Origin of the sequence: Flexivirga endophytica (assembly GCF_014640635.1) — a bacterium.
In the GTDB taxonomy this organism is placed as follows: Bacteria; Actinomycetota; Actinomycetes; order Actinomycetales; family Dermatophilaceae; genus Flexivirga; species Flexivirga endophytica.
The window spans coordinates 168,248-222,527 of sequence record NZ_BMHI01000007.1 but is presented as its reverse complement, the minus strand read 5'-3'; the positions used below and the strand labels follow the sequence as shown (position 1 = coordinate 222,527).

The 54,280-nt window shown below is 67.0% G+C and carries 65 protein-coding genes, 1 pseudogene and 2 riboswitches (2 of these 68 cut by a window edge); of the genes and pseudogenes, 44 read left to right on the top strand and 22 right to left on the bottom strand.

The genetic code is table 11. The features are described 5' to 3' along the window. The 26 genes from rplV to rplQ all read left to right on the top strand — a co-directional run. A protein-coding gene (rplV, locus tag IEX71_RS20925; protein WP_188839051.1) for a 50S ribosomal protein L22 crosses the window boundary here: on the top strand, window positions 1-250 show its 3' portion. 119 nt of this gene lie to the left of the window's left edge; only the last 250 of its 369 coding nucleotides appear in the window; the start codon falls outside the window, past its left edge; its stop codon occupies window positions 248-250. Beyond that, complete coding sequence (rpsC, locus tag IEX71_RS20920) at window positions 250-1,086, top strand: 30S ribosomal protein S3 (protein WP_188839013.1); 837 nt, start codon at window positions 250-252, stop codon at window positions 1,084-1,086. The genes rplV and rpsC overlap by 1 nt, the downstream gene beginning before the upstream one ends. Then, window positions 1,086-1,505 carry a 50S ribosomal protein L16 gene (rplP, locus tag IEX71_RS20915; protein WP_188839012.1) on the top strand — a complete coding sequence of 140 codons (420 nt, stop codon included), beginning with the start codon at window positions 1,086-1,088 and terminating at the stop codon, window positions 1,503-1,505. The genes rpsC and rplP overlap by 1 nt, the downstream gene beginning before the upstream one ends. Next, the gene (gene rpmC, locus IEX71_RS20910) at window positions 1,505-1,762 is read left to right on the top strand and encodes a 50S ribosomal protein L29 (RefSeq protein ID WP_188839011.1); all 258 of its coding nucleotides are present in this window, start codon (window positions 1,505-1,507) and stop codon (window positions 1,760-1,762) included. Before rplP ends, rpmC begins: the two co-directional genes overlap by 1 nt. Then, on the top strand, window positions 1,759-2,070 hold the full coding sequence (gene rpsQ / locus IEX71_RS20905) for a 30S ribosomal protein S17 (RefSeq protein ID WP_188839010.1): 312 nt from the start codon (window positions 1,759-1,761) through the stop codon (window positions 2,068-2,070). Before rpmC ends, rpsQ begins: the two co-directional genes overlap by 4 nt. 119 nt (window positions 2,071-2,189) lie before the next feature. Continuing rightward, window positions 2,190-2,558, top strand: a complete 369-nt coding sequence (gene rplN / locus IEX71_RS20900; RefSeq protein ID WP_188839009.1) for a 50S ribosomal protein L14 — start codon at window positions 2,190-2,192, stop codon at window positions 2,556-2,558. A 2-nt stretch (window positions 2,559-2,560) separates the two neighbouring features. Next, window positions 2,561-2,914, top strand: coding sequence for a 50S ribosomal protein L24 (gene rplX, locus IEX71_RS20895; RefSeq protein ID WP_229749923.1), 354 nt, complete (start codon window positions 2,561-2,563; stop codon window positions 2,912-2,914). Continuing rightward, on the top strand, window positions 2,911-3,480 hold the full coding sequence (gene rplE / locus IEX71_RS20890; protein ID WP_188839008.1) for a 50S ribosomal protein L5: 570 nt from the start codon (window positions 2,911-2,913) through the stop codon (window positions 3,478-3,480). The genes rplX and rplE overlap by 4 nt, the downstream gene beginning before the upstream one ends. A 2-nt stretch (window positions 3,481-3,482) precedes the next feature. Continuing rightward, complete coding sequence (locus IEX71_RS20885) at window positions 3,483-3,668, top strand: type Z 30S ribosomal protein S14 (RefSeq protein WP_188839007.1); 186 nt, start codon at window positions 3,483-3,485, stop codon at window positions 3,666-3,668. Window positions 3,669-3,802: 134 nt separating this feature from the next. After that, window positions 3,803-4,201 carry a 30S ribosomal protein S8 gene (rpsH, locus tag IEX71_RS20880; protein WP_188839006.1) on the top strand — a complete coding sequence of 133 codons (399 nt, stop codon included), beginning with the start codon at window positions 3,803-3,805 and terminating at the stop codon, window positions 4,199-4,201. Between the two features lie 26 nt (window positions 4,202-4,227). After that, window positions 4,228-4,767, top strand: coding sequence for a 50S ribosomal protein L6 (gene rplF / locus IEX71_RS20875; RefSeq protein ID WP_188839005.1), 540 nt, complete (start codon window positions 4,228-4,230; stop codon window positions 4,765-4,767). Window positions 4,768-4,770: 3 nt separating this feature from the next. Further along, on the top strand, window positions 4,771-5,145 hold the full coding sequence (gene rplR, locus IEX71_RS20870; RefSeq protein ID WP_188839004.1) for a 50S ribosomal protein L18: 375 nt from the start codon (window positions 4,771-4,773) through the stop codon (window positions 5,143-5,145). Between the two features lie 34 nt (window positions 5,146-5,179). Further along, window positions 5,180-5,851, top strand: coding sequence for a 30S ribosomal protein S5 (rpsE, locus tag IEX71_RS20865; protein ID WP_188839003.1), 672 nt, complete (start codon window positions 5,180-5,182; stop codon window positions 5,849-5,851). Beyond that, window positions 5,851-6,033 carry a 50S ribosomal protein L30 gene (gene rpmD, locus IEX71_RS20860; protein ID WP_188839002.1) on the top strand — a complete coding sequence of 61 codons (183 nt, stop codon included), beginning with the start codon at window positions 5,851-5,853 and terminating at the stop codon, window positions 6,031-6,033. Before rpsE ends, rpmD begins: the two co-directional genes overlap by 1 nt. 1 nt (window position 6,034) lies before the next feature. Continuing rightward, complete coding sequence (gene rplO / locus IEX71_RS20855) at window positions 6,035-6,493, top strand: 50S ribosomal protein L15 (protein ID WP_188839001.1); 459 nt, start codon at window positions 6,035-6,037, stop codon at window positions 6,491-6,493. A 371-nt stretch (window positions 6,494-6,864) separates the two neighbouring features. Further along, entirely contained in the window at window positions 6,865-8,187 is a 1,323-nt protein-coding gene (secY, locus tag IEX71_RS20850; protein ID WP_188839000.1) for a preprotein translocase subunit SecY, read from the top strand. A gap of 2 nt (window positions 8,188-8,189) precedes the next feature. Next, window positions 8,190-8,765, top strand: coding sequence for an adenylate kinase (locus IEX71_RS20845; protein ID WP_188838999.1), 576 nt, complete (start codon window positions 8,190-8,192; stop codon window positions 8,763-8,765). Beyond that, window positions 8,765-9,607, top strand: a complete 843-nt coding sequence (gene map / locus IEX71_RS20840) for a type I methionyl aminopeptidase (protein ID WP_188839049.1) — start codon at window positions 8,765-8,767, stop codon at window positions 9,605-9,607. The genes IEX71_RS20845 and map overlap by 1 nt, the downstream gene beginning before the upstream one ends. A 172-nt stretch (window positions 9,608-9,779) precedes the next feature. Next, on the top strand, window positions 9,780-9,941 hold the full coding sequence (locus IEX71_RS20835) for a hypothetical protein (protein ID WP_188838998.1): 162 nt from the start codon (window positions 9,780-9,782) through the stop codon (window positions 9,939-9,941). A 316-nt stretch (window positions 9,942-10,257) separates the two neighbouring features. Continuing rightward, window positions 10,258-10,479: a translation initiation factor IF-1 gene (infA, locus tag IEX71_RS20830; RefSeq protein ID WP_006946284.1), complete on the top strand. Its 222-nt coding sequence runs from the start codon at window positions 10,258-10,260 to the stop codon at window positions 10,477-10,479. Window positions 10,480-10,542: 63 nt separating this feature from the next. Beyond that, window positions 10,543-10,656 (top strand): 50S ribosomal protein L36, encoded by a 114-nt coding sequence (gene rpmJ, locus IEX71_RS20825; protein ID WP_019286332.1) that lies wholly within the window; start codon window positions 10,543-10,545, stop codon window positions 10,654-10,656. A 202-nt stretch (window positions 10,657-10,858) separates the two neighbouring features. Continuing rightward, window positions 10,859-11,233: a 30S ribosomal protein S13 gene (rpsM, locus tag IEX71_RS20820; RefSeq protein ID WP_188838997.1), complete on the top strand. Its 375-nt coding sequence runs from the start codon at window positions 10,859-10,861 to the stop codon at window positions 11,231-11,233. A 47-nt stretch (window positions 11,234-11,280) separates the two neighbouring features. Next, window positions 11,281-11,685, top strand: a complete 405-nt coding sequence (gene rpsK, locus IEX71_RS20815; protein ID WP_188838996.1) for a 30S ribosomal protein S11 — start codon at window positions 11,281-11,283, stop codon at window positions 11,683-11,685. A 29-nt stretch (window positions 11,686-11,714) separates the two neighbouring features. After that, on the top strand, window positions 11,715-12,323 hold the full coding sequence (gene rpsD, locus IEX71_RS20810) for a 30S ribosomal protein S4 (protein ID WP_188838995.1): 609 nt from the start codon (window positions 11,715-11,717) through the stop codon (window positions 12,321-12,323). Between the two features lie 139 nt (window positions 12,324-12,462). Then, window positions 12,463-13,482 carry a DNA-directed RNA polymerase subunit alpha gene (locus IEX71_RS20805; RefSeq protein ID WP_188838994.1) on the top strand — a complete coding sequence of 340 codons (1,020 nt, stop codon included), beginning with the start codon at window positions 12,463-12,465 and terminating at the stop codon, window positions 13,480-13,482. 67 nt (window positions 13,483-13,549) lie between these two features. Next, window positions 13,550-14,290 (top strand): 50S ribosomal protein L17, sunset domain variant, encoded by a 741-nt coding sequence (rplQ, locus tag IEX71_RS20800; protein ID WP_188838993.1) that lies wholly within the window; start codon window positions 13,550-13,552, stop codon window positions 14,288-14,290. A 415-nt stretch (window positions 14,291-14,705) separates the two neighbouring features. On the opposite strand, the gene IEX71_RS20795 is transcribed toward rplQ, so the two are convergent. After that, window positions 14,706-15,866 carry an MFS transporter gene (locus IEX71_RS20795; RefSeq protein ID WP_188838992.1) on the bottom strand — a complete coding sequence of 387 codons (1,161 nt, stop codon included), beginning with the start codon at window positions 15,864-15,866 and terminating at the stop codon, window positions 14,706-14,708. A gap of 82 nt (window positions 15,867-15,948) precedes the next feature. On the opposite strand from IEX71_RS20795, the gene IEX71_RS20790 reads away from it, so the two are divergent. Continuing rightward, on the top strand, window positions 15,949-16,785 hold the full coding sequence (locus IEX71_RS20790) for a tRNA pseudouridine synthase A (protein ID WP_188839048.1): 837 nt from the start codon (window positions 15,949-15,951) through the stop codon (window positions 16,783-16,785). On the opposite strand, the gene IEX71_RS20785 is transcribed toward IEX71_RS20790, so the two are convergent. Then, window positions 16,713-17,759 (bottom strand): alpha/beta hydrolase, encoded by a 1,047-nt coding sequence (locus IEX71_RS20785; protein WP_188838991.1) that lies wholly within the window; start codon window positions 17,757-17,759, stop codon window positions 16,713-16,715. The two genes, IEX71_RS20790 and IEX71_RS20785, sit on opposite strands and share 73 nt — an antisense overlap. Before the next feature lie 118 nt (window positions 17,760-17,877). Between IEX71_RS20785 and IEX71_RS20780 the strand changes: the two genes are divergently transcribed. Beyond that, a complete protein-coding gene (locus tag IEX71_RS20780; protein ID WP_188838990.1) occupies window positions 17,878-19,257 on the top strand; it encodes a WS/DGAT/MGAT family O-acyltransferase in 1,380 nt (459 codons plus the stop codon). 88 nt (window positions 19,258-19,345) lie between these two features. On the opposite strand, the gene IEX71_RS20775 is transcribed toward IEX71_RS20780, so the two are convergent. From IEX71_RS20775 to IEX71_RS20755, 5 genes are all read right to left on the bottom strand, one after another. Beyond that, a complete protein-coding gene (locus tag IEX71_RS20775) occupies window positions 19,346-22,774 on the bottom strand; it encodes a phosphodiester glycosidase family protein (RefSeq protein ID WP_188838989.1) in 3,429 nt (1,142 codons plus the stop codon). 90 nt (window positions 22,775-22,864) lie between these two features. After that, complete coding sequence (locus IEX71_RS20770) at window positions 22,865-23,734, bottom strand: 5-oxoprolinase subunit C family protein (RefSeq protein ID WP_229749922.1); 870 nt, start codon at window positions 23,732-23,734, stop codon at window positions 22,865-22,867. 74 nt (window positions 23,735-23,808) lie between these two features. After that, window positions 23,809-24,462: a 5-oxoprolinase subunit B family protein gene (locus IEX71_RS20765; RefSeq protein WP_188838987.1), complete on the bottom strand. Its 654-nt coding sequence runs from the start codon at window positions 24,460-24,462 to the stop codon at window positions 23,809-23,811. Beyond that, window positions 24,459-25,208, bottom strand: a complete 750-nt coding sequence (locus IEX71_RS20760) for a LamB/YcsF family protein (RefSeq protein ID WP_229749929.1) — start codon at window positions 25,206-25,208, stop codon at window positions 24,459-24,461. The genes IEX71_RS20765 and IEX71_RS20760 overlap by 4 nt, the downstream gene beginning before the upstream one ends. Window positions 25,209-25,267: 59 nt before the next feature. Then, the gene (locus tag IEX71_RS20755) at window positions 25,268-25,471 is read right to left on the bottom strand and encodes a hypothetical protein (protein WP_188838985.1); all 204 of its coding nucleotides are present in this window, start codon (window positions 25,469-25,471) and stop codon (window positions 25,268-25,270) included. Between the two features lie 355 nt (window positions 25,472-25,826). On the opposite strand from IEX71_RS20755, the gene IEX71_RS20750 reads away from it, so the two are divergent. Then, on the top strand, window positions 25,827-27,527 hold the full coding sequence (locus tag IEX71_RS20750; RefSeq protein WP_188838984.1) for an ABC-F family ATP-binding cassette domain-containing protein: 1,701 nt from the start codon (window positions 25,827-25,829) through the stop codon (window positions 27,525-27,527). Here IEX71_RS20750 and IEX71_RS20745 read toward each other — a convergent pair. Further along, on the bottom strand, window positions 27,524-27,949 hold the full coding sequence (locus IEX71_RS20745) for a PPOX class F420-dependent oxidoreductase (RefSeq protein WP_188838983.1): 426 nt from the start codon (window positions 27,947-27,949) through the stop codon (window positions 27,524-27,526). The two genes, IEX71_RS20750 and IEX71_RS20745, sit on opposite strands and share 4 nt — an antisense overlap. 114 nt (window positions 27,950-28,063) lie before the next feature. Between IEX71_RS20745 and IEX71_RS20740 the strand changes: the two genes are divergently transcribed. From IEX71_RS20740 to IEX71_RS20730, 3 genes are all read left to right on the top strand, one after another. Further along, window positions 28,064-28,459 carry a hypothetical protein gene (locus IEX71_RS20740; protein WP_188838982.1) on the top strand — a complete coding sequence of 132 codons (396 nt, stop codon included), beginning with the start codon at window positions 28,064-28,066 and terminating at the stop codon, window positions 28,457-28,459. 780 nt (window positions 28,460-29,239) lie between these two features. Continuing rightward, entirely contained in the window at window positions 29,240-30,622 is a 1,383-nt protein-coding gene (locus IEX71_RS20735; RefSeq protein WP_188838981.1) for an HNH endonuclease signature motif containing protein, read from the top strand. A gap of 108 nt (window positions 30,623-30,730) precedes the next feature. Continuing rightward, the gene (locus IEX71_RS20730) at window positions 30,731-31,069 is read left to right on the top strand and encodes a hypothetical protein (protein WP_188838980.1); all 339 of its coding nucleotides are present in this window, start codon (window positions 30,731-30,733) and stop codon (window positions 31,067-31,069) included. 114 nt (window positions 31,070-31,183) lie between these two features. Here IEX71_RS20730 and IEX71_RS20725 read toward each other — a convergent pair whose 3' ends face one another. Further along, window positions 31,184-31,723: a GNAT family N-acetyltransferase gene (locus IEX71_RS20725; RefSeq protein WP_188838979.1), complete on the bottom strand. Its 540-nt coding sequence runs from the start codon at window positions 31,721-31,723 to the stop codon at window positions 31,184-31,186. Window positions 31,724-31,857: 134 nt separating this feature from the next. Next, window positions 31,858-32,250, bottom strand: coding sequence for a hypothetical protein (locus IEX71_RS20720; protein WP_229749921.1), 393 nt, complete (start codon window positions 32,248-32,250; stop codon window positions 31,858-31,860). A gap of 508 nt (window positions 32,251-32,758) precedes the next feature. Here IEX71_RS20720 and IEX71_RS20715 point away from each other — a divergent pair. Continuing rightward, a complete protein-coding gene (locus IEX71_RS20715) occupies window positions 32,759-33,277 on the top strand; it encodes a protein kinase family protein (RefSeq protein WP_188838978.1) in 519 nt (172 codons plus the stop codon). 41 nt (window positions 33,278-33,318) lie between these two features. Here IEX71_RS20715 and IEX71_RS20710 read toward each other — a convergent pair whose 3' ends face one another. From IEX71_RS20710 to IEX71_RS20700, 3 genes are all read right to left on the bottom strand, one after another. Further along, a complete protein-coding gene (locus tag IEX71_RS20710) occupies window positions 33,319-34,194 on the bottom strand; it encodes an RNA polymerase sigma-70 factor (RefSeq protein WP_229749920.1) in 876 nt (291 codons plus the stop codon). Further along, on the bottom strand, window positions 34,191-34,772 hold the full coding sequence (locus tag IEX71_RS20705) for a carboxymuconolactone decarboxylase family protein (RefSeq protein WP_188838976.1): 582 nt from the start codon (window positions 34,770-34,772) through the stop codon (window positions 34,191-34,193). The genes IEX71_RS20710 and IEX71_RS20705 overlap by 4 nt, the downstream gene beginning before the upstream one ends. A gap of 64 nt (window positions 34,773-34,836) precedes the next feature. Then, window positions 34,837-35,397 (bottom strand): ArsR/SmtB family transcription factor, encoded by a 561-nt coding sequence (locus tag IEX71_RS20700; RefSeq protein WP_188838975.1) that lies wholly within the window; start codon window positions 35,395-35,397, stop codon window positions 34,837-34,839. Between the two features lie 215 nt (window positions 35,398-35,612). Between IEX71_RS20700 and rplM the strand changes: the two genes are divergently transcribed. From rplM to glmM, 3 genes are all read left to right on the top strand, one after another. Further along, the gene (gene rplM, locus IEX71_RS20695) at window positions 35,613-36,062 is read left to right on the top strand and encodes a 50S ribosomal protein L13 (RefSeq protein ID WP_188838974.1); all 450 of its coding nucleotides are present in this window, start codon (window positions 35,613-35,615) and stop codon (window positions 36,060-36,062) included. Window positions 36,063-36,095: 33 nt separating this feature from the next. Then, complete coding sequence (gene rpsI / locus IEX71_RS20690; protein WP_188838973.1) at window positions 36,096-36,602, top strand: 30S ribosomal protein S9; 507 nt, start codon at window positions 36,096-36,098, stop codon at window positions 36,600-36,602. 614 nt (window positions 36,603-37,216) lie between these two features. After that, window positions 37,217-38,572 (top strand): phosphoglucosamine mutase, encoded by a 1,356-nt coding sequence (gene glmM / locus IEX71_RS20685; RefSeq protein ID WP_188838972.1) that lies wholly within the window; start codon window positions 37,217-37,219, stop codon window positions 38,570-38,572. An 82-nt stretch (window positions 38,573-38,654) separates the two neighbouring features. Here glmM and IEX71_RS20680 read toward each other — a convergent pair whose 3' ends face one another. Next, complete coding sequence (locus IEX71_RS20680) at window positions 38,655-39,203, bottom strand: NADPH-dependent FMN reductase (protein ID WP_188838971.1); 549 nt, start codon at window positions 39,201-39,203, stop codon at window positions 38,655-38,657. A gap of 110 nt (window positions 39,204-39,313) precedes the next feature. Between IEX71_RS20680 and IEX71_RS20675 the strand changes: the two genes are divergently transcribed. Continuing rightward, on the top strand, window positions 39,314-39,913 hold the full coding sequence (locus tag IEX71_RS20675; RefSeq protein ID WP_188838970.1) for a TetR/AcrR family transcriptional regulator: 600 nt from the start codon (window positions 39,314-39,316) through the stop codon (window positions 39,911-39,913). Window positions 39,914-39,945: 32 nt separating this feature from the next. On the opposite strand, the pseudogene IEX71_RS20670 reads toward IEX71_RS20675, so the two are convergent. The 5 genes and pseudogenes from IEX71_RS20670 to IEX71_RS20650 form a co-directional block, all read right to left on the bottom strand. Further along, window positions 39,946-40,435: pseudogene (locus tag IEX71_RS20670) on the bottom strand (flavin reductase family protein). Beyond that, on the bottom strand, window positions 40,432-41,541 hold the full coding sequence (locus tag IEX71_RS20665; protein WP_188838969.1) for an LLM class flavin-dependent oxidoreductase: 1,110 nt from the start codon (window positions 41,539-41,541) through the stop codon (window positions 40,432-40,434). The pseudogene IEX71_RS20670 and the gene IEX71_RS20665 overlap by 4 nt, the downstream one beginning before the upstream one ends. Further along, a complete protein-coding gene (locus tag IEX71_RS20660) occupies window positions 41,538-42,746 on the bottom strand; it encodes an NtaA/DmoA family FMN-dependent monooxygenase (protein WP_308421001.1) in 1,209 nt (402 codons plus the stop codon). The genes IEX71_RS20665 and IEX71_RS20660 overlap by 4 nt, the downstream gene beginning before the upstream one ends. 191 nt (window positions 42,747-42,937) lie before the next feature. Then, window positions 42,938-44,119, bottom strand: coding sequence for an LLM class flavin-dependent oxidoreductase (locus tag IEX71_RS20655; protein WP_188838968.1), 1,182 nt, complete (start codon window positions 44,117-44,119; stop codon window positions 42,938-42,940). Window positions 44,120-44,190: 71 nt separating this feature from the next. After that, window positions 44,191-44,300: riboswitch (SAM riboswitch) on the bottom strand. Between the two features lie 96 nt (window positions 44,301-44,396). Next, window positions 44,397-44,852 carry an RrF2 family transcriptional regulator gene (locus tag IEX71_RS20650; RefSeq protein WP_188838967.1) on the bottom strand — a complete coding sequence of 152 codons (456 nt, stop codon included), beginning with the start codon at window positions 44,850-44,852 and terminating at the stop codon, window positions 44,397-44,399. A gap of 142 nt (window positions 44,853-44,994) precedes the next feature. Beyond that, window positions 44,995-45,114, top strand: a riboswitch (SAM riboswitch). A gap of 96 nt (window positions 45,115-45,210) precedes the next feature. On the opposite strand from IEX71_RS20650, the gene IEX71_RS20645 reads away from it, so the two are divergent. The 6 genes from IEX71_RS20645 (at window position 45,211) to IEX71_RS20620 (ending at window position 50,510) form a co-directional block, all read left to right on the top strand. Beyond that, a complete protein-coding gene (locus tag IEX71_RS20645; protein WP_188838966.1) occupies window positions 45,211-46,197 on the top strand; it encodes an amino acid ABC transporter permease in 987 nt (328 codons plus the stop codon). Then, window positions 46,194-46,973 carry an amino acid ABC transporter ATP-binding protein gene (locus IEX71_RS20640; RefSeq protein ID WP_188838965.1) on the top strand — a complete coding sequence of 260 codons (780 nt, stop codon included), beginning with the start codon at window positions 46,194-46,196 and terminating at the stop codon, window positions 46,971-46,973. The genes IEX71_RS20645 and IEX71_RS20640 overlap by 4 nt, the downstream gene beginning before the upstream one ends. A 17-nt stretch (window positions 46,974-46,990) precedes the next feature. Further along, entirely contained in the window at window positions 46,991-47,965 is a 975-nt protein-coding gene (locus IEX71_RS20635; protein WP_188838964.1) for a transporter substrate-binding domain-containing protein, read from the top strand. Window positions 47,966-48,097: 132 nt separating this feature from the next. Beyond that, entirely contained in the window at window positions 48,098-48,832 is a 735-nt protein-coding gene (locus tag IEX71_RS20630) for a DUF1684 domain-containing protein (protein ID WP_229749918.1), read from the top strand. After that, the gene (locus IEX71_RS20625) at window positions 48,829-49,941 is read left to right on the top strand and encodes an LLM class flavin-dependent oxidoreductase (protein ID WP_188838962.1); all 1,113 of its coding nucleotides are present in this window, start codon (window positions 48,829-48,831) and stop codon (window positions 49,939-49,941) included. Before IEX71_RS20630 ends, IEX71_RS20625 begins: the two co-directional genes overlap by 4 nt. Window positions 49,942-50,084: 143 nt before the next feature. After that, entirely contained in the window at window positions 50,085-50,510 is a 426-nt protein-coding gene (locus IEX71_RS20620) for an organic hydroperoxide resistance protein (RefSeq protein WP_188838961.1), read from the top strand. A gap of 147 nt (window positions 50,511-50,657) precedes the next feature. Here IEX71_RS20620 and IEX71_RS20615 read toward each other — a convergent pair whose 3' ends face one another. From IEX71_RS20615 to IEX71_RS20605, 3 genes are all read right to left on the bottom strand, one after another. Then, window positions 50,658-51,473: an MOSC domain-containing protein gene (locus tag IEX71_RS20615; protein WP_188838960.1), complete on the bottom strand. Its 816-nt coding sequence runs from the start codon at window positions 51,471-51,473 to the stop codon at window positions 50,658-50,660. Window position 51,474: 1 nt separating this feature from the next. Next, window positions 51,475-52,107: a carbonic anhydrase gene (locus IEX71_RS20610; RefSeq protein ID WP_188838959.1), complete on the bottom strand. Its 633-nt coding sequence runs from the start codon at window positions 52,105-52,107 to the stop codon at window positions 51,475-51,477. Between the two features lie 76 nt (window positions 52,108-52,183). After that, window positions 52,184-53,863 carry a fumarate hydratase gene (locus IEX71_RS20605; protein ID WP_188838958.1) on the bottom strand — a complete coding sequence of 560 codons (1,680 nt, stop codon included), beginning with the start codon at window positions 53,861-53,863 and terminating at the stop codon, window positions 52,184-52,186. 272 nt (window positions 53,864-54,135) lie between these two features. Between IEX71_RS20605 and IEX71_RS20600 the strand changes: the two genes are divergently transcribed. Continuing rightward, window positions 54,136-54,280 carry the 5' portion of an extracellular solute-binding protein gene (locus IEX71_RS20600; protein ID WP_229749917.1) on the top strand. It continues 1,112 nt past the right edge of the window, so only the first 145 of its 1,257 coding nucleotides appear in the window; the start codon lies at window positions 54,136-54,138; the stop codon falls past the right edge of the window.

The window sequence follows — 54,280 nt, the reverse complement described above, 5'->3', positions numbered from 1 at the left end:
GCAGAGCGCGAGCGAGCAGGTGCTGAAGACGCTGAACAGCGCCATCGCCAACGCCCGCCAGAAGGCGGACCAGGCGTCGGTCGCGTTCGACGAGCGTCTGCTGGTCGTCACCGAGGCGTATGTCGACGAAGGCCCGACCATGAAGCGGTTCCGTCCTCGTGCGCAGGGTCGCGCGAGCCGGATCCTGAAGCGGTCCAGCCACATCACGCTGTACGTTGCACAGCCCGAGCGAAAGGACGGTGGCCGGTAATGGGTCAGAAGGTCAACCCGAACGGTTTCCGTCTCGGCATCACGACGGACCACAAGAGCCGTTGGTTCGCGGACTCGGCGAAGCCGGGTCAGCGCTACCGCGACTACGTCAAGGAAGATGTCGCGATCCGCGGCCTCATGTCCACGGGCATGGAGCGCGCCGGCATCAGCAAGGTCGAGATCGAGCGCACCCGTGACCGTGTGCGTGTCGACATCCACACCGCGCGTCCCGGCATCGTCATCGGTCGCCGCGGCGCCGAGGCCGACCGCCTGCGTGGTGCGCTGGAGAAGCTCACCGGCAAGCAGGTTCAGCTGAACATCCTCGAGGTCAAGAACCCCGAGACCGACGCTCAGCTGGTCGCGCAGGGCATCGCCGAGCAGCTGTCTGCCCGCGTGAACTTCCGTCGCGCGATGCGCAAGGGCATGCAGACGGCCGAGCGCGCCGGTGCCAAGGGCATCCGGGTGATGGTCTCGGGTCGTCTGAACGGCGCCGAGATGAGCCGCACCGAGTTCTACCGCGAAGGTCGTGTGCCGCTGCACACGCTGCGCGCGAACATCGACTACGGCTTCTACGAGGCCCGTACCACCTTCGGCCGCATCGGCGTGAAGGTCTGGATCTACAAGGGTGACCTGACCGCCAAGGAGTTGGCGCGTGAGCAGGCTGCTGCCCCGAGCCGTCCCGCGCGTGGTCGTCGTGACGACCGGCGTGGCGGTGGGCGCGGCCGTCGTGACGCGGCTCCTCGCTCCGCCGAAGCTCCGGCGGAGGCGCCGGTCGCCCAGGACGCCGTCGCTGCAGCCCCCGCGGGTGAAGCGACCAACCAGGGAGAGCAAGCCTGATGTTGATTCCCCGTCGTGTGAAGCACCGCAAGCAGCACCACCCCAAGCGCGGTGGAGCCGCCAAGGGTGGCACCGCTGTGTCGTTCGGTGACTACGGCATCCAGGCGCTGGAGCCGGCATACGTCACCAACCGGCAGATCGAGTCCGCTCGTATTGCCATGACCCGCTACATGAAGCGTGGCGGAAAGGTCTGGATCAACATCTACCCGGACCGTCCGCTGACCAAGAAGCCTGCCGAGACCCGCATGGGTTCCGGTAAGGGTTCGCCCGAGTGGTGGGTTGCCAACGTCAAGCCGGGCCGGATCATGTTCGAGCTGTCCGGTGTGCCCGAGGAAGTTGCTCGCGAGGCCCTGCGCCTGGCGATGCACAAGCTGCCGATGAAGTGCCGCTTCGTCGCGCGTGAAGGTGGTGACCTCTGATGGCAGTGGGTTCGAAGGAACTGACCTCCGCCAAGCTGCGTGAGTTGGACGACCAGGCCCTGACCGACGAGCTCGGCAAGGCCAAGCAGGAGCTGTTCAACCTGCGCTTCCAGTCGGCCACCGGCCAGCTGGAGAACAACTCGCGGCTGCGTGCGGTCCGCAAGGACATCGCACGCATCTACACGGAGTTGCGTGAGCGTGAGCTCGGCATCGGTCGTGCCGCGCAGGAGTCCGACGACGAGAAGGTCGGGTCATGAGCGAAGAGATCAAGGAAGCAACCGTGACGCAGGAGCAGGCCGGCAAGGCCGCGGGCGAGCGCAACGACCGCAAGACCCGTCAGGGCTACGTCGTCAGCGACAAGATGACCAAGACGGTCGTCGTCGAGGTCGAGGACCGCGTCAAGCACGCGCTCTACGGCAAGGTCCAGCGCAAGACCGCCCGTGTCAAGGCGCACGACGAGCAGGACTCGTGTGGCGTCGGCGACCGCGTCCTGATCATGGAGACCCGTCCGCTGTCGGCGCAGAAGCGCTGGCGCGTGGTCGAGATCCTCGAGAAGGCCAAGTAAACGTCCGTCCGGCCGCAGGTCGGACGACCATCGCGGTGGCTTGCCACCGCAACTGCAAACACATCCGTTCCGCAAGGCTCGCCCAGAGCGAGAACCAGTGAGACGACAGGAGAAGAAACGTGATCCAGCAGGAGTCGCGACTGCGAGTCGCCGACAACACCGGTGCCAAGGAGATCTTGTGCATCCGTGTGCTCGGTGGCTCGGGACGTCGCTACGCCGGCATCGGTGACACCATCGTGGCGACCGTCAAGGACGCCATCCCGGGCGGAAACGTCAAGAAGGGCGATGTGGTCAAGGCGGTTGTCGTGCGTACCCGCAAGGAGAAGCGCCGTCCGGACGGCAGCTACATCAAGTTCGACGAGAACGCTGCAGTCATCCTCAAGACCGATGGTGACCCGCGCGGCACTCGCATCTTCGGCCCGGTGGGCCGCGAGCTGCGTGACAAGAAGTTCATGAAGATCATCTCGCTCGCGCCGGAGGTGCTCTGACTATGGCAGGCAAGCCGAAGATGAAGATCAAGAAGAACGACCTGGTTCAGGTCATTTCTGGCAAGGACAAGGGCCTGCAGGGCAAGGTCATCTCGGTCGACCCCGAGCGCCGGCGTGTGCTGGTCGAGGGTGTCAACCGGATCACCAAGCACGTCAAGGCCGGTCAGCCGGGTGGCGGTGCCGGTGGCATCGAGGTCACCGAGGCTCCGATCCACGTCAGCAACGTGATGATCGTGGACCCCGAGACCAACAAGCCGACGCGTATCCGGATCCGTGAGGACCAGGTGGAGCGCAACGGTCGCACCAAGACCGTTCGTACCCGCGTGTCGGTGCGATCCGGAAAGGACCTGGCATGAGTGCAAACGCACCCGAGAAGGTGGCGCCGCGCCTGAAGGCTCGCTACCACTCCGAGATCAAGGGCCAGCTGCAGGACGACTTCAAGTTCGCCAACGTGATGCAGGTGCCGACGGTGACCAAGGTCGTCGTCAACATGGGTGTCGGCGACGCCGCCCGTGACTCGAAGCTGATCGACGGCGCGATCAAGGACCTCGCGGCGATCACCGGCCAGAAGCCGGCGGTCACCAAGGCCCGCAAGTCCATCGCACAGTTCAAGCTGCGCGAGGGTATGCCGATCGGTGCGCACACCACGCTGCGCGGCGACCGCATGTGGGAGTTCCTGGACCGGCTGATCTCGATCGCGCTGCCGCGCATCCGCGACTTCCGCGGACTGTCGCCCAAGCAGTTCGACGGCAACGGCAACTACACCTTCGGTCTGACCGAGCAGTCGGTGTTCTACGAGATCGACCAGGACAAGATCGACCGGGTCCGCGGTATGGACATCACGGTCGTGACGACTGCGAGCAACGACGACGAGGGACGGGCGCTGCTGAAGCACCTCGGCTTCCCTTTTAAGGAGAACTGAGCATGGCGAAGAAGGCCCTGGTCAACAAGGCCAACAAGAAGCCGAAGTTCGCCGTGCGCGGTTACACCCGCTGCCAGCGCTGCGGACGTCCGCACTCGGTCTACCGCAAGTTCGGCCTGTGCCGGATCTGCTTGCGCGAGATGGCGCACCGCGGCGAGCTGCCCGGCGTCACCAAGTCCAGTTGGTGAATCCGGTATGACGAGAAGGCTTCTCGTCATACCGGCTTCGGCCAGCACACCTGCATAAACCACGTAACAACTACACCGAAGGTCCGCACTCCACTGGGGAGCAGAAACCACGGTGAGAAGGGCAAGTGCCCACCATGACCATGACCGACCCGATCGCGGACATGTTGACCCGCGTCCGGAACGCCAACTCGGCGCACCACGACTCGGCGACGATGCCGCACAGCAAGCTCAAGTCGCACATCGCCGAGATCCTCCAGGCGGAGGGTTACATCTCGGGGTTCCGCGTCGAGGGCGAGGGTGTCGACAAGACGCTCACCATCGACCTGAAGTACGGCCCCAACCGGGAGCGCTCCATCGCCGGCGTCCGCCGCGTGAGCAAGCCCGGCCTGCGGGTCTACGCCAAGTCCACCAACCTGCCGAAGGTTCTCGGCGGTCTCGGCGTTGCCATCCTTTCCACATCGTCCGGCCTGTTGACCGACAGGCAAGCGGCGAGCAAGGGCGTTGGCGGGGAAGTCCTCGCCTACGTCTGGTGACCCGGAACAGATAAGGAGTTAGACAGATGTCGCGTATTGGACGTCTCCCCGTTCCGGTGCCCAGCGGTGTCGAGGTGACCATCGACGGCCAGGCCGTCGCGGTCAAGGGCCCCAAGGGCCAGCTCGCACTCACCGTGCCGGAGCCGATCACCGTCGCCAAGGGCGAGGACGGTGTGATCGATGTGTCGCGCCCCAACGATGAGCGTGACGCGCGGTCCCGCCACGGCCTGACCCGCAGCCTCATCAACAACATGGTCGTCGGTGTGACCGACGGCTTCACCAAGAAGCTGGAGATCCACGGCACGGGTTACCGCGTGACGGCCAAGGGTTCGGACCTCGAGTTCGCCCTCGGTTACAGCCACACGATCCTGGTCAAGGCTCCGGAGGGCATCACCTTCGCGGTCGAGAACCCCACCCGGTTCTCGGTCAGCGGTGTCGACAAGCAGCAGGTCGGTGAGGTTGCCGCCAACATCCGCAAGCTGCGCAAGCCCGACCCGTACAAGGCAAAGGGTGTTCGCTACGAAGGCGAGCACATCCGCCGCAAGGTCGGAAAGGCTGGTAAGTAAGCCATGGCAAAGATTGTGAAGCGTTCCACGAGCAAGGCTGCGGCCCGCGCTCGGCGTCACTTCCGGCTGCGCAAGCGCGTGTCCGGTACGGCGCAGCGCCCCCGCCTGGTCGTCAACCGTTCCTCGCGCCACGTGTTCGTGCAGGTCGTCGACGACACCGTCGGCAAGACTGTCGCGTCCGCGTCGACCATGGAGGCGGACCTGCGTGCACTCGACGGTGACAAGACCGCCAAGGCCCGCAAGGTCGGCGAGCTCGTCGCCGAGCGCGCCAAGGCGGCCGGTGTCGAGGCTGTTGTCTTCGACCGCGGCGGCAACAAGTACGCCGGACGGGTCGCCGCCATCGCGGACGGCGCTCGTGAAGGTGGTTTGACACTGTGACCCGCAAGTTCAACGTCGAGATGAGGAAGCACTGATGCCTGGACCCCAGCGTCGAGGCGCTGCCGGCTCCACCGGCAGCGGCCCGAACGACAACAACAACAACGACCGTCGCGACAACCGTCGCGGCCGGGACAACGACCGCGGCGGCCGCCGTGGTGGCGACGACCGCAACCAGTACCTCGAGCGCGTCGTCACCATCAACCGTGTCGCCAAGGTCGTGCAGGGTGGTCGTCGCTTCAGCTTCACCGCGCTCGTCGTCGTCGGTGACGGTCAGGGGACCGTCGGCGTCGGCTACGGCAAGGCCAAGGAAGTGCCGTCCGCCATCGCCAAGGGTGTCGAGGAAGCGAAGAAGTCCTTCTTCCGCGTCCCGATGATCGGCGGCACCATCCCGCACCCGGTGCAGGGTGAAGCCGCTGCCGGCGTCGTCTTGCTGCGCCCGGCCAGCCCCGGTACCGGTGTCATCGCCGGTGGTCCGGTGCGCGCCGTGCTCGAGTGCGCGGGTATCCACGACGTGTTGTCCAAGTCGCTCGGCTCGGACAACGCGATCAACATCGTGCACGCGACGGTGACTGCCCTCAAGAGCCTGGAGCGTCCCGAGGCCGTTGCCGCCCGTCGCGGCCTGCCGCTGGACCAGGTCGCCCCGGCTGCGATGCAGCACGCGATGGCCGAAGCCGCCGCTGCGCAGAGCGACAAGGCAGGTGCCTGATGGCAAACACGCTGGTTGTGACTCAGATCCGCTCCGAGATCGGTGGCAAGCCCCAGCACCGGGAGACCTTGCGGTCGCTCGGCCTGAAGCGGATCGGTCACACGGTCGAGAAGCCGGACAGCCCGGAATTCCGCGGCATGGTTCGCGCGGTCGCCCACCTGGTGACCGTCGAGGAGAAGTGAAATGACTGAAGAGAAGACGCACGCACTGAAGGTGCACCACCTGCGTCCTGCTCCCGGTGCCAAGACCGCCAAGACCCGTGTGGGTCGCGGTGAGGGCTCCAAGGGCAAGACCGCCGGTCGAGGCACCAAGGGCACGAAGGCGCGTTACCAGGTGCCCGAGGGCTTCGAGGGTGGCCAGACGCCGATCCACATGCGACTGCCGAAGATGCGGGGCTTCAAGAACCCGTTCAAGGTCACGTACCAGGTTGTCAACCTGGACAAGATCTCGGCACTGTTCCCCGACGGCGGCGACGTCACCGTCGAGGACCTGGTCGCCAAGGGCGCGGTCCGCAAGGGTCAGCCGGTCAAGGTGCTCGGCACCGGCGAGATCACCGTCACGGTGAACCTCACCGTGCAGAAGTTCTCCGCATCGGCCAAGGACAAGGTCGAGGCTGCGGGCGGCACGATCACTGCCGCTTGAGGCAGCTCGTGACGACGCAGCTCTGAAGCGCCCCGCGGGAACGACGAGACGGTAGCTCTCGTTGTTTCCCGCGGGGCGCTTTCGCGCCTTCGAGTACACGTTCGTCGGCGCGGCGACCAGGAACGAGCCGCGGCACCGCGGCGAACGGTTTTTCGCCATCAGGTAGCACTGCTTTCGTGTCACCCAACGGTTCACCCGGCGAGCCAGCCAGGTAATCTCTGCACGAGGCTTGTTCCGTATCAAGTTCACAGCCAGCTCAAGAAGTGCCTCCACCGACCGGTGTGGGCCGGTCGGCTAGCGGTCCTCACCGGACCAGCCGGCACTCGTCATGGCTCACCTCCTGCACGGAGGTCTGCCCAGGAGGACTCACGTTGCTCAACGTCTTCGGCCGCGCGTTCCGCACGCCCGAGCTACGGAACAAGATCTTGTTCACGCTGGCTATCGTTGCCGTTTTCCGGCTTGGCTCACACGTCCCGGCCCCCGGCATCAACTACACACAGGTGCAGGCCTGTCAGAACGGCTCGGGTGGGCAGCAGTCGCTGCTGGGCCTGGCCAACCTGTTCTCCGGTGGCGCCCTGTTGCAGCTGTCGATCTTCGCGCTGGGCATCATGCCCTACATCACCGCGACGATCATCGTGCAGCTGTTGACCGTCGTGATCCCGAAGTTCGAGCAGCTGAAGAAGGAGGGGCAGTCCGGGCAGGCCAAGATGACGCAGTACACGCGTTATCTGACCATCGGGCTGGCCATCCTGCAGTCCTCCACGCTGGTCACCGCGGTGCACAACAACCCGCAGTCGATCCTTGGCTCCGGCCCGGCCTGCGCCGACATCATGACCGACGGCGCCATGCCGACGCTGGTCATCATGGTGCTGACCTTCACCGCCGGTACCGGACTGATCATGTGGCTCGGTGAGCAGGTCACCGAGAAGGGCGTCGGTCAGGGCATGTCGATCCTGATCCTTGTCTCCGTCGCCGCTCGCGTCCCCTCCGAGATCTGGTCGATCCACAACCAGGGCTGGGGCAAGTTCTTCGTCGTCGTACTCATGGGCCTGGTCATCCTGACGGTCGTGGTCTACGTCGAGAACTCCATCCGGCGCTTGCCGGTGCAATACGCCAAGCGGATGATCGGCCGGCGGATGTATGGCGGCACGTCGACCTACATCCCGCTCAAGGTCAACATGGCTAACGTGATACCGATCATCTTCGCCAGCTCGCTGCTGTCGTTGCCGGTGATGGTCGCGCAGTTCACCAACCCGCAGGGCGGCACCAAGGCGCCGTCGGGCTGGGCCGAATGGATCTTCAACAACCTGGGCAAGAGCGACCACCCGTCATACATGATCGTCTACACGCTGTTGAACGTCTTCTTCACGTTCTTCTACGTGTCGATCACCTATCAGCCCGATGAGGTGGCGGACGGACTGAAGCAGTCCGGCTCGTTCATCCCGGGCGTGCGCGCGGGCAAGGCGACCTCGAAGTACATCAACTACGTGCTCTCCCGGATCACCGTCGGCGGCGCGATCTACCTGGCGATCATCGCCCTGATCCCGTTGATCGCCCTCGCCCTGGTGGGGACCAACCAGAACTTCCCGTTCGGTGGCGCCTCCATCATCATCCTCGTAGGTGTCGGTCTCGATACCGTCAAGCAGATCAACTCCAAGCTGCAGCAGCACCATTACGAAGGGTTCCTGAGATAACAATGCGCCTCATCATTCTGGGTCCGCCGGGTGCGGGCAAAGGCACGCAAGCCGAGCGGATCTGCGGATCACGAGGCATCCCACACATCTCCACCGGTGACATCTTCCGCGACAACATCCGCCGCGAGACACCCCTGGGCAAGCAGGTGACCGGCATCCTCGACGCGGGCGGCTACGTCCCTGATGAGATCACCAACCAGATCGTGGCCGACCGGCTCGCCCAGGACGACGCGCGGGACGGCTTCCTGCTCGACGGCTACCCGCGCACGGTCGCGCAGGTCGAAGCACTCGACACCCTGCTCGCCGGTTGGGGACACGCACTGGACGCGGTCCTCGAGCTGCAGGTGGACGAGCAGGAGCTGGTGACCCGGCTGGTGAAGCGGGCCGAGACCAGTGGTCGCACCGACGACACCGAGGACGTCATCCGCGAGCGGCAGCGCATCTACCGCGAGGAGACGGCGCCGCTGGTGCGCATCTACTCCGAGCGGCACCTCGTGGTGCCGGTCGACGGTGTGGGTGAGCTCGACGAGGTGTCGGAGCGCATCAGCACCGCACTGGACGGGCTCCCGACCGCGTGATCTTCGGCCGGGAACGGCTGCCGGTCAAGACACCCGAGCAGATCCTGCTCATGCGTCGCGCCGGCCTGGTGGTCGGCGAGTGCCTCGAGCTGCTCCGGACCTCCGCCCACGCCGGTATGACGACAGGGGCCCTCGACGCGATCGCCGAGGAGTTCATCCGCGGCAAGGGCGGCACCCCCAGCTTCCTCGGTTACTACGGTTTCACCGGCACGCTCTGCGTCTCGGTCAACGACGAGGTCGTGCACGGTATCCCCGGCGCGCGGGTGCTGGAGGAGGGTGACCTGGTCTCGATCGACTGTGGCGCGATCGTCGAGGGGTGGCACGGTGACGCTGCCATCACCCTCGTCGTCGGTGGTGACGCCGCTGCCCGCGCCGAGGACCTGCAGTTGTCGGCGGCGACCCACCGGGCGCTGTGGGCCGGCATCGCCGCGCTGCGGCCGGGTATCGGCATCTATGAGCTCGGCGGTGTCATCGAGGACTCGGTGATCGCCAGCGGCGCCGCAGATGCGCACCACTACGGCATCCTCGACGGCTACACCGGGCACGGCATCGGCACCGAGATGCACATGGAGCCCACCGTCTACAACGAACGCGTTCGCCCGCGCGGCCCGGAGGTGCGCACCGGCGCGACCGTCGCCATCGAGCCGATGCTGACCCTCGGCACCCACGAGTCGCACGAACTCGCCGACGAATGGACCGTGGTGACCGATGACGGCCGGCGCGCCGCCCACTGGGAGCACACCGTGGCGGTCACCGAGGGCGGGCTGTGGGTGCTGACCGCGGTCGACGGGGGAGCGGCCGAGCTCGCCGCGGCCGGCGCGTCATACGCACCGATCGGTTAGCCGCCGGAGGGCGAGCCGCGGCCTTCGCCGAACGCCAGCGGGGCGAGCCTCCGCAGTGGCAGGCTTGGACGGTGCCGGTCGGTGCGGCACGACTGCGCAGCGCCGGTGGCCACCAGGGAGGACGGCGCCCGCTGCGGCTGGTCGTCCTGAAACACAACGAAGGGGACAAGACATGACTGAGACACCGAACGAAGGCGAGCGTCACCCGGACGGTTGGGCCGCGTGGGGCAAGCAGGACGGTGAGCCGCTGAAGCCGACCCCGCAACAGCCGCTCGAGTCCGTCGAGAGCGACTCGGAGGACACCGGCGAGCAAGCTCCCGACAAGAAGAGCTGATCGCCGGGGTCTTCAGAGCCACCGCTGACGCCGGCCGGTCACGTGCACCTACGCACGTGACCGGCCGGTATGCCGTTCTCCACCGGCCAGGTGGTCTTCCTTGCCGATTTGGGACGCCAGCCGGTCGGCGGGTAGACTGATCCGTCGGGTCTGGAGTGTCTGTTTCCGCGCGCACGATCCATCGCCATTCCGCTTCGGGGTTCACCACGAACTGTGATTGGCGTGTGTCCACACCTCGGAGCAGGCACGGCATACCCGACGTCATCAGGGGCGTTCTCAACCGGAGAACGCCTCGCCGAGAATCAGTTAGGAAGGCATGGCCAAGAAGGACGGTGTCATCGAGATCGAGGGCACGATCGTCGAGGCCCTCCCGAACGCAATGTTTCGGGTGGAGCTGACCAACGGTCACAAAGTGCTCGCACACATCTCCGGCAAAATGCGACAGCACTACATCCGGATCCTCCCTGAGGACCGGGTCGTGGTGGAGCTGAGCCCGTATGACCTGACCCGCGGCCGGATCGTCTTCCGCTACCGCTGATTCGTCGGCATGTTCGCACCGCCACCGCGTCCCGCGGTGGCCTGACTTCAAGACAGTAGGCAGATGAAGGTCCAGCCGAGCGTCAAGAAGATTTGCGACAAGTGCAAGGTGATCCGCCGCAACGGTCGGGTCATGGTGATCTGCGAGAACGCTCGCCACAAGCAGCGCCAGGGCTGATCACCTGCACGACTCGCGTCTTCACATCGGACGCAAGAAGTGAACAACTGAACATCTTTGATTCGCGTGATCCTCACTCCACGTCCTCGGACGTGGACGTCACCTCGGGCGCAGAGGCCCGAGACCCAGCAACCCAGCCACTCCGGCTGATGCGGGAACGGTCACGCACCAGACCTCTGCGAGACAACAGGAGAAATGCCTGATGGCACGTTTGATCGGTGTCGACCTGCCGCGTGAGAAGCGCGTCGAGGTTGCACTTACCTACATTTTCGGCGTCGGGAAGACCCGCGCCGCGCAGGCGCTGGCAGCTACCAGCGTCAGCCCGGACACCCGTGTCCGCGACCTCTCCGAAGACGAAGTCGTCAAACTGCGTGACTTCCTCGAGGGCAGCTTCCGCCTCGAGGGTGACTTGCGGCGCGAGATCGCCTCTGACATTCGCCGCAAGGTCGAGATCGGTTCCTACCAGGGTCTGCGCCACCGCCGGGGTCTGCCCGTGCACGGCCAGCGCACCAAGACCAACGCCCGCACCCGCAAGGGTCCGAAGCGCACGGTCGCCGGTAAGAAGAAGGCCAAGTAATCCCTCTCGGGACACCCATTTTTCGACTTTAGTTTTCAGGAGAATTCATGCCTCCCAAGAGCCGTCAGGCTTCCGGCGCCAAAAAGGTGCGCCGCAAGGAGAAGAAGAACGTCGCTGCGGGCCACGCCTACATCCGCAGCACCTTCAACAACACGATCGTCTCGATCACCGACCCCGCCGGTGCGGTGATTTCTTGGGCGTCGGCCGGTCAGGTCGGCTTCAAGGGCTCGCGCAAGTCGACGCCGTATGCCGCGCAGATGGCCGCTGAGGCCGCCGCGCGTCGTGCGATGGACCACGGCATGCGCAAGGTCGACGTCTTCGTCAAGGGTCCGGGTTCGGGCCGCGAGACCGCGATCCGTTCGCTGGCCGCTGCCGGCCTCGAGGTCGGAGCGATCTCCGACGTCACTCCGCAGCCGCACAACGGCGTCCGCCAGCCCAAGCGTCGTAGCTGACGACCTTCACTTCCAAGGAGATTTGACCCATGGCCCGTTACACCGGCCCGATCACCAAGAAGTCGCGTCGTCTCAAGACCGACCTCGTCGGTGGCGACAAGAACTTCGAAATGCGTCCCTTCCCTCCCGGCCAGCACGGCCGTGGTCGGGTGCAGGAGAAGGAATACCTCACCCAGTTGCAGGAGAAGCAGAAGGCTCGCTTCACCTACGGCGTGATGGAGAAGCAGTTCGTCCGCTACTACAAGGAAGCAGCTCGTCGCCCCGGCAAGACCGGTGAGAACCTGCTGGTAATCCTGGAGTCGCGCCTGGACAGCGTCATCTACCGCGCCGGACTGGCTCGCACCCGCCGCGCTGCCCGCCAGATGGTGACCCACGGTCACTTCGAGGTCAACGGCAAGCGCGTCGACGTCCCGTCATACCGCGTGGAGCAGTACGACATCATCACCGTCCGCAAGCAGTCCCGGGAGAAGTTCCCGGTCCAGCTGGCTCGCGAGACCTTCGGTGAGCGGCAGGCCCCGGCCTGGATGCACGTCGTGCCCGAGACGCTGCAGATCCTGATCCACTCGCTGCCCACGCGCGAGCAGATCGACATCGCGCTGACCGAGCAGCTCATCGTCGAGCTCTACTCGAAGAACTGAGTCCGCACGCCGGTCGAGCAGCGGCACGCTGCTCGACCGGCGCTGTCGGCATACAACTCAATAGCGGCAAGCGAATACAGAGTCGTTTGCGGTTCACAGGGCTTCATATAGCGGTGGCCCTGAGGAAAGGAAACAAGAAGTGCTTATTGCACAGCGCCCCTCACTCAGCGAAGACGTTGTCTCCGACAACCGCTCGCGTTTCGTCATCGAGCCGCTGGAGCCGGGCTTCGGCTACACGCTCGGCAACTCCCTGCGTCGCACGCTGCTCTCGAGCATCCCGGGTGCCGCGGTCACCAGCCTGCGCATCGACGGCGTGCAGCACGAGTTCTCCACGATCCCAGGTGTCAAGGAAGACGTCACCGAGATCATCCTGAACGTCAAGGGCCTGGTCGTCTCCTCGGAGCACGACGAGCCGGTCGTCATGTACCTGCGCAAGCAGGGGCCCGGCGAGGTCACCGCCGCCGACATCGCACCGCCGGCCGGTGTCGAGGTGCACAACGCCGACCTGCACATCGCGACCCTGAACGACAAGGGCAAGATCGAGATGGAGCTGACCGTCGAGCGCGGCCGCGGCTACGTCTCGGCGCAGCAGAACAAGTCGGCCGATCACGAGATCGGCCGCATCCCGGTCGACTCGATCTACTCGCCGGTCCTCGCCGTGACCTACAAGGTCGAAGCGACCCGTGTCGAGCAGCGCACCGACTTCGACAAGCTGATCGTCGACGTGGAGACCAAGAACGCCATCGCCCCGCGCGACGCCATGGCCTCCGCCGGCAAGACCCTGGTCGAGCTGTTCGGCCTGGCCCGCGAGCTCAACGTCGAGGCCGAGGGCATCGACATGGGCCCGAGCCCGACCGACGCCGCCCTGGCCGCCGACCTGGCGCTGCCGATCGAGGACCTGGACCTGACGGTCCGCTCCTACAACTGCCTCAAGCGCGAGGGCATCCACACTGTGGGTGAGCTCGTCGGACGCAGCGAGGCCGACCTGCTGGACATCCGCAACTTCGGTGCGAAGTCCATCGACGAGGTCAAGGACAAGCTGGTCGAGATGGGCCTGCAGCTCAAGGACAGCCCTCCCGGGTTCGACGCGAGCGCCATTGCGGACCGTTACGACGACGAGGACGCCGACGGCAGCTTCGCCGAAGACGAGCAGTACTGAGCAACCGCCACCAACGTTCGCGGAATCACGTTGTAGGACAACGTGATTCGACATACAAGGAGAATTCATGCCTACCCCAACAAAGGGTCCCCGTCTCGGTGGCGGCCCCGCGCACGAGCGGCTGATCCTGGCCAACCTGGCGCAGGCACTGTTCGAGCACGACCGGATCACCACGACCGAGGCCAAGGCAAAGCGGCTGCGCCCGCTCGCCGAGCGTCTGGTCACCTTCGCCAAGCGCGGTGACCTGCACGCCCGTCGTCGGGTCATGACCGTCATCCGTGACAAGGGTGTCGTGCACCGTCTCTTCACCGAGATCGCGCCCGACATGGCCGACCGCCAGGGCGGCTACACCCGCATCACCAAGATCGGTCCCCGCAAGGGCGACAACGCGCCGATGGCCGTCATCGAACTCGTTCGCGAGCCGGTCAACGCCAAGCCGAAGCGCGCCGTCGTTGCCGAGGCCGAGGCCGCCACGAAGCGTTCGGTCAAGGAGGACGCGGCTGCTGCCGAGTCCACCGACGAGTCCGCCGAGGGCAAGTTCGGTCCCGAGTCCGCTGCTCCGCTCGAGGGCGGCGCGTCGCCCGACGCTGAGAAGTTCACGGTCAAGGGCAACGAGGACTCGATGAAGTACCACGTCGCCGGTTCGCGTTGGTACGACTCGACCGTCGCCGAGGTCTGGTTCACCACGGCCGAGGCCGCTGCTGCCGCAGGCTTCGAGCCGGCCGGTGGCGAGAAGGCTCAGCAGGTCGAGGCGGACGACGCCGAGGCCGCTGAGGCTGACGACGCCGAGGGCTCCGAGAAGGAGTAACTCTCCGTACGACAACGGGAAGGCCCGGATCCGCGCAAGCGGCTCCGGGCCTTTTCGTCGGTATGCCGGGCCCCCGGCCGGGGGACGCGCATCAGTCTCCCCAGTGTCGGGTTGTGCACGGGTTCGGGGTGCGGGGCCGGTCAGGTGGTGACACCGGGTCGGGTCGTGCACGGGTTCGGGGTGCGGGGGCCGGTCAGGTGGTGACACCGGGTCGGGTTGTGCACGGGTTCGGGGTGCGGGGCCGGTCAGGTGGTGACACCGGGTCGGGTCCTGCACGCCGTATGCCGGGCCCCGGGCCGGGGGACGCGCATCAGTCTCCCCAGTGTCGGGTTGTGCACGGGTTCGGGGTGCGGGGCCGGTCAGGTGGTGACACCGGGTCGGGTCCTGCACGCCGTATGCCGGGCCAGGCCGGCCCTCAGCCCACGGCAGCGAGCCGGTCCCGGTCGAACACCTTCGCCAGCGGGAGCAGCGCGACGAGCAGGACGACGGGCACGGCATACCCGATGCGCAGTGAACCGGTGCCGATCGCGCCGGTGAGGACCGAGCCGACCAGCGCGCCGACATAATTGAACTGGTTGAAACGCGCGATGACTGCGTCGGTGCGCGCCCGTGCGACGTCCGGATCGAGCGTGCCGTTGCCACGGGCCAGGGTGGCGGCCGCCGAGTAGGACAGCGGCGCGACGACCGCGATGCCGGCTCCGAGCACGAGGAAGCCGAGAACGCCGATCGGCCACGTGGGCGCGACGACCACGACGACCAGACCGACGATGGCAATCACGGCACCGCTGCGCAGCAGTTGCGGAGCGCCCAGGCGGTCGGTCATCCGGTCGCCGGCGATACGCGCCACCAGCGACGCCACCAGGTAGGGGAGCGTGGCCAGTGCGACCAGGCCTTCCGGAGCAGCGAGTGTGTGGTCGAAATAGACCGAGCCCCAAGTGGTCGAAGCGGTGTCGACCGTGTAGAAGATCACGCACGCGGCCCCGACCAGCAGGATCGGCCGCCACGGGATGCCGTCGGCCGCCTCCGGGTTCGGCGCGGTGCCCGAACCGGGCAGGAAGCGGGCGAACCCGACCACGAGCGGCAACACCGCCAGACCCGTCGACAGGGCGGCGATCGACGCGTGCGGCAGCGCGAGGGTGAGCAGCGTGCCGGTGATGCCGCCGGCGGTCCAGGCGCCGTGGAACGATGGCAGCACGGTCCGGCGCAGCTGGTGCTCGAGTGAGACCGCCTGCATGTTCGTCGTGGCGTCCACCATGCCGAGGACGACGCCATACACGGCCAGCCCGACGACGAGCACGGGAATGTTCGGGGCGTTGCCGCTGACCAACAACGCGACGGTGATCCCGAACAAACCGGTCCGCAGCAGGATGGCGCTGCCGCGGCGCGGCGCGACCTTCTCGGACAGCAGCGAGCCGCAGCCGGCGAGTAGCACGATCATCAGCATGAGCAGCGTGAGGCCCAATTGTGAGATGCCCCAATGGTCTTCGAACTTCGGCAGGCGCGTGGTGAGCGACAGGAAGGCGCAGCCCTGCACGAAGTAGCCCGCCGCGATCGCGGCGCGAGGGGAGTAGCTCACGTCGGCATCCTGGCACGCGGAGAAACCCGGCGGGGAGAAATTGGACGATTGACCATGTATGCCGCCCGATAAGCTCGGCACCATGCGGTTGCGGATCGACTTCGGGTATGACGGCACCGATTTCTCCGGCTGGGCCATGCAACCGGGCCGCCGGACCGTGGAGCAGGTGCTGTCCGAGGGCCTCGGCACGATCCTGCGCAGCGACCCGCCGAAGCTGACCGTCGCGGGACGCACCGATGCCGGCGTCCACGCTCGTGGCGCGGTCTGTCATGTCGACGTCGACGACGCCCTGTATGCCGCCCTGCCGGGCCGATCCACCCGCAGCCCGCGGGAGGCGGCAGTCAGCCGCCTCGGCGGAGTGCTCCCCGGCGACGTGGTGGTGCACCGCGTGACGATCGCGCCGGGGGGCTTCGACGCACGTTTCTCGGCGATGTCACGCCGCTACAGCTACCGACTCGTCGACGAGCCGGCCACCCTCGACCCGTTGCGACGCCGCGACACCGTGGTCGTGCGAGGACCACTCGACGTCGAGGCGATGGACGCGGCCGCCCGAAAACTGTTGGGATTGAAGGATTTCGCGGCGTTCTGCAAGAAGCGCGAGGGCGCGACGACGGTGCGCACGCTGCTGGACTACCGGTGGCATCGCGATGCCGACGGAGTCCTGATCGGCACGGTCCTCGCCGACGCGTTCTGCCACTCGATGGTCCGGTCCCTCGTGGGCGCAGTGGTCCCGGTGGGGCTCGGGCGCCATACCGAACAGTGGCCGGCCGAGGTGCTGACCGCCGGCCGGCGTGACCCCGGCGTGACTGTCATGGCGCCGCACGGCCTGTGCCTGGAAGAGGTGAGCTATCCGCCCGACGAGGAGCTGGCGACCCGGGCGGAGGCTTCCCGCGCGGTGCGCACGCTGCCCGTGGACTGAGCCAGGTTGGCGCGGACGAACCGGCCGATCTCGCGCATCGCCTCGGCGGCCTCGGGCACCCACGACGCGGCGGCCTGGAAGACGTGCACCTGACCGGTCCAGATCTGCAGTTGCGTCGGCACGCCCGCCTCGGCGAGCCGGTCGACCATGACTTCGGCATCGGGACGCAGGATCTCCCGTGAGCCCATCTGGATGAGCACCGGCGGCAGGCCGCTCAGGTCGGCGTCGATGGGGCACACGCGCTCGCCGTCGGCCTCGTGCTCGTCGTCGACGTGCGCGATGAGCCGTTGCAGGGCACGGCAGCTGCGCACGGTGAACAGGTCGCACTTGTCGCGGTGCGGGCTGGCCTCCTTGCGCTCGACGCCGAGATCGAGAAGCGGGGACAGGCCGGTGATCGACGCCGGCATCGGCAGACCCTCGTCGCGCAGCGCGAGCGCGACGGCGAACGCCAGGTAGCCGCCCGCGGAGTCGCCGACGACGCTGATCCGGTCGGCCGGGAAACCCTCGTCGAGCAACCACCGGTAGCCCGCCAGGCAGTCGGCGATCATGCCTTCGAGCGTGACCTCGGGCAGCATCCGGAAGTTGACGTTGAGCACGGGCTGCCGGGTGACGCGAGAGGTGGACGCGACCAGGCGGCGGTGCGAGGCCAGACTGCAGACGATGAACGCGCCGCCGCGCAGGTAGAGGACGGCGCCGTCGTCACGGGCGCGGGAGGCACGGATCCACTCTGCGTCGCACGGCCCGAGTTGCACCGTCCGGACGCTGGTGCCGATCGGCAGGGTCAGCTTGTCCGCGGTGCGGTCCATGACGCCGGACAACCGGGACAGCGACGGCACATAGCTCCACACGTTGAGAGCCGGCTTGGCCACCGTGCGCAGGCTGCCCGCCAGCGCGGCCGAGCGCCTGCTGGTGCGGGGGAACTTCGTCCGGACGGGGTGTGCGTGATCGACGTTCGGCCGCGTGGTCGACGTCATGGAGACTTCCTTCGCTCAGATCCGGCTGTCCACAGGGTGAAGTGACGCTGTCCAGCGCCCTACCCTAGGCCTACGGTTGCGTAACAAGCGTGATCTGCAGCGGAGAGGCGGCAAACCAATGCCCGGAATGGGACCGGTCGATTCGGGATTCCTGCTGATCGAGTCGCGCGAGCACCCGATGCACGTCGGCGGACTGCAGTTGTTCACGGTGCCCGACGGCGAGTCGCCGGACTGGGTGCGGCAACAGTTGACCGTCGCGAGCGAGCAGATCAGCCCGCGCTTCCGCCTGAAGCCGAAGGACCCGGTGGGGCTGCTGGGGAACTTCCGCTGGTCGGTCGACCAGCATCTCGACCTCGACCACCACATCCGGCGCTCCGCTGTGCCGGGGCCTCATCGGCTGCGCGAACTCTTCGAGCTGACCTCCCGCTGGCAGGGTTCGCTGCTCGATCGGCACCGGCCGCTGTGGGAGGCGCACGTCGTCGAGGGTCTCGAGGACGGCCGGGTGGCGGTCTTCTCCAAGATCCACCACGCGCTGGTCGACGGCGTGTCGGCGTTGCACCTGATGCAGCAGGCGTGCAGCCCGGATCCGGACGCGATGGACTGTATGCCGCCCTACGCGCTCCCCGCGAAAACGGTGCAAGCGACCGCGACCGAGAAGCGGACCGGCCACGCGCTGTCCAACCCGATGTCGGTGTTGCGCAGCGGCATGGATCTGGCCGGCGAGCTGGTGAGTATCGGCCCCAATTCGCTGAAGGTCGCCTACCGGTCGTTGCGCGACACCGGCCTGTCGACACCGTTCGACGCCCCGCGGACCATTCTCAACGGCCGGATCGGTGGATCCCGCCGGTTCGTCGCCCAGACGTTCGAGATCGGCCGGTTCCGGCAGGTCGCCAAGTCGTGCAACGTGTCGTTCAACGACGTCGTGCTCGCCGTGTGCGGCGGAGCCCTGCGGCGCTATCTCGGGGAGCTGGACGAGTTGCCGGATCGTTCGCTGACGGCGATGTGCCCGGTCAACCTACGCGATGAGTCCAGCGAGGTGGGTGGCAACGAGATCGGCGCGATGATCGCCACCCTCGGCACCCACGTCGATGACCCGCTCGAGCGGCTCGAGGACGTCCACGAGTCGACGACCGCGGCCAAGGAGACGATGCGCGAACTCACGCCGTTGCAGTTGCTGCTGATGTCCGGTTACAACGTCGCCGGTCTCGGACTGTCGATGCTGCCGACCTACAGCCTGGGTGGCCGCCCGCCGTTCAACGTCATCATCTCCAACGTGCCGGGACCTCGGAAACAGATGTATTTCAACGGCGCTCACCTCGAAGGCACCTATCCGGCGTCGATCCCCGTCGACGGTATGGCGATGAACATCACCCTGGTCACGTATGACGACCAGGTCGACTTCGGCATCACGGCCTGTCGACAGAGCGCACCCTCGGTGCAGCGGATGATCCACCACATCGAGGACGCGCTGGCCGAGCTGGAGGAAGCCACCGCCTGAGGCTCGGTGCGCCATACCGCGTGCTTGCGGGTATGCCGAAAGTGCGGTGGAGCGCACTTCCGGCATACCCGAAACACGATCTATGCCGTCAGCCGACCCGGATGGCCGCCTCCTTCGTCACGCCATTGACGGTGACGGAGAGCGTGGCGCTGCCCTTCCGCAGGGCGGTCAGCTTTCCGGTCGCAGGATCGAAGGTGACTACCGCCGGACCGTGCGAGGTGCCGACCCGCACGCCGTGACCGGCCCAGGCGGCGCTGACCGGCCAAGCGACCGGGACCTCCCGGGTGTCGTCCTGGTCGATGGTTGCGGTGACCTTCGCGCTCGCGCCGACCGCGAGCTGCTTCGGGGCCGTGAGTCGCAACGAGTCGACGCGTGCGTGCGTCTCGTCGCGCAGCCACTGCAGGCGTGCTCCGGTCCGCGGCACCGTGCCGACCTGACCGGCGGCCGGGTCGATGCCGAGCATCGTCCACCCTGTGAATCCGCCACGGTCCGCCGAGCCGCTGGGCGTCTTGCCGGAGTTGCCGTTGATCACGCGTGTGACGCCGTCCGCGGCGTCGGTGTAGAAGATCCCGACGTGGCCGTTGACCTGGGCGATCGACTTGCCGCTGGTCGCGGTGAAGCGCGCCAGGGTCCTACGCAGTGCGGCGGCCTCGTAGCGGTCACCGAGCTGCGACGCCTTGTCGGGTTGCGGGTCGTCGACCGGGTGGTGATTGAAGACCAGGACTCCGGTGATCCGTGGATTGCGCGCCGCGTCGGCGAGCTGCTGCTGCAGCATCCGCAGCTGTTCCGTCGAGCCGCCGGGATGCAGCGTGCCGGAGGACGAGTCGAGTGTGATGATCTTCGTGCGACCCAGGTCGCGGTGCGTCGAGGTGGCGCCGAAGACCTTCTCGAAGTTGCTGATCGGGCCACCCATCACCTCGTGGTTGCCGGGCACATAGATGTAGGGGACCTGCGTGCCGATCTCCTCGTCGAGGATCTTCTTCGCGAAGGCGATGTCGGCCGGAGAGGCCTCGTCGACCAGGTCACCGTCGATGACCAGCAGGTCCGGTTTCGCGGCGATGATCTCGCGCAGCGCACGCCGGCCCGCCTTGACGATCGCCGAGTCGGGGTCGCGTGCGACGAATTGGGTGTCGCTCATGACCGCGATCCGCTGCGGGCTGTCGTCGGTGCGACCACCCGCGACGACCGCGGGGTCGGTCGGCCACGGGCTCTCCGGCACCGACACTGCCGGCGGCACCTGCGCGGCCAGACCGGCTACCGCCAGCTGGTCGGTGTAGCCCGCGTCGGACCGCGTCTCCATGAAGCGGATCTTGGCCAGGGTGAGCGGGTATGGCGTCCCCGCCGGCACCGGGAAGCGCACCTGCTGCCAGCCGTTCCAGGTGACGATCGGATTGCTCGCGCCCTGCTCGGGGTCGAGGTTGGTGGTGGTGCCGTCGCCCTTGATGACCTGCAGCCGCGGCCATTCGCCCTTGCCGGTGCCCTTGATCCAGAGGGTGAGGGCCTGCGGCTGACCTGGAACGGCAATGGGTGCGGGCGGCACCGCATACGCACCACGGGTGGCGGTGCTGGTGCTGAAGTCGAGGTCGAGCGCGAGACCCTTGTTGCCGTTCGGACCCGGGACCGGGCTGACCGATCCGGTCGCCCGCGCGGCTTCGAAGGTCCAGGACGCGGCATCGGAGAAGTCGGCGAGGGTCTTCTCGTCATACCCCACGGTGACCGGGACGGTGACCTCGTGATCGGCGACGGTGAAGATGATCGACGTGGAGAGCTTGTCGGCCTTCGGCGTGACGGTGAAGCCGGAGACCCCGTCGGTGGCGACCGTGACGCCGTCGCCGGCGCGGACCCGGACGTCGCGCGTCTCGACGGGGACGCTGAAGCCGTCGGCATCCGTCGCGCTCAGACGGAGCATGCCGGTGTCGTCCCCGGACGGGATCGACAGCACCGTGCTGGACGGCGTCACCCGGGCGACCTTGCCGTGCACGGTGATCGGCGCGGTGGCTGCGGCGGGGCCGGCGCGGAGGGTGACCTTGGCGGAGCCGGTCGCGCGGCCGCGCACCACCGCTTGTCCGGAGCCGGTGGACACCCGCTCGAGCACTCGACCAGGCGCCGCGGTGAAGTGACCGCCGCCGGGGGTCGGCCCGAGGTCGGCCGCGAGTCGGGTGCCGTGCAGGGTGCGGCTCAGGCCGATCAGGGTGTCGTTGGCGCCGTCGGCGGTCAGGCCGGCCGCCGGCTGCAGGTCGGGGCGGACGGACACGTCCGTGGACGGGCCCGTGGCTGTCGAGCGGAAGACCAGCGCGTTGGAGACGCGTCGCTCGGCGCCGTCGGACGGGCGACCGACGACGGTGAGGTCGCTCGTGCCGGCGGGTCGCGCGACCATGTCCGTCGATCCGCCGCCGTCGAGGTTGATGGCGTTCCAGGCGCCGAGGTCGTCCATGAAGGCGGCCAGCTCCTGGATCGACATGCCGTGGCTGTCGCCCTGGCGGCCGTCGAGACTGACGACCCACAGCCGGCTGCCGTCCTTGCTGATACCGATAGCGGTGCGTGCCGCGGTCACCTCGTCGTCGGTCGTGCGCTTGCCGTCGGCGAGCAGCCGTTGGCTGCCGCCGACCGCCAGGTCGACCGAGGCGTTCGCCGTGACGGTGAGGTCGACGTGCGTGCCGACCTCGAGCGACGCGAGCTGTTCGGTCGCACTGCCCCGCGCGACGAGCACTGAGCTGCCGGACGGTATGTCGGCAGGCTCGTCCAACGCCGACCGGTCGTCGCTGACGGCGGTGACGACGTTCTTCTCGACGGTGAGGACGCGGACCTCCTCGCTCTTGCCGATGAGCCGGCCGATCGGGTACGTGCCCCACAGAGAAGTGAAGAGACCGACTGAATCTGCTGCGAACGTCGGCGAATTCACCGCCGCGATCTTTGTCGTGCCTTCACCGGCGGTGACGGTCGCGGCGGACATCAGCTGCTGGATCGCTGCCTTGCCGTCGGTCAGGGTGAACGCCTGTCGGGGCGTGGCGCCGGCGTTGTGCACCGTCCCGTCGCTCACATCGGTGCCGACGGGTGCGTCCGAGGCGTTCATGTCGTAGTAGTCGCCGTTGACCGCGGCGACGACGTGCGGTTGCTTCGCGAACTCGCTGACCGGTGCGTTGGCCCCCGAGACGGCTCCGCCGTCGGACAGGCCGAGGGAGAGCGACGGCGTCGCGAGGTCTGCGGTCATCACCCGGCCGGTGACCCAACCGCCGGGTTGCATGCGCTGGAACGATGTCAGATCCAATCCGGGTGCGACGGCCGTGGTGCGCTGCCGCAGGTAGACCGAATCGGCGCCGTCCAACCCGGCGAGTTGCTGGGAATGGGCGACCGGCGGGTGATCCGCCGCCGCGGCGGCGCGGCCGCCGGGTGCCACCAGCGCGCACGCGACGAGTGCGGCGGTGACGATCGCAACCAGGCGGAGGTTGATCCTGAGGAAAGCCTCACTGTGACGGACGGGGGTGGACAGGGGCTGAACACGACGAGGTGATGGCACCAGAACACCTTGGCGGCAAACCGGTCGCGTGGCAAGAGTTTCAGTCCAGCCGTCATTCCGCGTTCATTATTTACTTCTACTGTTCTGTCGTCAGTGGGCGGGCGGTGGCCGGACCGCGAAACGCACCGGTGTGCCGGGCGGGCACTGCGCCAGGTCGTCGAGGTCCCTGGCATCCACCACTCCGATCACGGGGTATCCGCCGGTGGTCGGATGGTCGGCCAGGAAGACGATGAGCTCGCCACTGGGCGGAGCCTGTACGGCGCCGAGTGGCATCGCCTCGCTCGGTCGCCCGGCGGGTTTGCCGGTCAGCTCAAAACCGTTGAGTCGTATGCCGATCCGGTCGCTATTGCTGGCGATGGTCCCGGAGGCTCGATCCAGCGTGCTGCGGTCAGCGCTGCTGAGGTCGGCGGGTCGTGGGCCGAGAGTCATCCGGAGGGTGAGCTCCGCCGGTGCCGTCGCAGGTGGCACGGCGCCGACCTCGGGTGGGTCGAGCATCTGGTTGCCGAGGGGGATGCGGTCCGTGGCAAGGACCTGCGCCGGCCCGATGCCGCTGGAGGTGTCGGTGCTCCAGGAGCCTGCGAATGCGCCGAGTGGTTCCAGTCCACCGCGGACGGTGAGATAGGTGCGCAGCCCGCGGTGCGCCGTGCCGAGGCGCAGTACGGCGCCGGAAGGCACCAACACCGGTGTGCCGAAGGCCGCCGGCGTGTCGTCGACCGTGACCGGGCACCACGCCCCGGTGACTGCCACGAGCACCGGGGCGTCCGGTTGCAGCTCGAGTCCGCCGAGCAGGACTTCAAGTCCGGGTGCGTGGGGTGCGTTGCCCAGCAGCCGATTTCCCTGGATGAGCGACCGTCGGTCGACGGCCCCGGACAGAGTGACCCCCTGCCCGGCGAGACCGGGACGTCCGAGGTCCTGGACGAGGCACTGCGGTCCGGTCCGCACGATCTCCAGGTGCCTCACCCGGGGTCCCCGCGAAGTATCGGAGCGAGGAACGAGCGGAGAACTTCGTGGGGTGGGACTCATCGGGGTGAAGGTCATCGGACAGCCTGAAAGGTGATCCGGTCGTTCGGTGCAGCGGTCGCGCCCGTGCCGTGGACGTCGAACATGACGTGCTCGGTGTGCCCGACCAGCTGCCAGCCGCCGGGTGAGGACCGTGGGTAGACGCCGCAGTAGGAACCCGCGAAACCGACCGAGCCCGTCGGTATCGCTGATCTGGGGGAGTGGCGGCGGTCGACCTCCCGATTGTGGTCGGCGCGGGTGAGGTAGCCGAATCCCGGCATGAATCCGAGGAATTCGACGGTCCACGGAGTGCTGGCGTGCCACCGGATCAGCGCATCCGTGGACATCGCGAGCTGCTCCGCCACGGTCGTGAGGTCGGGGCCGTCATACCGGACGTCGATGGTGTGCAAGCTGCCGGAGCTCGCCGTCGCCGGAGGAAGCGTGGTCAGATCGAGGTCGCGCAGTTGCGCGCTGAGGCGCCGCAACGCCTGCTGCGCCGTGGACTCGTCGACGGACATGTCGGAGACATCGAGCAGCACCGTGGACTCGGCGGGCACGATGTCGACACCGGAGTGTTCGGTCGACTCCAACCATGCGGTCAGGGCCCGTCGGGTGGGGGCGTCCGGCACCTCGGCGAGGAGCGCCCTGGCGCCATACGGCCGGAGTGTGAGGGGCTGGTCGCCGGTCACGACACGAAGGGCGCCAGCTCGACAGCGGCGCCGGCCAGTGCGTCCCGGACCGCGGCCGCCATCGCCACGGCGTCCGGTGAGTCCCCGTGCACGCAGACCGACTCCGCTTCCGTCGCGACCACCGAACCGTCGATCGCCTCGACATTCCGCTCGGTGACCATGCGGACCGCCCGTTGCGCGATCGCGGCGGGATCGGTCAGGACGGCGCCGGCGGTCGTCCGCGGCACCAGGGTGCCCTCCGGCGTGTACGCGCGATCGACGAAAGCCTCACGGACAGTGGGGATCCCGAGCGCAGTGGCTGCCGTCAGGATCGCCGACCCAGGCAGGCCGAGGACGGGCAACGCGCCCGCTGCGGCGACGGCGCGGACGACGGCGGCGGCCTGCTCCTCGTGGTGGACGACGGTGTTGTAGAGCGCACCGTGCGGCTTCACGTAGGTGACGCGGCTGCCGACACTGCGAGCGATGCCGTCCAGCGCGCCGATCTGATAAAGCACGTCGGCATACAGGTCATCGGCTGATACGTCGATGAAGCGGCGGCCGAAGCCGGCCAGGTCCCGGTAAGCGACCTGGGCTCCGATCCGCACACCACGCTCGGCTGCGGCGGCACACGTGCGGACCAGCGTCGTCGGGTCGCCGGCGTGGAAGCCACACGCGACGTTGGCGGAGGTGACCAGCCGCAACAGCGCCTCGTCGTCACCGAGGCGCCAGCGGCCGAAGGACTCACCGAGGTCGGCGTTCAGGTCGATGCGCACGGGGCCAGCCTAGGGCCGGTGAGACCACCCGAGGCCGCGCCGCGGTGCAGAGTTCAGCTGCTCGGGCCGCCGTATCCGCCGGGTCCAGCGCCCGGTCCGTCTTGCCGCCGGATGTATGCCTCGGCCGAGCCCCGCTGCAATGCGTTGTTGTTGTCCACGCCGGTGCCGCTGCCATCGCCGCCGCCGCGGCTGCGAACGATCAGCGTCAGTGCGGTGCACATCGCCAGGAACACGAGCAGGCAGATGATCCAGAACATGGTGTCCTCCCTGATGGATCCGTTGAACCCTGACGATCAGTAGAGCACCGGACTCGTCGGCGCGGTTGTCCCGTGACCGGATCGAGACCGCGCTGGTCGCCCAGCGGGACGAGCCACGGCTCGAAACCCGTCTATCGAACAGTGCCGAGGTACGAGTCGCGTATCGAAACCGCGCTCGCGGGTTGAGTAGCGGGAGGGACGAGCCGCGTATCGAAACCGCGCTCGCGGGTTGAGTAGCGGTGAGGGACGAGCCGCGTATCGAAACCGCGCTCGCGGGTTGAGTAGCGGTGAGGGACGAGCCGCGTATCGAAACCCGGATGACGCGGGTGGGGTGCATACGTGATGCTTGACGGTCGTGGGTCATATCGATGTCAACGGCGTGCACTACTTCCTGCCCGACGGCCGTCCGCTGCTCGGCGGCGTCAGCCTGCGCGTGGGTGAGGGCGCCAAGGTGGGGCTGGTCGGCCCCAACGGCACCGGCAAGACGACCCTGCTGCGGATCATCGCCGGCGAACTCGACGCGCACGAGGGTGCGATCACCCGCTCCGGCGGACTGGCGGTGATGCCCCAGTTCATCGGTCGCTCCCGACCCGATGGTGAGGGGTTCAGCGTCCGCGACCTGTTACTGACGGTCGCGCCGGAGCGGATCCGCAAGATTGCCAAGGCAGTTGACGTCTCCGAGCTGGGGATCATGGAGCGCGACGACGAGCCGGCGCAGCTGGCCTACGCGCAGGCGCTCGCGGACTGGGCCGAGGTCGGTGGCTACGACTGGGAGACAGCCTGCGACGTCTGCACGGTGTCCGCCATCGGCATACCTTTCGATCGCGCGCAGTTCCGCGATGTGTCAACGCTTTCCGGCGGTGAGCAGAAGCGGATCGTGTTGGAGTCGTTGTTGCGCGGCAATGAAGAGGTGCTACTGCTCGACGAGCCGGACAACTCCTTGGACGTGCCCACCAAGCGCTGGCTGGAAGCGCAACTCACGGCCTCTCCGAAGACCGTGTTGTTCATCAGCCACGACCGCGAGATGCTCGCGAACGTCGCGACCCGGATCGCGACGCTCGAGCCCGCTGCCGCCGGCGCCAATGCCTGGGTGCATCCGGGGAGCTTCACGACGTACCACCAGGCGCGGATCGATCGGATCAGCAAGCTGGAGGAGCTGCGCCGCCGGTGGGACGAGGAACACCTCAAACTCAAGCAACTCGTGCAGCGGCTCAAGATCAAGGCGACATACAACGACGGTATGGCGCCGCGTTATCGCGCCGCTCAGACGCGGCTGGCGAAGTTCGAGGAGGCCGGACCGCCGGAAGTGGTGCCCTTCGAGCAGAACGTCAACATGCGGCTGTCCGGTGGGCGGACGGCCAAGCGCGCGGTCGTCTGTGAGGGGCTCGAACTCACCGGGTTGATGAAACCGCTCGACCTCGAGGTCTGGTATGGCGAACGCGTCGCCGTGCTGGGGTCCAACGGGTCGGGCAAGTCGCACTTCCTCCGGTTGCTCGCGGCCGGTGGCTCGGACCCGGATGTCGAGCACCGGCCGATCGGCGACAACCCGCCGAAACCGGTGCAGCACAGCGGAATCGCGCGACTCGGGTCCCGCGTGCGCCCGGGCTGGTTCGCGCAGTCGGCGCAGGCGGGCAGCACACACGCGTGGGAGAAGCGGACGTTGCTGGAGATCCTGCATCGCGGCGACGAGCACCGCAACGGCATGCCGCGCGAGCAGGCCTCTCGTGCGCTCGACCGTTACGAGTTGGCGCGAGCGGCGGAGCAGGCTTTCGCCTCACTGTCCGGTGGGCAGCAGGCGCGCTTCCAGATCCTGCTGCTGGAGTTGTCCGGTGCGACGCTGCTGCTGCTGGACGAGCCGACGGACAACCTCGATCTGCACTCGGCCGAGGCGCTCGAAGCGGGCTTGGACGCGTTCGACGGCACGGTCGTGGCAGTCACCCACGACCGTTGGTTCGCAAGGGGATTCGACCGTTTCCTGGTCTTCGGATCCGACGGCAAGGTGCGTGAGGCGCCCGAGCCCGTGTGGGACGAGGATCGCGTTGACCGAGCGCGCTAGCCGACGTTGCGCAGCGACGGCCGCAACTCGTGCGGCGGCCGGTCCTCGTCGATGCCGAAGCTGATGATGCGCCGCGGGTGGATGCGGATCAGTGCACTGTCCTCGCCGTCGGGGACGAGCGCCTCGGCGGTGCCGCGTATCTCGAGGCACCGCACGCGCCACGGATCCGTCGATGGCAGGTCGTCGACGACGAAGGCCACCTTGCCGTTGTCCTCGACGTTGCGGAACTTGCGGCTCGCCGACATCCGGAACCCGTGTATGTCGATCGCCCCGGATGCGGCATCGACGGTGAAGCCGACCGGGCTCACTTGCAAGGTGCCGTTCGGTTGCTGTGTCGCAAGCCGGCCCAGGCGTTGGGAACGCAGGTAGCTCAGCTCTTCGGCGGTGAAGGTCTCGCTTGGTCGCGTGTTGGTGGTCGTCATACTCCGACGCTATGAGTTCAAGTCGACTTCAAGGCAAGGACGCTCTTCGACGGGCCGCGTTTCGTGTGGCGTCATCGCCTTCTGCACTGGGTCGACAGGTGGGAAAGTGGGGTCATGCGTCAAGGGTGGCTCTGCGCGACAGCGCTCATCGCGATGGTGCTCGGCGCCTGCAGCTCTTCGGGCGGCAGCCCGGTCCCCAGTCAACAACCGGCAAGTCCCACCAGCAGTCAGCAGCCACTCAGCGTGACGATCGGCATCGTGTATGTCGGAGGCCCGGCCCCCGGCTACACCGGACGGCTCGTGCCGGGCATCGTGTACCTGAGGGGATCGGGGATCGATCTGTCCCGGCAGGTGGCTGAGGGCCAAGCCGCAACGTTTCGGGTGGAGCCGGGCGACTACACGGCAACTGCCCGAAGCGGGGATGCCCAGTGCGCCGAGACGAAGGTCGCGGCATCGGCTCGCGCGGTCGGAGCGGGATCCCCGTGGTTGGTTCGGTGCCAGGTCAAATAGCCGAATGGCGGTGGCTGGCGGAGGTCGCCAATACCGCGAGCTATGACGCCAAGCATCAGACCGTCGCGTATGTCGAGCTCGCCGCCGAGGATCTGGAAGTGTCCACGGCCTTCTTATCGGACGTGTTCGGCTGGACCATCAACGACTACGGCTCCCACCGCGCCGGCATCCGAGCAGCGGAATGGGCCGGGGAGATCGGCGGTCTCAACCCGCACGTCTCAACCCGCACAGGGGGCGGATCACGGAGGAGCCATACGACTTCCCCGGCGGACGCCGGTTCCATTTCACGGATCCGGCCGGCAACGAACTCGCAGTGTGGACTTCAGCGTGAGGCCGTCGGCCACTCTCGCACCATAGAAGGGCTTGCGTGAGATCCGTTGTGGTCAAGGCGCCGTGACATCGTCCAGTTGTGAATTCGCACGCGCAACACCTGCCGCACAACCACCGTGGCAAGCGCTGGAGATCGCCGTCCCAGTAGCGGATGGCGAGCTCAATCGGTCGCCTCGTGGCGAAACGATGACACGCGGACCCGCCTCCGGCGGCACGTGTGTCCGCGGTAGTTCCCGGGTGTCGCCCACCCTCCGGTCGTGACCAGGATTGATGGCGCTGGATATACGGATCTACCGAAATGTGTTCGATGAAATGCTAGCCATTGACGTAGGTTCCAGGTATCCTGTACGTAAGCGAAAACGCTTACAGGGGAAGGGGATTAACGCCATGAGCATCAGTCATTCGGTAGTGGATGGTGCCCCTGTTGCGGAGCCGGGTCGGGGACCGGAAGTGCTTGGGATCCTGCAGGCTGCGGCGCAGCTGTTGGACGAGGTTCCGGGCGCGGTGCATCAGCTCGGCGACGACCAAGAAGCAGAGCTGATGACCGTGTTGTTGCGGTTGCAGGGCCGGTCGTCGCAAGTGGGCACGATCGTGGCCGCGGACGCCGTCGACCGGGGCGCGGTCACGAGGTCGGATGCGGCCACCACCGGGCAGTGGATCTCCGGGCGGCTGAGTGGCGAGACGCGACTGGAGCCCAAGACGATCCGGGTGATGGCGTCAGTGGCCGATGCGTGTCAGCACCGGAAGAACACCGTCATCACCCAAGCCCTACTCAAGGGATCGTGCTCGGTGGAGTCCGCACGGACCGCGCTGCTCCAAGCGGACAAGGTCGGTCCGGTCATCCCGACCGCCGAACGCGATGACGTGATGGGCTGGTTCCTACAAATCGACCCCTCGCTGGGGTGTGACGGGCTGACGAGGTTGACCCGGGCGATCATTGATCGGTTCGCCCCGGACGAGTTGTCCAAGGATGACGAGACGTTGGAAGGCACCGAATCCTTGTCCTGGTCCACCACTGCGACAGGGATGACCCGGCTGGTCGCGGAGTTGTCCCCGGCGAACGCCGCGATCCTCAAAGAAGCGATCACCGCCAAATCCGCACCACGACCCGCGAAACCCACTGACCCGACAGACAAAACCGACAAGGCGGCCGGAGCGGACGAGACCGCTCCGGCCAGTCGGAGCCACGGGTCGGGTGCCGCATTCGGGCTCAACCTCGACGACGACACCACCGACACTGCCGAGCGTTCGGGTACGGCCACTAACTCGGGTGAGTCGGTGCGTGATGAACGCTCCCCGGGCAAACGCCGCGTGGATGCGTTGATGGACCTGGTCGGTGCCGGCGCCCGGGCAGCAGCCGGCGACGGCGTGCAAGCAAGTGCGGCGACCGTGCTTCTGACGATGGGGCTGCAGGAGCTACTCAAGGGCCATGGCGGCACCACCGGCACCGGTGACGTGCTCGACGCGGGTGCTGCCCGCCGGTTGGCGTGCACTGCGGACCTGATCCCGGTCGTGCTCGGCGGCCCCAGTCAACCGTTGGACGTGGGGCGGCGAGAACGGTTGGCTACCAAAGCGATCCGGGCCGCAGTCATCCTGCGGGATGGCGGATGCAGCTTCCCCGATTGTGATCGGCCACCAGGGTTCTGCGAGATCCACCACGTCACACCGTGGTGGGCCGGCGGCGAAACCTCCCTGACGGATTCGGCGATGCTGTGCGGCCGACACCACCAGACCGTGCACCGACAGGGCTACACCGCCGACGTAAGACCCGACCGTGTGGTTTGGGATCTGACACCCGGGCGGATGCCCGGCCACCAAACCGCGACCGCCTGAGCTTCTCAAGAGAACGATTCCGATGTAGACGAATCCATCCGCGTCGTCGATCTCCTTGCCCCGCTGCACGATCGACAACCGGCAACTCTGTGATGCGAGACTGACGCAATGAAGTTGCTGCACACGGACAAGGCTGTTGTCGGCAAGCGTGTGCTCTCTTCTGACACCGAACCCGACGACAGCGACGTCCTGTCGCAAGACCTCCGCGCACGCAATCACGTGTTGATGCCGCATCACCCGGGCGTGATCGACCAGTTCGTCGGGCCCGGCCTGAATCACTGCATTTCGCGGTTCCTCGGATTGGAGCATGAGCCGATCAGCATGGTCGTCGGCTACGACCACGACAACGATGGCGTATACCTCGGACTCGTCGACCCAACCGACGACGATTGGCTCACCGCCATAACCAGCGGCTGGTGGGCAAGCCCATCCGAGGCTGAGCTCTAAGACTCTCGCCGAGGATGTCTCGATAACCAATCGGCTATCGACACGCGCTGACGAGGTACAACGGTTGGTGCAGTTCAGCGGTGCTGATGGTTGAGGCTCGCCACTGTCGGGCGGTTAGTTCTTCAAGGCACGCGTCATCATGAGTGTGGCGTTATCGTCGATCGGGATGGACCGACAGGGCTCGACGGTGCGGTACTCGTACATGACGCCGCAACCGTCTGGCAAATAGCCGCGGCGCACATACAGTCGCTGGGCGGCGCCGTAGTCGGCATACAAACCCACACCCAGCCCGACAACCGCGCTACGGGCACCGGCGGCGCTCTCCACAGCGTCCAGTAGCGCGGTACCGACGCCGCGTTGACGGTAGGGCGGGAGCACGTTCAGGTCGGCGATCTCAGGTATACCCGCCGCATTGAACGGCTGATACGTCGACTTCCACAGCAGGGTGCAGTAGCCGGCAACCGCACCCCCTACATCAGCGATATAGCAAGCTCGAGCACCGTGCCGCTGATCGTCGAGGTAACCACGGAACGTCTCGACCGATTTGTGCCACCCGTGCTGGGCGAAGCTCTCGAATAGGCGTGTGACGTCGGCTTGCTCGAAGGGTCGGATCCGGTAGCCCGGCTCACCTGCGGCAAACGCCTTGTCAGTCATCCTCGAACTGTTACAGAGACCCGACGCGTTTTCACGCCAATACACTTCGTCCCGGTCTACCGCGGAGCTGAGGCGAGCACCGTCCGATAGACCATCCGCAAAGGGCGACGCCTGTCTAGCTTTGGCCGGAGGGCCTACCTCTTCCGGTTGGCGATGGCAGGGAGTGAGCGCCCAAACGAGGCGAAGCTCTTGTAGGGCTCGCCCTGCAGCACACGGGCCGTGATCGCAAATGGGAAGCCGGTTATGCCCAGGACGGCAACCGCGTACGCGCCCTCGGCTTGCTCGTGCTCGATCCAGGTGCCATCGAGAGCACGGATGATCACTTCGCCAAGATACGCACCGATCAATTTCCACCACAGATCCAGTCGTTCGGCCGATAACGGTCCGCTCTCGAGTAGCCGATCGGCGATAGCATCGAGCTGCTCCAAGCTCGCCAGCTGCCAGTCGAGCGTCGTGACAAACTGCTTGGCTACGAGTTGCACGCACTCATCAGCGATGGTCATGAGTTCAGTTCGCTCGACGGCCACCACCGGATCATCTCACTCTCACTCGGAGACGTGCCGACAGATTCGGTCGGTTGCTCCCGCTCGCTGTACGTCGAAGCCTCATTCCGGTCCCGCTCGATCACCTTGTGCAACTCGTTCGCCGCAGCCGCATCGACATCCGGAACTTCAGCGGGATGTGTGGTTATCAGTCCGAGGACGAGGTACTTGGAGACTTTGTCGCACGCCCGGTTTGGCCCGTCCCATATGAGCTTCCACAAACGGCGAACCCCACGTCAGGACGTGATTCCGCGCCGGCATGGCGATGCCCGTCCCGTAGACCCCGTCCGCGTGGACATCCCGGGACGCGGGCCGGCTACGGCACGCGAGGCGCACATCTCGGAACCGCCGCGCCGGTCACTCTGCCACCTGAGCATTGGGGACTCTGGTCAGCGCGGAAGACGCTCATCGACATCCAATCGGCAGCATGTCCAGGTGCTGCCGAAACTCGTCGGCAAACGCTGTCGAAACTCACCTATATAACCATTCCTGGTTGACCAACCAACTCAACGCCGGCCGCGCGCAGGCCGAGGCCGCAGTGCAGCTGGTCGATGAGCAGCTGCTCCGAGCCGTCGTAGACCTGCGTTCGCACGGTATGTCGCACTTCGACGCACACTTCGACAACGTCCTGACCGACGGCCACCGGATCTATCTCTCCGACTTCGGCCTCGCGATCTCGGGTCAATTCCAGCTGGACAGCAAAGAACGAGATTTTGTCATGCGCACTTCCGATCAGGACCTTGCCTACTGCGCGACAGCCCTGGTCAACACCATTGTCAGCACCCACTTCGGCTTCGCAAGAGCCGATCAACGCAACGACTACCTGCGGCGCTGCGTTCACAGCGGCCTGGCCCGGGGTCTTATCGGCACGATCGCTGACACCGTGGTGCGTTACGCCACCGTCGCGACGATCATCAACGACTTCTACTGGAAGCTGCACGACGGTGAGTTGACCGCCGAGTACCCGACGGCCGCGATCGCGTTGGCGATCGAACGGGCGGGCCTGCTGTAACCGGCCGGCTCCGGCGACCTGGACCTGCCGCGTATCGGGGGTCAGCGCGTCAGCTCGACTTCCTGGAGACGCCGCAGCTTCTCCGGGTTGCGCACCAGGTAGAGCCCGGTCACCAGTCCGTCGTCGACGCGCGCGGATGCGATGACGTCGGTCTCGCCACCGATGATGAAGCGCAGGCCAGGTGTGCCGTTGACCAACACCTGCTCGACACCGCCGTCCTCCGGATAGACGCTCGCCAGGAAGCGCAGCACCTTCTCGACGCCGACGATCGGTCGCAGGGCCGCCTTGCGCAGGCCGCCGCCGTCGGTCAACAACACGACATCCGGGGAGAGCACGTCCATCAGCCCTTGGAGATCGCCGGTCTGCGCGGCTTCCAGGAACCTCGCCGAGACCTCCCTTCGACGCGGCGCATCGATCGTGTCTCGCGGTCGCCGTTCGGCCACGTGATCCCGAGCACGTTTGGCGATCTGCCGCACCGTCGCGGACGACTTGTCGACCGACTCCGCGATGTCGCCATACGAGAGCTGGAAGACCTCGCGCAGCACGAAGACGGCGCGCTCGACCGGGGACAACGTCTCCAGCACCAGCAGCATCGCCGTCGAGACGCTGTCCGCCAGTGCGACGTCGTCGGCGACGTCCGGTGTGGTGATCAGCGGCTCCGGTAGCCACGGCCCGACATACGACTCGCGACGGCGTGCGACGGAGCGGATCTTGTTGAGCGACAGGCGGGTCGTGATGCGCACGAGGTAGGCGCGCGGCTCGCGCACCGTTTGCGGGTCGACGTCGTTCCAGCGCAACCACGTGTCCTGAAGGACGTCCTCGGCGTCCGCGGCCGAGCCCAGCATCTCGTAGGCGACGGTGAACAGCAGGTTGCGGTGTGCGACGAAGCTGTCTGTCGCCGCTGCGGATTCGCTCACGGCGTCGATCGTATGGCGAGTGGCAGCTCGCACACGTCTGAAAAGCCTTGTGACGCAAGACCGGCCGCCGAGTTGAAGCGCGACCGCATGTTCTCCAGGGCGATCAGTTGGGTCAGTTCGACCATCGCCGGTGTCCCCAGCGCGTCGATCAGCTCCGAGACCATCTCGTCGGTCACCTCCAGAGGGGTGACGCTCATCGCTTCGGCATACTCCATGACCTGCCGCTCCAGCGGCGAGAAGACATCCGACTCGCGCCAGCGCGGCACCTGCCGGACCTTGGCGAGGTCGAGCCCGTCGTTGTGCGCGGTGAAGTAGCCGAAGTCGAGACACCAACTGCAGCCGATGACGCCGGCAGCCGCCATCGTCGCGTAGCTGTGCAGGCTCGGGTCCAGCTTCTTCCAGCGCTGCACCTTCTGCTCGATGCCGAGCACCGCACGCATGACCGGCTTGTTGTGGAAGTAGACGTAGCCGTTGTCGGGGATCTCGCCCCACTTGCGGCGGGCGTAGGCGCGCATCGCGGCGCCGTACAGGCCGGTGATGGGTGCCTTGGGGATGCGGAACGAACTGGTGGTGGGCATGTCAGCCGCCTTTCGTCGGGTCTGTTGCCCACCAGACACCGCCCGCGCCCGATCTGTGACAGCGTCAGCCGGCCGGTGGCGGATCCACCGGCAACAACGCGGTGTATGCCGCCACGCGCCGCGCCCCGGGGGAGCCCGCGCCGGCCCGGCGGTAACGCTCCATGACTTCGGCCATCTCCGCCGCGAGAGCCGTCAGTTGCTCGGTGGTCACGAGCACGGCATGGTCGGCGAGCCCGCAATGTTCCTGCCAGGTGTCCGGCCAGCTCGCGCTGTCGTCGATCCAGGCGCCGGCGCGCTCGGCGAAGTGCTCGACGTAGTCGCGCTGCAACCACTGCTCGGCCGCGAGGTCGTCCTCGTCCATCGGCTCGGGCTCTGCGCGGCCGGCGGGCTCGGCGGCCGCCCATACCCGGCGCCGGCCGGTGCCGGTGCCGGTGTCCTCGATCAGTCCCGCCTCCGCCAGGCGGCGCAGGTGGTAGCTGGTGGCGCCGGTGTGCGTGCCGAGCGCCACGGCGAGTTCGGTCGCGGTGGCGCCACCGTGCACCCGCAGTTGTGCCAGCAGCCGGGACCGCAGCGGGTGTGCGAGGGCGCGCAGTTGATCGGATCCGGTGGATCGGGACGGCGACATACATGCACAATAGTTGTGCATACTTAAGGTGTAAACCATCGGCCGCCAGGCGTCATACAGCCGAAAACCGTTGGTGGCACGGCGGATCCGGTCGATTTGGGCGGTATGTCGGCGGCCCGTAGAATTGACGACTGTTGTGCTTCGTGCGCAACCACTGACACACAGGGCGACCACCGGTCGCTCCGAGTCCACGATCAACAAGAAAAGGCAGACTCGTGCGTACCTTCACGCCCAAGCCGGCGCAGGTCCAGCAGGACCGCGTGTGGCACGTCATTGACGCCTCCGACGTCGTTCTCGGCCGCCTGGCCTCCCAGGCCGCGATCCTGCTGCGCGGGAAGCACAAGCCGACCTTCGCGCCGAACGCCGACACCGGTGACTTCGTCATCATCATCAACGCCGACAAGGTCGCCCTCACCGGCGCCAAGCTCCAGAAGAAGAAGGCCTACACCCACTCCGGTTTCCCGGGCGGACTGAAGACCACCTCCTACACCGAGCTGATGGCCAAGAACCCGGCCAAGGCGGTCGAGAAGGCCATCACCGGCATGATTCCGCACAACTCCCTCGGACGCCAGCAGCTGGCCAAGCTGAAGGTTTACGCCGGCCCGGAGCACCCGCACGCCGCGCAGCAGCCCAAGCCGTTCGAGATCACCCAGGTCGCGCAGTAAGCGCCCGCCGGACTTCCAAGGAGAATTGACAAGATGACCGACCAGACTCAGGTCGACGTCCTGGAGGACGACGAGCCCCAGCTGACCAACTACACCTCGGAGTCGTCCACGGACGTCGCCGGTGACGAGCCCAAGGCTCGCCCCAGCGCCTCCGCGCCTGGCGCCGCCACCGGCCGTCGCAAGCAGGCCATCGCCCGCGTGCGCATCGTGCCCGGCACGGGTGAGTGGAAGATCAACGGCCGCACCCTCGAGGCCTACTTCCCCAACAAGGTGCACCAGCAGATCGTCAACGAGCCGCTGAAGGTTCTCGAGCTCGATGGTGCGTATGACGTCCTCGTGCGCGTGCACGGCGGTGGCCCCTCCGGCCAGGCCGGTGCCGTCCGCCTCGGTGTCGCCCGTTCGCTGAACGGCGTCGACGAGGAGCTGAACCGCCCGACCCTGAAGAAGGCAGGCTTCCTGTCCCGTGACGCTCGCGTCCCGGAGCGCAAGAAGGCCGGTCTCAAGAAGGCCCGTAAGGCTCCGCAGTACAGCAAGCGCTGATCTGACGCCTCGAAGCACATGCAAGGGCCCCGGCGAACCAGTTCGCCGGGGCCCTTGCATGTGCTTGCCGTCGTGCAGATGTAGGCGTTGATCCGTATTCCTCGCAACATTCCTCGCAACGCGTGGGTCGTCATCATTCCTCGCGACACGTCGGTCGTCATCATTCCTCGCAACGCGTCGGTCGTCATCCGGATGGCAGGTCGGCTGGTCCTTCAGTTGCGTCGGCCTGTGCTGTCGCCTTACGTCCCGAAGTGCCGACGGTCGGTCCGTTGGGACGGCGTCCGGCGCGGGAAGAGTGCCGAAGTGCGGACGGTCGGTCCGTCGGGACGGTGTCCGGCGCGGGAAGAGTGCCGAAGTGCCGACGGTCGGTCCGTCGGGACGGTGTCCGGCGCGGGAAGAGTGCCGAAGTGCCGACGGTCGGTCCGTTGGAACGGGATCGACATACGCCATACAACCTTCGGGGCGTGTCATACGTCATACACGATGTGACGGGGCGCACTTCGGTCCCGTCGGATTTACCGACGGGACCCGCCGTCGCTTACCCTGCTGAGGGCTGTTCTGCGGCCGCCGGTGGCGCGTGATGCACCGGAATCTTCGAGAGTTTGAGGTGATCCATGGGGCGCTTGTTCGGCACCGACGGTGTGCGCGGCTTGGCCAATCGGGACATCACGGCCGAGCTCGCGCTCGACCTGTCGGTCGCAGCCGTGCGGGTATTGGCCGAGGAGGGCGAGTTGGCCGGACACCGGCCCACTGCCGTCGTCGGGCGCGACCCGCGCGCGTCGGGTGAGTTCCTGGCCGCGGCGACCATCGCCGGCCTGGCATCGGCCGGCGTCGACGTCTTCGACGCCGGGGTCCTGCCGACTCCCGCGATTGCCTTCCTGACGGCTGCAGCGGGTGCCGATATCGGCGCGATGTTGTCCGCGTCGCACAACCCGATGCCCGACAACGGCATCAAGTTCTTCTCGCACGGCGGGCACAAGCTGCCGGACGCGACCGAGGACGCCATCGAGGCGCGGCTGCGTGGTGACTGGGAGCGACCGGTCGGCGATCAGGTCGGCCGGGTCAAGCCGTTCCCCGAGGGCGCCGAGCAGTATGTCGCCCACCTGCTGGGCGCCATACCGCATCGCCTGGACGGGCTGCACGTGGTGCTCGACACCGCGCATGGTGCGGCGAGTGAGATCGCGCCCAAGGCGTTCGAGCGCGCCGGCGCCCAGGTCACGCTCGTCGGCGCCGCACCGGACGGCCTCAACATCAACGACGGGGTGGGCTCGACCCACCTGGAGCACCTGCGCCGGATGGTGCCGGAGGTCGGCGCCGATCTCGGCCTCGCCTTCGACGGGGACGCCGACCGCTGCCTGGCCGTCGACGCGACCGGCGCCGAGGTTGACGGTGACCAGATCATGGCGATCCTGGCGCTCGACCTGCACGAACGGCACGCGCTCGCCGGTGACACGCTGGTCGCGACCGTGATGAGCAACGAGGGCCTGATGCAGGCGATGACCGGCGCGGGCATCACCGTGATGCGCACCGACGTCGGCGACCGCTACGTGCTGGCGGAGATGCGCCGCGGCGGGTTCTCGCTCGGCGGCGAGCAGTCCGGCCACGTCATCATGCTCGAGCACGGCACCACGGGCGACGGCGTGCTCACCGGGCTGATGCTCGCCGCGCGCGTCGCTGCGACCGGCACCACGCTCGCCGACCTCGCCGCCTGTATGACGCGCCTGCCGCAGTGCCTGGTCAACGTCCCTGGTGTCGACAAGCACGCGGTCGACGGACATCCGGTGGTGCAGTCCGCCGTCGCCCAGGCGCAGCGCGACCTGGCCGGCCTGGGTCGGGTGCTGTTGCGCAAGTCCGGCACCGAGCCGGTCGTGCGTGTGATGGTCGAGGCCGCGTCGCCCGAGCGTGCCCAGCAGATCGCCCAGCAGTTGGCCGCGGTCGTCGCCAGTGAGCTGGCGTTGGCGCCCGCCTGATCGGCCTACAGACACCGAAGGGGTGTGCGGAGCGATCGCTCCGCACACCCCTTTCGTCGTATGACGAAGAAAGTGCTTCGGCTCAGGCGGCCGCGGTGGCGGCGGCTGCTGCGTGCACCAGCGCGTCGACGGTGGCCTGCAGGGCCGTGCCGACCGGCTGGTGCGTGCTGAGGTCGACGCCGTCGAGCTCAGCCAGTGCGAACGTCGCACTCGCATCGGCCAGGGGCAGGCCGCCGGCGATGGTGACGGCGAGGTGGGTGTGTTCGACCACGGTCGAGGTGTTGTGTGCGGCCGAGGACACGGCGACCGGCTTGCCGCTCAGCGACGACTGGCCGTAGGGGCGGGACGCCCAGTCGATGGCGTTCTTGAGCACCGCGGAGAGTGTGCCGTTGTTGGCAGGTGACAGCAGGAGCGCTGCGTCGGCTTCACCGAGCTGGGTGCGGAGGCGCTGAACGGCTTCCGGTGCCGGCTCGATGTCCTGGTCCTCGTTGTAGAAGGGAAGGGTGTCGAGGTAGTCGACGATCTCGACCTCGGTGCCCTCCGGCGCGAGACCGGCAGCGACGTCGGCGAGCCGGCGATGGATGGAGGCGGACCGGGGGCTGCCGACTAGCACTGCGAGCTTGGTGGTCATGGGAGGTACCTTTCAAAGCGGTGGGGGACATTCCGAGGAGCTAAACGGACCATAGTCCGTTTTTCTTCCGGTGTGCAACCCCGAGGTCGTCCGGATGGGAGAATGTGGTCATGACCACACCGCGACAGCTACCCATGGCGGCCGCGCCGCCACGGGTCCGCCGCGATGCAGCGGCCAACTCCGACCGCATCCTGGCTGCGGCGCGCGATGTCATCCGCTGTGAGGGCATCGAGTCGCTGACCATGGACCATCTTGCGGCGCGGGCCGGAGTCGGCAAGGGCACGATCTTCCGGGCCTTCGGCAACCGGTCGGGCCTGTTCGCGGCGCTGACGGACGAGGCCGAGCGGACCTTCCAGCAGGAGTTCCTCTCGGGCCCGCCACCGCTCGGGCCTGATGCGCCGCCACTGCAAAGGCTGCTGGCGTATGGCGAGGGGCGCCTGCGTCTCTACGCCGTGCACGGACCGCTGTTGAAGGCCGGGTCCCAGGACGGGAGCGGCAGGTTCGACGTCCCTGCGCGTCAGTTGTCCGCAACGCATGTGCGAATGCTGTTGCGGCAGTGCGGTGTTCGCGACAATGTGGACGTCCTTGCCGAAATGCTGCTCGCACCACTGGAACCCGACGTCACCGATCACCTCCTCTCGACGCGCAACGTCACCCTGGAGCACGTGGTTGCCGGCTGGCAGCGCGTGGCGGTTTCGCTCGTGCGCTGAGCGCAGCCGGCGTCGGGACGAACCGGCACGGATCATGACGCCAAACGACGGAATGCACTGCCGTGGAACACCAACGGCGGCCGGGATTCGTCCAGGTCGAGGTCATGGACGCCCAGCACGACGATGTCGTGATCGCCGGCCGTGACGACATCCCGGACGGTCGTTTCCAGCAACGCGGTCGCACCGTCCAGGAACACTGCTCGGCGGGTGGTCGCACGCCAGTCGACGTCGGCGAACCGGTCGACGCCGCGCGCTGGGCACGCGCCCGGCGTGTTGCTGTGCCACGGACAGCACGCTGACGCCCAGGTGCGACGCGGCACGCAACGCGGGCCAGGTCGTGGAGGTGTGTGCAACGCACACCGAGACGAGTGCGGGCTGCAGGGAGCCCGACGTGAAGGCTGGCGACCATTCTTGCGGATGGCCGTCGACCACGGCGGCGAGCGCGGTCACGCCCGTCGAGTGCGCCCCGAAGACCCGGCGCAGATGACCGGTGTCGATGGAGGGATTCGTGATGACGCTCATCGCTGCTGCCACTCCTTTGCGAGCAGTTGGAAGGATCGGACACGGTCGTCGTGGTCGTGGGTGATCGTGGTGACCAGTAGTTCGTCGGCGCCGGTCGTTTCCTGCAGCACCTGCAGCTGGTCCGCGACCTGTCCTGGCGTACCGACGAACTGCGTGGCGAGGCGATCGGCGACCAGGGCGAGATCGTCGTCCGACCGCGGCAGGGCTCGTGCCTCTTCCGGGGTCGGGAACGGTATGGCGCCCGCGCCCGTCCGGATGCTGCGCACCCACGGTGCATATCCGGTCGCGAGTTCCTTTGCCGCATCGGCTGTTTCGGCGACGACGACATCTGCGGAGACGATGACGTGCGGGCTTTCCAGCTCAGCGCTGGGCCGGAAGTGCGACCGGTATGCCGCAACGGCCTCGATGACGCTCGCCGGCGCCACGTGGTAATTCGCGCCGAAACGCAGTCCATGACGGCCCGCGAGCTGTGCGCTCTCGCCGGCGCTGCTGCCATGGACCCAGACCTGTAGCGGAGCCCCCTCTCCTGCGACGGTGGCGGCCTCGCCGTTCGGGTGGCGGTAGGTGCCGTCGCGCAGGGCCAGCAGGTCGGCCACCTGCTCGCCATACGGCTGCGGCTTGTGGTCGGGCCCGGTCAGCAGGTCCCGTTGGAGGGCGAAGCGGGGCGAAGCTGCGAGACGCTCGAAAGAGAACGGAGGAGGCACGACCAGGCCACCGGGCAACACCTCGGTCTGCGAACGTCGCGGTGTAGGCGTGACCGGTGGGCGCCCACCCGATCGGCCCAGCCCCAGATCGATACGTCCCGGGTGTGCCGCATCCAACAGCCCGAACTCCTCGATCGTCGTCAGTGCGGAGCGGTGACCCATCTGCACTGCCGCGGCACCGACGCGGATGCCGTTCGTCGCCGCAGCGGCGAGGCCGATCGTCAATGCGGGCGACACCCCTGCAACGCCGGGGTTCAGGTGATGTTCGGCGAACCAGTAACGGGCGTAACCGAATTCCTCAGCCTGCCGCGCCAGGTCCACGCTGTTGCGCAGCGCGTCCCGCGGATTCGATCCCGACGACACGTGCACCAGGTCCAGGACGGACAGTGGAACGCCGGTCACGATGCAACTCCGTGGGCACGCGCCGAGCCGACGCCGTCACGGAGCGGTGGCAGGCCGAGATTCTCCCGCAGCGTCGTCCCTTCGTACGACGTGCGGTAGACGCCGAGCTCCTGGAGCAGCGGGATCACCCGGTCCACGAAGGGGTCGAGCCCCGTCGGCGTCAGATGCGGCACGAGGATGAAGCCGTCGCAGGCGTCGTTCTGCACGAAATGATTCAGCTGCGACGCGATCGTCAGGGGTGACCCGACGAAGCTCTGTCTCCCGGTGACCTCGATGACCAGCTCACGGATCGAGAGCTTCTCTGCGACTGCGCGCTCGCGCCACTCTCGGGCGGTCGCGACGACATCTTCGTGGCGACGGACACTCGCGCGTCCCTTGGCGAGGGTGTTCTGTCCCGGCACCGGGTCGACCTCGGGCAGAGGGCCCTCGGGGTCGTACGACGAGAGGTCCCGGTTCCACAACTGCTCGAGCACGTTGATGGCGGTCTGCCCGCTCACCTGCTGCCGCCGTATGGCGTGCGCCTGCTCCTGCGCCTCGTGGTCCGTGTCGCCGACGACGAAGGTCGCGCCCGGGAGGATGAGCAGATCCTCAGGGCTGCGACCGTGCTGTGCCAGTCGGCGCTTCACGTCGGTGTAGAACGCCCTTCCGGCGTCATACGTGCTGTGTCGACTGAAGATCGCGTCGGCGTTCGCTGCCGCGAACTCACGACCCTCGTCGGAGTCCCCCGCCTGGAAGACGACGGGATTCCCCTGTGGGGAGCGCGGGACGCTGAAGCGGCCCCGTATGTCGAAGTGCCGATCCGCGAATTCGTAGGACCCTGCGGCCGGATCGGTCACGAAGGGATCCGTGCCGCTGTCGGTGCCGAGGTCTCCGGCGGACCAGGAGTTCCACAACTCGCGGGCGGCGCTCAGGAACGACTGGGCACGCGTGTAGCGATCCTCTTGCGCGAGATAGCCGCCACGGCGGAAGTTCTCCCCGGTGAAGGCGTCCCAGGAGGTGACGACGTTCCACCCCGCCCGGCCATCCGACAGGTGATCGAGAGTGGCGAATTCCCTTGCCACGTCGAACGGCTCGTTGAAGGTGGAGTTGATCGTGCCGACCAGTCCGAGGTGATCGGTGACCGCGGCAAGCGCAGCGAGCACTGAGAAGGTATCGGGGCGTCCCACGACATCGAGGTCGTAGATCCGCCCGTGTTGTTCGCGCAGGCGGAGGCCCTCGGCGAGGAAGAGGGAAGTCGAACTTGCCGCGCTCCGCGTTCTGGGCGAAGTGCCGGAATGACTCGAACTCGATGTGGCTCCCTCCTGCGGGGTCGCTCCAGACGGTGGTGTTGTTGACGCCCGGGAAGTGGGCGCCGAGTCGGATCTGCTTGACGTTGCTCATGATCGAGTTCGTCCTTTCACGCGGCCGAGTAGCGGCTGGCGGGGCGCGGGAGCCCGAAATGCTCGCGCAGTGTGGTCGTCGTGTAGTGCGGTCGGAAAGCCCCACGTTGTTGCAGTCTCGGCACGAGATCGCGGGTGATCCGCTCCAAGTCGTAGCGCGCCGAGGCGGGACGCAGCCGGAAGCCGTCGACGCCGGCTGCTGACCACTCGAGGAGTTGGTCGGTGAGACCGTCTGGAGTGCCGACGAAAACTGCTGCATCACTAGCGAATTCGCCACCGGCGAGTTCGTCGAGGTCATCCTTGCGGGCGTGTGCTGCCGTGGACGTCCGGTCCAAGAAGACGACGAGGTCCGCGAGCACTCGGATGTCGCCGGGGTCGCGGTCTGCGGCGACCGCCTCTTTGCGTATCGCGGTGGCGATGCGGGCGGCGTCGGCGGCGTCTCGGGGTGTCGTCAGACCGATGTCGGCGTCGCGACCGATCAATGCGTAACCGCGCTCGTCATGGGCACGGACCGTAATGACCGGCTGGCCTTGTGGGGGTCGCGGTGTGATGGACGGCCCGCGGACGGAGAAGTTCGGACTCTGGAAGTCGATGTAGTGCAGCCGGTCTCGGTCGATGAATCGTCCGGTGTCGACGTCTCGGATCTCTGCGTCGTCCTCCCAGCTGTCCCACAGACGGCGGACGACCTCGATGTAGTCGGAGACCTCACCGAACGCCTCCTCGGCGTCAGCGGAGCCTGCTTCCGCCCCGTGAAATCGGGGTGTCGGTCTCCGGCCGATGTTGGCGAACTCGCGTGGGTCAGCGCTCGTGCGGACGCGCAGCCCTGCGCGGCCCGAGGTCACATGATCCAGGGTCGCGATCGACTTGGAGATGTGGAACGGCTCGGTGTGTGGGGCGATCGCCGTGGGTACGAGGCCGATCCGGTGTGTGACCGGACCGATCCGCGCAGCGATCAATGCCGGATCGAGGGTGCCGTGCACGATGTCGACGGTGTCGCCGTCTTGCTGCCGGCTCGCTGCGAACCGATCCTCGAGGGTCACGAGGTCCAGCAGCCCGCGCTCGGCCTCCTGGACCAGCTCCGTCCAGAACTGAGGGCTGAACAGCTCGGCCGGCTGCAACGTCTCGTGGCGCCAGGCGGCCGGATGCCATCCCGCACCGTCGAGGGCCACTGCGAGATGAATGGGGTAGTCGGTGGACATCAGCATCACCTTCGTCTCAGATGCGGAGTCGCGAAGAGGCCAGCACCGGGAAATCCGGTGGGGGAGACCGGGATTCGCGCTTGCGGCACCGGCGGTGCCGCCGGGTCATCACCTGGAGCACCCCACCGCGGAGGAGGGTTGCCGGACAGCAAGCCAGGGCTTGACGCTGCCTCTCGTGACCTGGGAGCGAGACTAGCCCGCTCGTCGCAATCTGTCTAATGCATAGCGGAAAGGTAGGGATTGCGAAGAGGGTCGTGCTGCCCGATTCGCCGGTGGATCAACGTGGCAGCCAGGCGTCGTCGGCGTCATTCAGCTTGCGGACTCTCGCCGGCAGTCGACCCGCGACCAGTTGGGCAAGGCTCACCGTGTCCAGCACAGTCCGCATGCTCGAGCGGAGTGCAACCCAGAGATCCGGCAGATGCGTTGCCACGCCTTCGTATTCGAGCTCATGAGGTCGGATGCCATGCACTTCCGCGAGTGGCCCGTCCACGCTACGGATGACCTCGCCCACGAAGATCTTCGAGGGGTCCCGGGTCAGTGCGTAACCACCCGCGCAGCCCCGCTGGGTCTGGACCAGTCCGCTGCGTCGCAGCTGACTGAGGATCGCTTCCACGAATTTGCGTGGCATGTCCTGGTCGCTGACGATGCGATCGATCGTCAACAGATGCGGGTATGCCGCAGCGAGCTCGAGGGCACTACGGACCGCGTAGTCGCTGCGTGCCGTGATTTGCACGGAAGGAACCTCTCTGGCGGTCGGCTGAGGGCTCTCACGATAACGGTCTGTCGGAGGGTGGGGATGGTGCCCATATCCCACTAAATGGATAGAGCATTAGAAATACTTGCCTAAGTCAAAACAGACGGTTATGTTTTCGGCAGGTGATGAGCGACAGCGTCAAGCCCTGGCTGGCTGTCCGGCAACCCTCCTTTCGCGGCGGGGTGCTCCAGGTGACCACCAGATGGGACCACGGGCTTCGTGGCTCCCATAAGCGCGACGGTGCCGGCACATTCCGTTCGTCCCAGAGGCGACCGGTGGTGTCCAGGTGACCATCACGTGATCCACGAGAGCGATTGCAGCGTGAGGATTTCTCCAGATGTCCCAAGTACTCGCCGACCGGGTGTCGGCAACCCCGAACGAGCAGCCGTCGGAGAGCGCGACCGACGGCCTGGTCGGCGCCCGACTCGTCACCCGGCGGCGCCCTGCACGGTGGGTGGCGGCCGCGTTGGCACTCGTCCTGGCTGCCATGCTGGTCAACACACTGATCACCAACCCTCGCTTCGAGTGGGGTGTCGTCGGTGACTACCTCGGTAGCTCGGCGATCCTGCGTGGTCTGGTGCTCACCCTGTGGCTGACCGCAGCCGTGATGGTGAGCGGATACGTCCTCGGCATCGGGCTGGCGGCGCTGCGACTGTCCGACAACGCGATCCTCCGCACCGCGTCCTTCGGCTTCGTCTGGCTCGTGCGGTCGGTCCCGCCACTGGTGCAACTGCTCTTCTGGTTCGAGATCGCGTCGCTCTATCCGCGACTGTCGTTCGGCATACCGTTCGGGCCGGAGTTCGTGTCCTTCCAGACCGCCCATCTCTTCTCGGCGCTCGCCGCGGCATACGTGGCGTTGACGATCGACGCCGCAGCCTTCGCCTCCGAGATCATCCGTGGTGGGCTGCTGTCGGTCGACCACGGCCAGACCGAGGCGGCCTCCTCGATAGGCCTGTCCCGGTGGCGGACCTTCCGTCGGGTGGTGCTCCCGCAGGCGATGCCCTCGATCATTCCCGCTTCGGGCAACATGCTCATCGGGATGCTCAAGGCCACCTCGCTGGTGAGCGTCATCGCCGTGCAGGATCTGCTCGGCGCCAGCGAGCTGATCTACAACGACAACTTCAAGATCATCCCGCTGCTGCTGGTGGCGACGATCTGGTATCTCGTGCTCACCACCCTCCTGTCGATCGGGCAGTTCCTGCTGGAGCGGCATTTCGCCCGGGGAAAGCGGCGCGGACCGACCAGATCACTGCCGACGGTATGGCGGGACAGTCTCAGCCTGCTCCCGCACCGCCGCGTGGCGAAGGCGGGTGGTGCGGCATGAGCGACACGATCGCAGTCGCGAGTTCTGAGGTCCGGATCCGCAACCTGCACAAGGTTTTCGGTGGCCGCGAGGTTCTCAGTGGCATCGACCTGGACATCCCGGCGGGCAGCGTCACGGCCATCATCGGACCGTCCGGATCCGGCAAGTCGACGCTGTTGCGCTGCATCAACCATCTGGAGCGCCCCGATTCCGGTTACGTCGAAGTCGGTGGCGAGGTGATCGGTTACCGGCCGGAGAAGGGGCGGCTGCGCGAGCGGTCGTCGCGAGACATCGCGCGGCAACGCGCCTCCATCGGGATGGTCTTCCAGCAGTTCAACCTCTTCGGGCACCGCACCGCCGCGCAGAACATCGCCGAGGGACAGCTCGCCGCGGGCGTTCCTGCCGCGGCCGCGAGGGCACGAGCGGGCGAGTTGTTGAAGCGGGTCGGACTCGCTGGTCGGGAGGGTGCGTATCCGAGCGAGCTGTCCGGCGGGCAGCAGCAGCGGGTCGCCATCGCGCGGGCGTTGGCGCGGGACCCCAGGCTGATCCTTTTCGACGAGCCCACGAGTGCGCTCGACCCGGAGCTCGTCGGTGAAGTGCTCGCAGTCATCAAACAATTGGCGACCACCGGCATCACGATGGCGATCGTCACACATGAGATCGGTTTCGCCCGTGAGGTGGCGGACCAGCTCGTCTTCCTCGACGGCGGTCAGATAGTCGACCGCGGTGCACCCGCGGACGTCCTCGACAACACCGACAACGAACGCGCCCGTGCCTTTGTGGCAGCAGTCCTTTAGCGAATCTGGAGAAGATCATGAACACCGCAATCACCCGTTCCCGCCTCCGACCGCGCACAGCCCTCACGGCTGCGACCGCGCTCGCCCTGGCTGGCTCCCTCGCCGCCTGCGGTTCGTCGTCGGGAGGTTCGACGTCCGGCGGGGGAGCTGCTGGCGGCGGCAAGGCGGCCGCAGCGGCACCGGCCGACTTCACCGGCAAGATCACTGCGGACCCGACAGCCCGGAAGTTGTTGCCCAAGAGCGTTGTGAAGTCCGGGATGCTCATCCTGGGGACCACCCAGGTGACCGGCACGGCGGGGCTGCCGCACGCCGGCGTGGTCGACGGCAAGGAGGTCGGTCTCGACCTCGACATCCGCGCCGCGATCGCGAAGAAGCTCGGCATCAAGTGGCAGGTCGAGAACGGCACGTTCCAGACCATCATCCCTGGCGTGCAGAGTGGGAAATACCAAGTGGGACAAGGAAATTTCGGCGTCACGAAGGAGCGGGAGAAGGTCGTCGACTTCGCGACATACCTGAATGACGGCCAAGCTTTCGTCGGCAGCAAGGACGTCAAGGTCTCGCACGTGAAGAGCCTGCTGGACGTGTGCGGCCTGAATGTCGCGACGACCAGCGGCACGACCTTCCAGAAGTTGTTGACGACCTCCGCACCGAAGTGCGCGGCGGCCGGGAAGAAGCCCTACAAGGTCCAGTACTTCTCTGACACCGCACCGATCTATCTCGGTCTGCAGAACGGCAAGGTCGATGCGTTCTTCGGGCCGACGCTGAGCCAGAAGGTCGTCGTGCAGAAGATCAAGGGCACAAAGTTCCTCGGCCAGGTCGCCCAGACGCCGGTGGGCCTGGTGACCGCGAAGAAGTCGCCGATCGCCCCGGCGATCCAGGCGGCCGTCAACGACCTGATCAAGGACGGCACCTACGCCAAGATCTTCGCGAAGTGGAAGGTCGGATCGTCGGTCATCAGCACATCGCAACTCAACCCGCCCGCTACGTTCTGACCCCGGAAAGGCCGAGACATGACAATTGATCAGATCACTGAAGATGCTGAAACCGTTGACTTTCACCGTGATTGGCAACAGTGGCGGCTGGAGCACGATCGAGCCCTGGCGGCGCCGCACGGGTTCCTCGCCGTGACCGGTCTACACTTCCTCACCGCTGACCCAACGTCGTTTGCCGGTGTCCCCGGTGTATGGCGCACCGACTCCGCCGGCGTGCACGTCGACCTGGACGAGACGGAGACGGTGACGCTGGAGGGCCGCCCGATCTTCGGACATCACGATTTCGGCGTTCTGGCCGAGCGCTCCGGCGTCGTCGTGGAGAGCGGAGACGTTCACATCGAGGTCGCCAAGCGCGGCGGCTTCGACATACTCCGACCTCGTGATCCCGCAAATCCGCGGCGTGCGGCATTCAGCGGCAGCACTGCCTTCCCGGCGGATCCGGACTGGGTCGTGCCCGCACTCTTCGCGCCATTCATCAAACCCCGGCCGACCACCGTCGGCGCGGCGGTCGAGGGACTCGAGCACGTGTATGACGCCGTGGGTGAGCTCACCTTCACGCGCGCCGGAAAGACGTTGTCGCTCGTGGCTTTTCCAGGTCACACCGACGGGGAACTGCTCGTGCTGTTCACCGACGAAACGGCAGGCGTGACCACCTACCCCGCTGTGCGGTCGTTGTCGGTGCCGGCTCCTGACGCCGACGGTGAGGTGCGCCTCGACTTCAATCGCGCGAGCAATCTGCCGTGCGCCCATACGCCCTACGCGACGTGCCCGCTGCCACCGATCGAGAACAGACTCCCGATCGCAGTGACCGCAGGCGAGCTCGACCCGTCTCTCGACGCGGAGATCGTCGAGCGGATCGCGGGATGAAGGCGATTGCGATCTCACTGATTGTTCACGCGCCGGACCCGGTGACAGGTGAGCAGGTTTCGACGCATGAGCGGTTCGCGCAGGTCGTTCGAGCAGCTGAGTTCGTCGAGCAGATCGGTCTCGACGGGTTCGGGGTGGGGGAGCGTCACGAACGGCCCTTCATCTCTTCGGCGCCGACGGTCGTGCTGTCGCACTTGGCGGCGCGCACCCGGCGGATCCGGTTGTTCACCGCGGTCACCACGCTCAGCCTGCTCGACCCGGTGCGCGCCTACGAGGACTACGCGACCCTCGACCACCTGTCCGAGGGCAGGCTCGAGCTCATCGTCGGAAAGGGCAACGGCAGTGCGCAGCGTCAGCTCTTCGCCGTCACCGAAGACGATCAATGGGACCGCAATGCCGAGTCCTACGAGGTGTTCCGGGCGCTCTGGCGGCAGGACACGGTCACCGCGGACACCCGGTTCCGTCCGCCGTTGCGCGACGCGGAAGTGTGGCCGCGCCCTTATCAGCGGCCGGTGCGGGTGTGGCACGGGAGCGCCACGAGCAAGGCATCCGTCGACCTGGCAGCGCGATTCGGTGAACCGCTCTTCTCCGCGAACGTCACCAATCCGATCGAGCCGTATGCAGCGCTGATCGACCACTACCGCGAGCGCTGGACCCACTACGGTCACGACCCCAAGGCGCTGACGGTGGGTGCGGGCAGTGCCGGCCTGTCGGTGGCCGCGACCTCGCAGGAGGCCCGCGCCGCGTTCCAGCCGGCCTTCGCGGGCTACCTCGCCGCGCAACGACGTCTCGGTGTCGAGCCGGTCTTCGCGACACTGGACGACTACGTCGAGCGCAGTTCGGCACTCATCGGCAGCCCGGCACAGGTGTTGGAGAAGGTCCGTCGCTATCACGAGAGATTCGGACACACCGTGCTCCATGTGGGCGCCGATGCCCAGGGAGTGTCAGAGGGCGATCATCACCGAAGCCTCGAGCTCTTCGCCGATGCCGTGCTGCCGACCCTGCGCTCGGAGTTGCCCGACCCGCCCGTCTGGGGGCCGGGTCCGCTCGATGACGACAGCCGTGCTCGGGCGGCCTCGTCCGGGGAGACCTTCCTCGCGACCGGGTGAATGGCATCGCGTCCGACGGGTGGCCTCGCCGTGGGCATGCACCGACGAGCGTCGTACTGTGAAGGCCTGCGGCCGCGGCACCTGCACAGGCGACGTGCGCCGTGCCAACACCTTGCGATCATCGAATCGAGAAAGGCATCAGGATGTCCGAGAAAGTCACTGAGGTTCTCTACACGACGGCGGCAACCGCCAAGGGCGGCCGCGAAGGCAATGTCAAGAGCGCAGACGGCGTGGTCGACCTGCCGCTGGGCAAGCCGGGCAGCCAGGCCAACCCGAAGGCGAACCCCGAGACCCTTTTCGCCGCAGGCTATTCCGCATGCTTCTCCGGCGCGCTGAACGCCATGGCGCAGCAGGACGGCGTGGACGCAAGCGAGTCGACCGTCACGGCGGACGTGACCTTCGGCAAGACCGACACCGGCTTCGGCATCGCGGTCGCGCTGACCGCCAAGATTCCGGGCGTCGACGCGGCCAAGGCGCAGGAGCTCGCCGACAAGGCACACGGCTTCTGCCCCTACTCCAAGGCGACCCGCGGCAACATCGAGGTCACCGTGGTCGGCGAGCCCGCCTGAGAAGCCCGCGCTCGGCTCGTGAGGCCTCCCGCCCCATTTGCCGAGAGGACAGGCGATGCATCGAGAGGACACCGGATTCGGGGGTTTTTGCCCTGAATCCGGTGTCCTTTCGGCAATCGGGTGTCCTGTCGGTAAATGGGGGGTGGGTCAGCGCTGCTGCGGGACTACCGGGTCCCCGATGGCGATCTCACCCTCGGTATCGGGTATCAGGTGGTGGCAGAACCACGTCTTGCCGTCCCACTTGCGGTGCCGGCTGAGTGTCCGGATCGGCTCCTTGCCCTTTGCGAGCTGCGGCGAAGCAGGGTCCACGAGCGTCATCACGCACCGGTCCACCGGCTTCGCGGCACGCAACCGCACGCCGCCGATCTGCACCGACGTCCAGTTGTCCTCCGCGAAAGGCTCGTCACCGTCGATCACGACATTCGGCCGGAAGCGGTCGATTTGGACCGGATCGCCACCGGCCTCCTCGATCCACGCGTTGAGCTGCCGCAGCGACGCCAGCGATGCCACCGTGACCGGGTAACCGTCCTGGAACGCCGCGCGATCGTCCGGCCGGGAGAACTCCGGGTTGAGCCGCCGCGCCTCGGGGTACGCACACTGGACGATCTCCAGCCCGGCCCGCCCCGTCACCTGCTCCAGCCACTGCGACGCCGACTCGGTTGTCTCTCGAACCCGCATCGGTGGCCGGGTGAACATCGTCGCGCTCAGCTCCGAGTCACCGGCACGCACTGTGTATGACGAGCCAGCCGCCGACAAAGTGACGGCAGCGGACTCGCCCTGCAAAGGTGCTGCCTGGACTCGGAACAACCCGGGTAACTCCCGCGCGCTGACCATCGCGGCGTTCTCGTCGACGACCATCCACTCGCGGTCGCCTCGCAAGCCTGCGAAGCCGATATACGCGCTCGAAACCGGCGTGATGGCCGTGCTTTTCACCGGATGGATGCGCAGTGAGACGACCTGCATGTCAGTCCGTGCCGCCGGTGCGGACCGCCGGTGTGGCGGTGAGGGCAGAAGCCTTGCCGTCGTGCAGCGCATAGGTGGCGCCGACGATCGCGAGGTCGCCGCGCTCGACTGCGTCGTGGCAGATGCGGGACCGCTCGAACAGCAGATCCGCGGTGGCCCGCACATGCAGCGCCCCGACCGCCGCCGGCGAAGCATCTCCCGCAGCATGTGCGCGGGCGACGCTCGGCATGACCTGGACGGCGATGTCGCGAACGTAACCCGGCGGCATCTCACCGCTCTCAGCAGCTGCGATGCCGGCAGCGATGGCGCCACAGGACTGGTGACCGAGGATCACGATCAGCGGGACGTCGAGCAACTCCACGCCGAACTCGATCGAGCCGAGCACTGCGTCGTCGATGATGTGGCCGGCAGTACGGACGACGAAGAGGTCGCCCAGGCCCTGGTCGAAGATGATCTCCGACGCGACCCGGCTGTCACCGCAGCCGAAGAGCACGGCTGTCGGTCGCTGCCCGTGCTCGAGCAGGTTGCGTCGCTCCAGGTCCTGGTTGGGGTGGCGTGGAGTGTTCGAGACGAACCGGCCGTTGCCCTCGATGAGCTGATCCCACGCCTGCTGCGGTGATATGCGTTCCGTCACCGGACTACCTTTCCGTCGATGAGAGGGGTCCCCGCAAAGTATCGAGCGACGAAGGAGCGAGAACTTTGCGGGGTGATCAAAGTCCCGGCCTCGTGGTGATGGTGAAAGCGGTGGGCTTCGCCGTGGCGGCGAAGAAGTCCTCGCCCTTGTCGTCGACGACGATGAAGGCAGGGAAGTCCTCGACCTCGATCTTCCAGATCGCTTCCATCCCCAGCTCCGGGTATTCGAGCACGTCCACCTGCTTGATGCAGTCCTTGGCGAGCCGGGCGGCGGGACCGCCGATCGAGCCGAGGTAGAAACCACCGTGCGCCCTGCACGCGTCGGTCACCTGCTTGCTGCGGTTGCCCTTGGCCAGCATCACCATCGAGCCTCCCGCCGCCTGGAACTGCTCGACATACGAGTCCATCCGGCCGGCGGTGGTCGGCCCGAACGACCCGGAGGCGTAACCCTCGGGGGTCTTGGCCGGTCCGGCGTAGTAGACCGCGTGATCCTTGAGGTACTGCGGCATCTCCTCGCCGGCGTCGAGTCGCTCCTTGATCTTGGCGTGCGCGATGTCGCGGGCGACGACCAGCGGGCCGGTCAGCGACAGCCGGGTCTTGACCGGGTGCTTGGTGAGCTCGGCGCGGATCTCGTCCATCGGCCGATTGAGGTCGATCTGAACGACGTCGGTCGCATCCAGGTCCTGGTCGGTGGTGTCCGGCAGGAAGCGGGCAGGGTCGGTCTCCAACTGCTCGATGAAGACGCCCTCGGGAGTGATCTTGCCCAGGCACTGCCGGTCGGCCGAGCAGCTGACCGCGATCGCCACCGGCAGCGACGCGCCGTGCCGAGGGAGGCGCACCACGCGCACGTCGTGGCAGAAGTACTTGCCGCCGAACTGCGCGCCGATGCCGAAGTTGCGGGTCAGCTCCAGCACCTGCTCCTCGAGCTCGAGGTCGCGGAAGCCGTGCGCGGTCGCTGCATCGCCACTGGTCGGCAACTCGTCGAGATATTTGGCGCTCGCGTATTTAGCTGTCTTCAGGGCGAACTCGGCGCTGGTGCCGCCGATCACGATCGCCAGGTGGTATGGCGGACAGGCCGACGTGCCGAGCGTCCGGAGCTTCTCGTCGAGGAACTTCATCATCGAGTCGGGGTTCAGGATGGCCTTCGTCTCCTGGTAGAGGAAGGACTTGTTGGCCGAGCCACCACCCTTGGCCATGAAGAGGAACTTGTAGGTGTTCTCGTGGCCGGCCGCCGTGTCGGCATACAGCTCGATCTGGGCGGGCAGGTTGGAGCCGGTGTTCTTCTCCTCCCACATGGTGACTGGTGCCATCTGGGAGTAGCGCAGGTTGAGGCGCGTGTAGGCGTCATACACGCCGCGGGAGATCGATTCCTCGTCGGGAGCATCGCCGCCCACGAGGACCTGAGATCCCTTCTTGCCCATGACGATCGCGGTGCCGGTGTCCTGGCACATGGGCAGCACTCCGGCGGCGGCGATGCCGGCGTTCTTCAGCAGGTCCATCGCGACGAACTTGTCGTTGTTGCTGGCCTGGTCGTCGTCCAGGATCTTGCGCAGGAAGGCGAGGTGTGCCGGCCGCAGGTAGTGCGCGATGTCGTGCATCGCGGTGTCGGTCAGCAACCGCAGGGCGTCGGGGTCCACCTCGAGGAACGTTCGCCCGCCCGGGCCTTCGGCGGTGCGGATACCGGTGTCGGACAACTTGCGGTAGGTCGTCGCGTCGTCTCCGAGCGGCAGCAGATCTTCGTAGGCGAAATCGGCCATGACTCTTGGCTATCTCCTTGCTTATTGCGGGTCCGTTCAGAGAGTAGCCGGGCGCCGCGAACGGGCCGGCGGGAGTGCTGCCGCGGACTGCCGGAGCCGTTCGGGGGTTCGCAACGGTTTGCCAACTCAATGGGCTGTCCACGAGACAGCGGGGATGGAAAGGTGTAGACCGTGTGGAACGTGTTGTAGCTCACACCCCCTGGATGGAGCGGATGCATATGAAACGGCTCAGGCCACCTCGACGTGGCATCGCAATATCGGCCGCTGTGCTGATGGCCACCACCGGGCTCGCCGCCTGTGGTGGAAGCGGCGGCAGCGGATCCGGACCGGCCCACCTCACCTGGTACATCAACCCGGATGTCGGCAACGCGGACGCGAGCAAGGGCGGCCAGGCCACCCTTGCGAAGGAGTGCTCGC

Coding starts and splice junctions, on each gene's coding strand:
- rpsC (WP_188839013.1), top strand. CDS start 250: ATGGGTCAGAAGGTCAACCCGAACGGTTTCCGTCTCGGCATCACGACG.
- rplP (WP_188839012.1), top strand. CDS start 1,086: ATGTTGATTCCCCGTCGTGTGAAGCACCGCAAGCAGCACCACCCCAAG.
- rpmC (WP_188839011.1), top strand. CDS start 1,505: ATGGCAGTGGGTTCGAAGGAACTGACCTCCGCCAAGCTGCGTGAGTTG.
- rpsQ (WP_188839010.1), top strand. CDS start 1,759: ATGAGCGAAGAGATCAAGGAAGCAACCGTGACGCAGGAGCAGGCCGGC.
- rplX (WP_229749923.1), top strand. CDS start 2,561: ATGGCAGGCAAGCCGAAGATGAAGATCAAGAAGAACGACCTGGTTCAG.
- rplE (WP_188839008.1), top strand. CDS start 2,911: ATGAGTGCAAACGCACCCGAGAAGGTGGCGCCGCGCCTGAAGGCTCGC.
- IEX71_RS20885 (WP_188839007.1), top strand. CDS start 3,483: ATGGCGAAGAAGGCCCTGGTCAACAAGGCCAACAAGAAGCCGAAGTTC.
- rpsH (WP_188839006.1), top strand. CDS start 3,803: ATGACCATGACCGACCCGATCGCGGACATGTTGACCCGCGTCCGGAAC.
- rplF (WP_188839005.1), top strand. CDS start 4,228: ATGTCGCGTATTGGACGTCTCCCCGTTCCGGTGCCCAGCGGTGTCGAG.
- rplR (WP_188839004.1), top strand. CDS start 4,771: ATGGCAAAGATTGTGAAGCGTTCCACGAGCAAGGCTGCGGCCCGCGCT.
- rpsE (WP_188839003.1), top strand. CDS start 5,180: ATGCCTGGACCCCAGCGTCGAGGCGCTGCCGGCTCCACCGGCAGCGGC.
- rpmD (WP_188839002.1), top strand. CDS start 5,851: ATGGCAAACACGCTGGTTGTGACTCAGATCCGCTCCGAGATCGGTGGC.
- rplO (WP_188839001.1), top strand. CDS start 6,035: ATGACTGAAGAGAAGACGCACGCACTGAAGGTGCACCACCTGCGTCCT.
- IEX71_RS20845 (WP_188838999.1), top strand. CDS start 8,190: ATGCGCCTCATCATTCTGGGTCCGCCGGGTGCGGGCAAAGGCACGCAA.
- IEX71_RS20835 (WP_188838998.1), top strand. CDS start 9,780: ATGACTGAGACACCGAACGAAGGCGAGCGTCACCCGGACGGTTGGGCC.
- infA (WP_006946284.1), top strand. CDS start 10,258: ATGGCCAAGAAGGACGGTGTCATCGAGATCGAGGGCACGATCGTCGAG.
- rpmJ (WP_019286332.1), top strand. CDS start 10,543: ATGAAGGTCCAGCCGAGCGTCAAGAAGATTTGCGACAAGTGCAAGGTG.
- rpsM (WP_188838997.1), top strand. CDS start 10,859: ATGGCACGTTTGATCGGTGTCGACCTGCCGCGTGAGAAGCGCGTCGAG.
- rpsK (WP_188838996.1), top strand. CDS start 11,281: ATGCCTCCCAAGAGCCGTCAGGCTTCCGGCGCCAAAAAGGTGCGCCGC.
- rpsD (WP_188838995.1), top strand. CDS start 11,715: ATGGCCCGTTACACCGGCCCGATCACCAAGAAGTCGCGTCGTCTCAAG.
- rplQ (WP_188838993.1), top strand. CDS start 13,550: ATGCCTACCCCAACAAAGGGTCCCCGTCTCGGTGGCGGCCCCGCGCAC.
- IEX71_RS20790 (WP_188839048.1), top strand. CDS start 15,949: ATGCGGTTGCGGATCGACTTCGGGTATGACGGCACCGATTTCTCCGGC.
- IEX71_RS20785 (WP_188838991.1), bottom strand. CDS start 17,759: ATGACGTCGACCACGCGGCCGAACGTCGATCACGCACACCCCGTCCGG.
- IEX71_RS20780 (WP_188838990.1), top strand. CDS start 17,878: ATGCCCGGAATGGGACCGGTCGATTCGGGATTCCTGCTGATCGAGTCG.
- IEX71_RS20755 (WP_188838985.1), bottom strand. CDS start 25,471: ATGTTCTGGATCATCTGCCTGCTCGTGTTCCTGGCGATGTGCACCGCA.
- IEX71_RS20745 (WP_188838983.1), bottom strand. CDS start 27,949: ATGACGACCACCAACACGCGACCAAGCGAGACCTTCACCGCCGAAGAG.
- IEX71_RS20740 (WP_188838982.1), top strand. CDS start 28,064: ATGCGTCAAGGGTGGCTCTGCGCGACAGCGCTCATCGCGATGGTGCTC.
- IEX71_RS20730 (WP_188838980.1), top strand. CDS start 30,731: ATGAAGTTGCTGCACACGGACAAGGCTGTTGTCGGCAAGCGTGTGCTC.
- IEX71_RS20725 (WP_188838979.1), bottom strand. CDS start 31,723: ATGACTGACAAGGCGTTTGCCGCAGGTGAGCCGGGCTACCGGATCCGA.
- IEX71_RS20705 (WP_188838976.1), bottom strand. CDS start 34,772: ATGCCCACCACCAGTTCGTTCCGCATCCCCAAGGCACCCATCACCGGC.
- IEX71_RS20700 (WP_188838975.1), bottom strand. CDS start 35,397: ATGTCGCCGTCCCGATCCACCGGATCCGATCAACTGCGCGCCCTCGCA.
- rpsI (WP_188838973.1), top strand. CDS start 36,096: ATGACCGACCAGACTCAGGTCGACGTCCTGGAGGACGACGAGCCCCAG.
- glmM (WP_188838972.1), top strand. CDS start 37,217: ATGGGGCGCTTGTTCGGCACCGACGGTGTGCGCGGCTTGGCCAATCGG.
- IEX71_RS20680 (WP_188838971.1), bottom strand. CDS start 39,203: ATGACCACCAAGCTCGCAGTGCTAGTCGGCAGCCCCCGGTCCGCCTCC.
- IEX71_RS20675 (WP_188838970.1), top strand. CDS start 39,314: ATGACCACACCGCGACAGCTACCCATGGCGGCCGCGCCGCCACGGGTC.
- IEX71_RS20655 (WP_188838968.1), bottom strand. CDS start 44,119: ATGTCCACCGACTACCCCATTCATCTCGCAGTGGCCCTCGACGGTGCG.
- IEX71_RS20645 (WP_188838966.1), top strand. CDS start 45,211: ATGTCCCAAGTACTCGCCGACCGGGTGTCGGCAACCCCGAACGAGCAG.
- IEX71_RS20640 (WP_188838965.1), top strand. CDS start 46,194: ATGAGCGACACGATCGCAGTCGCGAGTTCTGAGGTCCGGATCCGCAAC.
- IEX71_RS20635 (WP_188838964.1), top strand. CDS start 46,991: ATGAACACCGCAATCACCCGTTCCCGCCTCCGACCGCGCACAGCCCTC.
- IEX71_RS20625 (WP_188838962.1), top strand. CDS start 48,829: ATGAAGGCGATTGCGATCTCACTGATTGTTCACGCGCCGGACCCGGTG.
- IEX71_RS20620 (WP_188838961.1), top strand. CDS start 50,085: ATGTCCGAGAAAGTCACTGAGGTTCTCTACACGACGGCGGCAACCGCC.
- IEX71_RS20615 (WP_188838960.1), bottom strand. CDS start 51,473: ATGCAGGTCGTCTCACTGCGCATCCATCCGGTGAAAAGCACGGCCATC.
- IEX71_RS20605 (WP_188838958.1), bottom strand. CDS start 53,863: ATGGCCGATTTCGCCTACGAAGATCTGCTGCCGCTCGGAGACGACGCG.